The organism is Acidobacteriota bacterium (genome assembly GCA_038040445.1).
Lineage (GTDB): Bacteria > Acidobacteriota > Blastocatellia > UBA7656 > UBA7656 > Onstottus_A > Onstottus_A frigus.
The window spans coordinates 1-57671 of sequence record JBBPIG010000023.1 but is presented as its reverse complement, the minus strand read 5'-3'; the positions used below and the strand labels follow the sequence as shown (position 1 = coordinate 57671).

47 protein-coding genes, 2 pseudogenes and 1 riboswitch (1 of these 50 running past the window's edge) are annotated in these 57671 nt (G+C 57.8%); of the genes and pseudogenes, 25 read left to right on the top strand and 24 right to left on the bottom strand.

Annotated elements, in window-relative coordinates; genetic code table 11:
• Positions 1-75, bottom strand: partial view of a tetratricopeptide repeat protein gene (locus AABO57_21860; protein MEK6288371.1) — the 5' portion only. The gene continues 3783 nt to the left of window position 1, outside the view; only the first 75 of its 3858 coding nucleotides appear in the window; it begins with the start codon at positions 73-75; its stop codon lies beyond the left edge, outside the window.
• A gap of 392 nt (positions 76-467) precedes the next feature.
• On the opposite strand from AABO57_21860, the gene AABO57_21855 reads away from it, so the two are divergent.
• From AABO57_21855 to AABO57_21810, 10 genes and pseudogenes are all read left to right on the top strand, one after another.
• Positions 468-821: a PadR family transcriptional regulator gene (locus tag AABO57_21855; GenBank protein ID MEK6288370.1), complete on the top strand. Its 354-nt coding sequence runs from the start codon at positions 468-470 to the stop codon at positions 819-821.
• Positions 814-3498 carry an ABC transporter permease gene (locus AABO57_21850; GenBank protein MEK6288369.1) on the top strand — a complete coding sequence of 895 codons (2685 nt, stop codon included), beginning with the start codon at positions 814-816 and terminating at the stop codon, positions 3496-3498. The genes AABO57_21855 and AABO57_21850 overlap by 8 nt, the downstream gene beginning before the upstream one ends.
• An 83-nt stretch (positions 3499-3581) precedes the next feature.
• Positions 3582-6293: an ABC transporter permease gene (locus AABO57_21845; GenBank protein MEK6288368.1), complete on the top strand. Its 2712-nt coding sequence runs from the start codon at positions 3582-3584 to the stop codon at positions 6291-6293.
• Positions 6294-6390: 97 nt separating this feature from the next.
• Positions 6391-7716, top strand: a complete 1326-nt coding sequence (locus tag AABO57_21840) for an ABC transporter permease (protein MEK6288367.1) — start codon at positions 6391-6393, stop codon at positions 7714-7716.
• Positions 7717-7724: 8 nt separating this feature from the next.
• Positions 7725-7901 carry a hypothetical protein gene (locus AABO57_21835; protein ID MEK6288366.1) on the top strand — a complete coding sequence of 59 codons (177 nt, stop codon included), beginning with the start codon at positions 7725-7727 and terminating at the stop codon, positions 7899-7901.
• Positions 7898-10582 carry an ABC transporter permease gene (locus AABO57_21830; protein ID MEK6288365.1) on the top strand — a complete coding sequence of 895 codons (2685 nt, stop codon included), beginning with the start codon at positions 7898-7900 and terminating at the stop codon, positions 10580-10582. The genes AABO57_21835 and AABO57_21830 overlap by 4 nt, the downstream gene beginning before the upstream one ends.
• Positions 10583-10685: 103 nt before the next feature.
• A complete protein-coding gene (locus AABO57_21825; protein ID MEK6288364.1) occupies positions 10686-10883 on the top strand; it encodes a hypothetical protein in 198 nt (65 codons plus the stop codon).
• 196 nt (positions 10884-11079) lie between these two features.
• Positions 11080-11484 (top strand): DUF3224 domain-containing protein, encoded by a 405-nt coding sequence (locus tag AABO57_21820; GenBank protein ID MEK6288363.1) that lies wholly within the window; start codon positions 11080-11082, stop codon positions 11482-11484.
• A gap of 123 nt (positions 11485-11607) precedes the next feature.
• Complete coding sequence (locus AABO57_21815; GenBank protein ID MEK6288362.1) at positions 11608-12585, top strand: arginase family protein; 978 nt, start codon at positions 11608-11610, stop codon at positions 12583-12585.
• A 110-nt stretch (positions 12586-12695) separates the two neighbouring features.
• Positions 12696-13352 (top strand): annotated as a pseudogene (locus tag AABO57_21810) (TIGR03619 family F420-dependent LLM class oxidoreductase).
• A 21-nt stretch (positions 13353-13373) separates the two neighbouring features.
• Here AABO57_21810 and AABO57_21805 read toward each other — a convergent pair.
• Positions 13374-13871, bottom strand: coding sequence for a GNAT family N-acetyltransferase (locus tag AABO57_21805; protein MEK6288361.1), 498 nt, complete (start codon positions 13869-13871; stop codon positions 13374-13376).
• Positions 13872-13876: 5 nt separating this feature from the next.
• Entirely contained in the window at positions 13877-14167 is a 291-nt protein-coding gene (locus AABO57_21800) for a DUF1778 domain-containing protein (GenBank protein ID MEK6288360.1), read from the bottom strand.
• Positions 14168-14328: 161 nt separating this feature from the next.
• On the opposite strand from AABO57_21800, the gene AABO57_21795 reads away from it, so the two are divergent.
• The 3 genes from AABO57_21795 (at position 14329) to AABO57_21785 (ending at position 16590) form a co-directional block, all read left to right on the top strand.
• Complete coding sequence (locus tag AABO57_21795) at positions 14329-14835, top strand: hypothetical protein (protein ID MEK6288359.1); 507 nt, start codon at positions 14329-14331, stop codon at positions 14833-14835.
• Positions 14832-15014 carry a hypothetical protein gene (locus tag AABO57_21790; GenBank protein ID MEK6288358.1) on the top strand — a complete coding sequence of 61 codons (183 nt, stop codon included), beginning with the start codon at positions 14832-14834 and terminating at the stop codon, positions 15012-15014. The genes AABO57_21795 and AABO57_21790 overlap by 4 nt, the downstream gene beginning before the upstream one ends.
• A 310-nt stretch (positions 15015-15324) precedes the next feature.
• A complete protein-coding gene (locus tag AABO57_21785) occupies positions 15325-16590 on the top strand; it encodes an alpha-hydroxy acid oxidase (GenBank protein ID MEK6288357.1) in 1266 nt (421 codons plus the stop codon).
• A 32-nt stretch (positions 16591-16622) separates the two neighbouring features.
• On the opposite strand, the gene AABO57_21780 is transcribed toward AABO57_21785, so the two are convergent.
• Both AABO57_21780 and AABO57_21775 read right to left on the bottom strand, forming a co-directional pair.
• Positions 16623-19373, bottom strand: coding sequence for a TonB-dependent receptor (locus tag AABO57_21780; GenBank protein MEK6288356.1), 2751 nt, complete (start codon positions 19371-19373; stop codon positions 16623-16625).
• 762 nt (positions 19374-20135) lie between these two features.
• Positions 20136-22241 (bottom strand): prolyl oligopeptidase family serine peptidase, encoded by a 2106-nt coding sequence (locus tag AABO57_21775; protein MEK6288355.1) that lies wholly within the window; start codon positions 22239-22241, stop codon positions 20136-20138.
• A 152-nt stretch (positions 22242-22393) separates the two neighbouring features.
• On the opposite strand from AABO57_21775, the gene AABO57_21770 reads away from it, so the two are divergent.
• Both AABO57_21770 and AABO57_21765 read left to right on the top strand, forming a co-directional pair.
• The gene (locus AABO57_21770; GenBank protein MEK6288354.1) at positions 22394-23446 is read left to right on the top strand and encodes a hypothetical protein; all 1053 of its coding nucleotides are present in this window, start codon (positions 22394-22396) and stop codon (positions 23444-23446) included.
• Positions 23436-23891 (top strand): cysteine peptidase family C39 domain-containing protein, encoded by a 456-nt coding sequence (locus tag AABO57_21765; GenBank protein ID MEK6288353.1) that lies wholly within the window; start codon positions 23436-23438, stop codon positions 23889-23891. The genes AABO57_21770 and AABO57_21765 overlap by 11 nt, the downstream gene beginning before the upstream one ends.
• Positions 23892-23903: 12 nt before the next feature.
• Here AABO57_21765 and AABO57_21760 read toward each other — a convergent pair whose 3' ends face one another.
• Both AABO57_21760 and AABO57_21755 read right to left on the bottom strand, forming a co-directional pair.
• On the bottom strand, positions 23904-25070 hold the full coding sequence (locus AABO57_21760; protein MEK6288352.1) for an acyl-CoA dehydrogenase family protein: 1167 nt from the start codon (positions 25068-25070) through the stop codon (positions 23904-23906).
• 148 nt (positions 25071-25218) lie between these two features.
• On the bottom strand, positions 25219-26373 hold the full coding sequence (locus AABO57_21755) for an acetyl-CoA acetyltransferase (protein MEK6288351.1): 1155 nt from the start codon (positions 26371-26373) through the stop codon (positions 25219-25221).
• Positions 26374-26698: 325 nt separating this feature from the next.
• On the opposite strand from AABO57_21755, the gene AABO57_21750 reads away from it, so the two are divergent.
• Positions 26699-28006 (top strand): Gfo/Idh/MocA family oxidoreductase, encoded by a 1308-nt coding sequence (locus tag AABO57_21750; GenBank protein ID MEK6288350.1) that lies wholly within the window; start codon positions 26699-26701, stop codon positions 28004-28006.
• A gap of 66 nt (positions 28007-28072) precedes the next feature.
• A complete protein-coding gene (locus tag AABO57_21745) occupies positions 28073-28615 on the top strand; it encodes a phenylacetaldoxime dehydratase family protein (protein ID MEK6288349.1) in 543 nt (180 codons plus the stop codon).
• A 15-nt stretch (positions 28616-28630) separates the two neighbouring features.
• Here AABO57_21745 and AABO57_21740 read toward each other — a convergent pair whose 3' ends face one another.
• The gene (locus AABO57_21740; GenBank protein ID MEK6288348.1) at positions 28631-29230 is read right to left on the bottom strand and encodes a hypothetical protein; all 600 of its coding nucleotides are present in this window, start codon (positions 29228-29230) and stop codon (positions 28631-28633) included.
• A 426-nt stretch (positions 29231-29656) separates the two neighbouring features.
• Here AABO57_21740 and AABO57_21735 point away from each other — a divergent pair, with 426 nt between their 5' ends.
• From AABO57_21735 to AABO57_21725, 3 genes are all read left to right on the top strand, one after another.
• Positions 29657-32869 carry a glycosyl hydrolase gene (locus tag AABO57_21735; protein ID MEK6288347.1) on the top strand — a complete coding sequence of 1071 codons (3213 nt, stop codon included), beginning with the start codon at positions 29657-29659 and terminating at the stop codon, positions 32867-32869.
• Between the two features lie 210 nt (positions 32870-33079).
• The gene (locus AABO57_21730; protein MEK6288346.1) at positions 33080-33610 is read left to right on the top strand and encodes a hypothetical protein; all 531 of its coding nucleotides are present in this window, start codon (positions 33080-33082) and stop codon (positions 33608-33610) included.
• A gap of 241 nt (positions 33611-33851) precedes the next feature.
• On the top strand, positions 33852-34355 hold the full coding sequence (locus AABO57_21725) for a YajQ family cyclic di-GMP-binding protein (GenBank protein ID MEK6288345.1): 504 nt from the start codon (positions 33852-33854) through the stop codon (positions 34353-34355).
• 96 nt (positions 34356-34451) lie between these two features.
• Here the strand turns inward: AABO57_21725 and AABO57_21720 are convergent, their stop codons facing one another.
• Positions 34452-35621, bottom strand: coding sequence for a dipeptidase (locus tag AABO57_21720; GenBank protein MEK6288344.1), 1170 nt, complete (start codon positions 35619-35621; stop codon positions 34452-34454).
• Positions 35622-35771: 150 nt separating this feature from the next.
• Positions 35772-36854, bottom strand: a complete 1083-nt coding sequence (locus AABO57_21715; protein ID MEK6288343.1) for a ferritin-like domain-containing protein — start codon at positions 36852-36854, stop codon at positions 35772-35774.
• 216 nt (positions 36855-37070) lie between these two features.
• On the opposite strand from AABO57_21715, the gene AABO57_21710 reads away from it, so the two are divergent.
• Positions 37071-37271: a hypothetical protein gene (locus AABO57_21710; protein ID MEK6288342.1), complete on the top strand. Its 201-nt coding sequence runs from the start codon at positions 37071-37073 to the stop codon at positions 37269-37271.
• A gap of 201 nt (positions 37272-37472) precedes the next feature.
• Here AABO57_21710 and AABO57_21705 read toward each other — a convergent pair whose 3' ends face one another.
• From AABO57_21705 to dcd (AABO57_21665), 9 genes and pseudogenes are all read right to left on the bottom strand, one after another.
• Positions 37473-41642: a hypothetical protein gene (locus AABO57_21705; protein MEK6288341.1), complete on the bottom strand. Its 4170-nt coding sequence runs from the start codon at positions 41640-41642 to the stop codon at positions 37473-37475.
• A 362-nt stretch (positions 41643-42004) separates the two neighbouring features.
• Complete coding sequence (locus tag AABO57_21700; protein MEK6288340.1) at positions 42005-43711, bottom strand: acyl-CoA dehydrogenase family protein; 1707 nt, start codon at positions 43709-43711, stop codon at positions 42005-42007.
• A 141-nt stretch (positions 43712-43852) separates the two neighbouring features.
• Positions 43853-44209, bottom strand: coding sequence for a TfoX/Sxy family protein (locus tag AABO57_21695; GenBank protein ID MEK6288339.1), 357 nt, complete (start codon positions 44207-44209; stop codon positions 43853-43855).
• Positions 44210-44452: 243 nt separating this feature from the next.
• Positions 44453-44935: a hypothetical protein gene (locus AABO57_21690; GenBank protein MEK6288338.1), complete on the bottom strand. Its 483-nt coding sequence runs from the start codon at positions 44933-44935 to the stop codon at positions 44453-44455.
• A 13-nt stretch (positions 44936-44948) separates the two neighbouring features.
• On the bottom strand, positions 44949-45479 hold the full coding sequence (locus AABO57_21685) for a hypothetical protein (GenBank protein ID MEK6288337.1): 531 nt from the start codon (positions 45477-45479) through the stop codon (positions 44949-44951).
• Positions 45433-45993, bottom strand: coding sequence for an RNA polymerase sigma factor (locus AABO57_21680; protein MEK6288336.1), 561 nt, complete (start codon positions 45991-45993; stop codon positions 45433-45435). Before AABO57_21680 ends, AABO57_21685 begins: the two co-directional genes overlap by 47 nt.
• Before the next feature lie 125 nt (positions 45994-46118).
• Positions 46119-46709, bottom strand: a complete 591-nt coding sequence (gene dcd / locus AABO57_21675; protein ID MEK6288335.1) for a dCTP deaminase — start codon at positions 46707-46709, stop codon at positions 46119-46121.
• A gap of 50 nt (positions 46710-46759) precedes the next feature.
• Positions 46760-47071: a hypothetical protein gene (locus AABO57_21670; protein MEK6288334.1), complete on the bottom strand. Its 312-nt coding sequence runs from the start codon at positions 47069-47071 to the stop codon at positions 46760-46762.
• Between the two features lie 24 nt (positions 47072-47095).
• A pseudogene (gene dcd, locus AABO57_21665) lies at positions 47096-47260 on the bottom strand (dCTP deaminase).
• Between the two features lie 146 nt (positions 47261-47406).
• Between dcd (AABO57_21665) and AABO57_21660 the strand changes: the two are divergent.
• Positions 47407-48975 carry a long-chain fatty acid--CoA ligase gene (locus tag AABO57_21660; protein ID MEK6288333.1) on the top strand — a complete coding sequence of 523 codons (1569 nt, stop codon included), beginning with the start codon at positions 47407-47409 and terminating at the stop codon, positions 48973-48975.
• Between the two features lie 34 nt (positions 48976-49009).
• Here AABO57_21660 and AABO57_21655 read toward each other — a convergent pair whose 3' ends face one another.
• Positions 49010-49237, bottom strand: a complete 228-nt coding sequence (locus AABO57_21655) for a hypothetical protein (protein ID MEK6288332.1) — start codon at positions 49235-49237, stop codon at positions 49010-49012.
• A gap of 75 nt (positions 49238-49312) precedes the next feature.
• Complete coding sequence (gene sixA / locus AABO57_21650; protein ID MEK6288331.1) at positions 49313-49825, bottom strand: phosphohistidine phosphatase SixA; 513 nt, start codon at positions 49823-49825, stop codon at positions 49313-49315.
• 173 nt (positions 49826-49998) lie between these two features.
• Here sixA and AABO57_21645 point away from each other — a divergent pair, with 173 nt between their 5' ends.
• Both AABO57_21645 and AABO57_21640 read left to right on the top strand, forming a co-directional pair.
• Complete coding sequence (locus AABO57_21645) at positions 49999-51135, top strand: site-2 protease family protein (GenBank protein ID MEK6288330.1); 1137 nt, start codon at positions 49999-50001, stop codon at positions 51133-51135.
• A gap of 175 nt (positions 51136-51310) precedes the next feature.
• Entirely contained in the window at positions 51311-51760 is a 450-nt protein-coding gene (locus AABO57_21640) for a hypothetical protein (GenBank protein MEK6288329.1), read from the top strand.
• Between the two features lie 3 nt (positions 51761-51763).
• Here AABO57_21640 and AABO57_21635 read toward each other — a convergent pair whose 3' ends face one another.
• The 3 genes from AABO57_21635 to AABO57_21625 form a co-directional block, all read right to left on the bottom strand.
• On the bottom strand, positions 51764-53740 hold the full coding sequence (locus tag AABO57_21635; GenBank protein MEK6288328.1) for an N-acetylmuramoyl-L-alanine amidase: 1977 nt from the start codon (positions 53738-53740) through the stop codon (positions 51764-51766).
• Between the two features lie 117 nt (positions 53741-53857).
• Positions 53858-54577 carry a glycosyltransferase gene (locus AABO57_21630; protein ID MEK6288327.1) on the bottom strand — a complete coding sequence of 240 codons (720 nt, stop codon included), beginning with the start codon at positions 54575-54577 and terminating at the stop codon, positions 53858-53860.
• Positions 54578-54586: 9 nt separating this feature from the next.
• Complete coding sequence (locus tag AABO57_21625; protein MEK6288326.1) at positions 54587-55390, bottom strand: lytic transglycosylase domain-containing protein; 804 nt, start codon at positions 55388-55390, stop codon at positions 54587-54589.
• A 155-nt stretch (positions 55391-55545) separates the two neighbouring features.
• A riboswitch (cyclic di-GMP riboswitch) is annotated at positions 55546-55701 on the bottom strand.
• Positions 55702-56044: 343 nt separating this feature from the next.
• Between AABO57_21625 and AABO57_21620 the strand changes: the two genes are divergently transcribed.
• Positions 56045-57511: an aldehyde dehydrogenase family protein gene (locus AABO57_21620; protein MEK6288325.1), complete on the top strand. Its 1467-nt coding sequence runs from the start codon at positions 56045-56047 to the stop codon at positions 57509-57511.
• Positions 57512-57671: the final 160 nt, after the last annotated feature.

Genomic DNA, 57671 nt, shown 5'->3' with positions numbered 1-57671 from the left:
AGTTCTCCTTGAGAGACAAAATCGCCGACTCTGAGTGGAGCGTCTGGAGTCACTGGTTGATCCGGTGAGGAGGATTCGCCCGACAGATTGCGGCGGACACGATGTCGGCCACCCCTGCCCGTCGGGTCATTTGCTCAAGCTGCGCCTTAATATAACACGCGATTGCCGAGAGCCAAACAAGCATTTGGACTGGGGTCACGTCAGATTTTCGCGCATACCCACCTCGTGAGAGGTGGGTCGCTGATGCTGGAGCCTACAACAAAGCGGGCGTGAAGAGTTTTGGGCATACCCACCTCGTGAGAGGTGGGTCGCTGATGCTGGAGTCTCTGATTCTGCTGTCTGCGACCATAGCCAAAGCGCCGCCGGCGTCGCTGAAGCGAGCGAGAAGCCTTCGGGGCGGCGCAGTCCATAAACCTGCTCGTACGAATTTCTTTGACATGGATTATGCGTCTGAGTAATATGTCGCTATGTCATATATGGAAGCCAGGGTGCTCGATCGCGAATTGAAAAAAGGCAGCGCGGAATTGCTGATCCTCTCACTGGTTGAAGTCAGACCGCGGCACGGTTACGAGATCAGCAAGCTCATCGAGTCTCGCTCGGACGGCGTGCTCAAATTCAACGTTGCTTCGCTGTATCCGCTTCTGTACCGGCTGGAGAAACGCGGATGGATTCAAGGCCGCTGGGTTGAAAAGGCCGGTCAGCGCCGCCGGCGTTACTACAAACTGACTCGCGAAGGCAGGAAGGTATTGGCGGCGCAGCGCAGCGGCTGGGAAGAATTCGTGGCTGCAATCAATCGCATTACGGGGGCGGAACGTGCCTGAGTGGAAGCCGGACATCAGAAAGCGGCTGGCCAGCCTGAGTCTCGAGCCGGCACGCGAAAATGAAATCGTCGAGGAGTTTGCTCAGCACCTCGAAGACCGCTACCAGGAGATGTTGGCCGGCGGCGCGTCCCATGAAGAAGCAGATCGCGCGGCTCGGACCGAACTAAGCGACCCTCAGTTGCTGGTAAGGGAACTCAATCGCCTCGAGCGGCAAACCGGTACTGAACCCTTCGCGTTGGGAACGAGGAGAAACAATATGCTCGGAAGTCTTTGGCAAGATCTACGCTATGGGCTACGACTGATTCGTAAGAACCCCGGCTTTTCGGCAGTGGTCGTGTTGACGCTCGCCGTGGGAATAGGCGCGAACACTGCAATCTTCAGCGTCGTGAACGCGGTCATGTTGCGGTCGCTGCCTTTCAAGGATCCCGACCGCCTCGTTCGGCTCAACGAAAGCAATCCCGAACGCGGTTGGCCGACCTTCAGCGTCTCTCATCCCAACTTCCTTGACTGGAGAGATCAGAACCAGACGTTCGAGGCAATGGCGGCGACCACCGGCGCCAGCGTTAATCTGGGAGCCGCTGGAGAGGTCGAGGTTGTGCGGGGCTCAGCGGTAACCGTCGACTTTCTTACAGTGCTGGGGACTTCCCCTTTGATGGGCCGCAACTTTCTTCCCGAAGAAGACAAGCCGGGCGGCAACACACGAGTCGTCATGCTTACCTACGGGTCGTGGCAGAAGCGCTTCGGCGGAGACCGTGACGTCGTAGGCAAGACCCTCACGCTCAACGACAACATCTTTACAATCGTCGGAGTCTTACCCGAGTCATTCGGCTGGTCGAGCGGCAGCAACTTCGAGATATTGATGCCGCTGGCGCCCGACCCTGCGCGACCCCGCGGAGACCATCGCCTGCTGGTGATCGGCAAGTTGAAAGAGGGTGTATCGAGAGAGCAGGCGCTTTCCGACCTGAACACGATCGCGGCGCGGCTCGCCGATCAGTATCCTGAAAGCAACAAAGGATGGATGGTCGCGGGTCAGAGTTTTTACGACTGGATGATTCCCGAGCCGATCCGGCGTTCGCTGCTTTTGTTTCTGGGTGCAGTCGGCTTCGTGCTGCTGATAGCTTGCAGCAACGTCGCGAACCTCATGCTGGCCCGCGCTACGGCAAGGCAGAAGGAGATCTCGATACGCATCGCGCTCGGTGCGAGTCGCCTTCGAATTGCTTCCCAGTTGCTGGTCGAGGCGTTGTCGCTGGCGATGATCTCGGGACTCGCCGGGTTGGGCGTTGCCTGGCTGGCGACAAAAGCGCTCAAGGCCTTGGATTCCGGGGACGTGCCGAGACTCGACGAGCTTTCAATGGATGGACGCGTGCTCGGATTCTCGTTGCTGATTTCGTTGGTGACCGGAGTGCTCTTCGGTCTGGCTCCGGCCATTCACGCGGCGCGAACGAATCTGAACGAGATGCTTAAGGAAGGCGGAAGATCGGTGACCGGCGGCAGGGTTCGCCAACGCATCAGAAACTTGTTGGTCACCGTGGAAGTAGGGCTCTCGGTCGCGCTGCTGGTTTCCGCCGGTCTGTTGCTTCGCAGCTTCTGGCGGCTGCAGGACGTCAATCCCGGATTCAAGGCGGACCATCTCTTGACGATGCGCATCAACCTTCCGCGCACCCGCTATCAAGATAACGCTCCCGCGTGGGGATTCTACAAGCGATTGGTCGAAGAGACGGGCGCGGTGCCCGGAATCCAGTCTGTCGGGGTTACGAGCGGGATGCCGATGGGCGGCGGGAACACAGCGACCCAAATCCAAATCGAAGGAAAGCCGCCTGCGCCGGACGGAAGCAAGCCTTCAGCGGACTGGCGAATTGTGAGCCCCGGATACTTCGCCACGATGGGAATCCCGCTGCGGGGCCGCGAGTTTGATGAGCGGGACACCGAGGACTCTCAGCCGGTGACCATCATCAGCGAAGAAATGGCTCGACGGTATTGGCCTGACGAAGACGCGATCGGCAAGCTCGTCGTGTTGTTCAGCTTCTCCAACAAACCTTGCACGATAGTAGGCGTTGCCGGAGACGTCAGGAGTTTGGCGTTGGATTCGGATCCGAATCCTATGGTTTACGTCGCCACCGGAATCGCGGCAACCTGGAACCCGATGAATCTGGTGATCCGCACAAGCGGCGAACCGGCGGCTCAAGTGTCCGCGGTACGTAGCACGCTTGGATCGATTGATCCAAACGTCCCGGTTTACGATGCGCGAACGATGGATGAACTGTTATCCAACTCGCTCGGCTCGCGACGCTTCACGATGTTCCTGCTCGGCGCCTTCGCGGCGGTCGCGCTGTTGTTGGCCTGCGTAGGACTGTTCGGCGTGATGGCTTACCTGGTGTCCCAGCGCACGCACGAGATAGGCGTGCGGCTTGCGCTAGGCGCGCGCCCCCGCGACGTCTTTCGGCTGATCATCGGGCGGGGAATGGCGCTGGCCTCTGTTGGATCCGTGCTAGGACTTGCGGGCGCGTGGGCGATCGGGCGCTTTCTTGAAAGCATGCTCTACCAGATAAAGCCTTCGGATCCGATCACCCTGGCGAGCGCGCCGCTTCTGCTGCTGGCTGTAGCGCTCTTGGCCTGCTACGTACCAGCTCGCCGGGCGATGAGGGTCGATCCGATGGTTGCGTTGCGATACGAGTGAAGTGGATTTGCGATTGCCGATTTGCGATTGCCGAATGCGCGGATGAAAATAGTCGCCGCTCGGCACTCGGCAATCGGAAATATATGCCCGACTGGAAACATGAAATCAGACAACGTCTCGCCGGTGTAAGTCTCGAGGCCACGCGTGAGTCCGAGATCGTCGAAGAGTTGGGCCAGCATCTCGATGATCGCTACAAAGAGTTGCTTGCCGGTGGGGCCACCCCGGAAGAATCCTCTCGCGCGGCGCTCGCGGAATTGAGTGAGAGCCAATTGCTGGCGCGAGAAGTGCGGCAGGTCGAGCGACAGGTAGCCCCGGACCCAATCATTCTCGGCTCGAACAGGAGAAGCAAAATGATCGCAGACCTTTGGCAAAACTTGCGCTATGGCACGCGGATGTGGCTGAAGAGACCGGGCTTCACGTTCCTTGCGGTGCTGACGCTGGCGCTGGGGATCGGCGCGAATACGGCGATCTTCAGCGTCGTTCAGGCGGTCTTGCTGCGTCCGTTACCCTTCGCCGATCAGGAGCGGCTGGTCGTCGCGTGGAAGAAGGACGCGGTGGCGTATAACCCGCTGGTCGAGATGGCGTTCGCTGAATTCAAGGATTGGCAGGCGCAGAGCCTCAGCTTCGATGGAATGGCGGTGATGCCGACGATTGTCCTGGGCGCCGGTTACGTGATGACGGGCCGGGGCGAAGCGGTGCAAGTCGAAAGCTCGAAAGTGAGCGGCGGGTTCTTTGGGTTGTTGGGTGCAAACGCCGCGCTCGGCCGCGTCTTCAATGAAAGCGATGATGTGCTGAATGGGCCGAAGGTGGCAGTGCTGAGCGATCAACTGTGGCGGGAACGGTTCAATGCTGACCCCAACATCATCGGGCAAACGATCACGCTGACGCAGGCGAGCTTCAGCGTTATCGGAGTGATGCCGGCGCAGTTCGACTTTCCGAAGGGCGCAGAGTTGTGGGTCCCGTTTCAAGCGACATCTAGGCCACAGCTTCTCGAAAATCGCGGGGCCGAGTTTCTGCAAGTCGTCGGCAGGCTCAAACCGGGTGTGACGTTGCCGCAAGCTGAAGCTGAATTGAACACGATCATCGCGCGTGTGGCGGCGGAGCACCCCGAGACCAAAGCCGAGGGGCAACGCGTCGTAATCAAGCCGCTGGCCGAGCATCTGTTTGGCAATGCGCGCCCGGCGTTGTGGGCATTGCTGGCGGCGACGGCGTTGCTGTTGATGATCGGTGCGGCCAACGTCGCCAACCTGTTGCTGGCGCAAGCGTCGGCGCGGCGCCGCGAATTTGCCGTGCGTGCGGCGTTGGGCGCTGGACGCTGGCAGATCGTGCGGCAACTGCTGTGCGAAAGCGGCGTGCTGGTTGTGTGCGGCGGAGCGACCGGTGTTGTGCTGGCGTACTGGTTGATTGATTTGCTGGTCTGGGTCGCGCCCGCCAACATCCCCCGCATCGAAACGGTCAGGCTCAATTCCGCCGTGCTGCTTTTCAGTTTGCTGGTAACGTTGGTGACGGCGTGTTTGGCGGGACTAGTGCCTGCGCTGACGGCGGCACGCGTCAATCTCAACGAAACGCTCTGTGAAGGCAGCAGCAAGTTGGCGAGCGGGGGTTCGGGCAAACGCTTACGCAGTTCGCTGGTGGTCGCCGAGATCGCGATCACACTGGTCTTGCTGATCGGGGCAACGTTGATTCTTCGTAGCTTCCTCAATTTGAGCCGAGTTGATCTGGGTTTCGATCCGCACAATGTGTTGACGATGCAATTGCGGCTTACCGGACCAAAGTATACCCAACCGGAAACGCGGCGCGAGTTTTACCGGCAATTGATTGAACGGTTGGAAGCGGAGCCCGGTGTGGTCGCCGCCAGCGCCGTGTTGATGCGCCCACTGGATGGGGAGGTCGGTTGGGAAACACACTTTGCGCTGGCCGGGCAGTCGCCCGAAGAGGCCGGCAAAAACCCGGTGGCCAACCTCGGGGTCGTCACGCCGCATTACTTCCGCACCTTCGGCATTCCGATCAAAGCGGGCCGCGAATTCTCAGCCTTCGACACGCCCGATGCGCCTCTCGTCGCGATCATCAACGAAACGATGGCGCGCCGCCTGGTTGCTCCCGGCGTTGATCCGGTGGGACAGCGCCTTCAACTTGATCCCGATGATCCGCAATCGCCCTGGGCGACGATCATCGGCATTGTGGGCGACGTGCGTCACCGCGAGTTCGAAGATGAGCGTTACGCCATTTACCGTCCCAATACCCAGACACGTCACGGCCTGAATCATTTTGCCGTGCGCACGACTAGCGATGCGGCCGCTTTCATGGCAACAGTGCGCCGCGAAATCACAGCGATTGATCCGACGCAGGTCGCCACGAGCGTCGCGACGACAGAACAGCAGGTCGCAACGCATCTGGCACGCCCGCGCTTCAATGCACTGTTGTTGAACTGGCTGTCAGGATTGGCTGTGTTGCTGGCAGCGGTCGGGATTTACGGCGTCGTCGCCTATTCGGTTGCGCAGCGCACGGGAGAACTCGGCATCCGGCTGGCGCTCGGTGCGCAGACTAAAGACATTCTTCAACTCATCATTGGCGAGAACCTGAAACTCGTCGCGGCGGGCGTTGTTGGAGGATTGGTTTGTGCTGCTGCTTTGACACGGTTGCTGGAAAGGCTGCTGTTTGGTGTGAGCGCGACCGACCCGTTGACCTTCGCCGTGATTCCGCTGCTGCTGTCGAGCGTGGCGCTGCTAGCCTGCTGGATTCCGGCACGGCGAGCGACAAAGGTAGATCCGATGGTTGCGCTGCGCTGCGAGTGAACAGGATTTCCGATTGCCGATTTTGAGCTGCAATCGACAATCGACAATCGACAATCGACAATCGACAATCTGAAATCGGCAATCGACAATCGAGAATATGCCCGACTGGAAACATGAAATCAGACGGCGGCTGGCTGAGTTGAAACTCGACCCGGCGCGTGAGGCCGAGATCGTCGAGGAGTTGGCCCAGCACCTCGAAGACCGCTACGCAGAGTTGCGATCGAGCGGTGCGACGCAAGAGTCTGCTCATCTATCGGTGCTCGCGGAACTAAATGAGAGCGAATTGTTGGCGCGACTGCGGCGGGTCGAGCGTCTGGTCAAGATCGATGCTGACGTTTTGGGAGCAAACCGAAGGAACAATATGGTTGAAGATCTGCGTCAAGACTTACGTTATGGCATTCGGATGCTGCGAAACAACTCAGGCTTTACGTTGATCGCAGTGTTGACGCTGGCGCTGGGCATTGGTGTCAACACTGCCATCTTTACTATGTTTAACCTCTGGTTCCGTCCGTTGCCGGTCAAGGATCCCGCTACGGTCGTCAACCTTGGCTGGTTGGAGCGGGGCCAGTCGGAGCGGAGCAACTTCCCCTATCCCGACTATGTTTACTTTCGCGAGCACGCACAGGTCTTCTCCGGGCTGATCGCCAGTACCTGGGACTGGGCACTGGTCCTGGGATCTCAAGACGCCACTGAAGAAACGCGGAAGGTCTTCGGTCAATTCGTTTCTGACAACTTCTTCTCCGCACTTGGAGTCAACACCGTGCTCGGCCGCAGCTTCACGCCGGATGAGAGCAGCACTCCAGGCCAGCATCCGGTGGTGATCTTGAGCTACGACTTTTGGCAAGGGCGCTTCGGCGGGGACTCCAACATTCTCGGCCGGACGCTGCGGCTGAACGGACAAACGTTTGTGGTCGTCGGTGTGACAGAGCGCGGTTTTGGCGGTCTCACTTTCGGCCCGCATGCGCTCGACATATGGCTGCCGCTGACGATGACCACCCGACTTTTCCCTCAGGACGAAGATTGGTTTACTACGCGCGCGTCGAAGTGGGTGAGAGTGTCCGGCCGTCTCAATCCAGGCCGAACTTTGGAAGATGCTCGTGCGGAGATGACCGTGCTCTTCAGCCAGCTTGCTCGCGCCTACCCGGAAATGGACCCCAATGATCGAGTGCGTGTGCTTCCTGGATCAATGTTTGGAGAGGTCGAATGGGCGAGCATGGGAATAATTCTCACCGCGACCACGATGGTATTGCTGATTGCTTGCGCCAACGTCGTCAACCTGCTGCTGGCACGCGCGATGGCGCGACGGAAGGAGATAGGAATACGCCTGGCCAGCCGGATTCCAATCTCGTGGGTTCTCGCTGCTCAGCGCCGTTGCGTTCGGTCTGGCGCCCGCCCTGCGGGTTGGCCGGGGCCGTGGCGCTGACCCGCGTGATGTCGAATCTGTTGTTCGGGGTCACCGCTACAGACCCGATCACTTTTGCCGGGATCGCTAAGGTCGAGTCTCTGCTGAAGGGAGCTAACGAACTGGTGGCCATCATGGCGGCATCGCGGATTTCAGCCGCACGCGGCAAGCGATCGGCAATCGGCACTCGGAAATCGGCAATATGATTGACTGGAGAGAAGAGATCAGACAACGCCTGACGATGTTGAAGCTCGAGCCGATGCGCGAGACCGAGATCGTCCACGAGTTGAGTCAGCACCTCGAAGACCGATATGCGGAGTTGCTCGCCGGCGGCGCGTCGCAAGACCAAGCTTCTCGCGCGGCGCTAGCGGAGTTGAATGAGAGCGAAACTCTCCATCGTGAACTGCGGCGGCTCACAAAACCCATCAGAGTCGAGCCCGTGGTCCTTGGAGCAGGGAGAAAGAACATGATTGCGGATTTCTGGCAGGACTTACGCTATGGACTTCGTCTGCTGGCGAAGGATCCCGGGTTCACGACAATCGCATTGCTGACCGTCGCGCTGGGCATCGGCGCGAACACGGCGATTTTCAGCGTGTTTAATGCGGTGCTGTTGCGCCCGCTTCCGTACCCGGAAGCTGATCGGCTGGTTTGGGTCACGGAGCACCACGAACAAATTCCGACGCGCTGGGTTTCGTATCCGAACTTTCTGGATTGGCGTGGGCACAGCCAGGCTTTTGAAGCTATGGCGACGATTCGAGGCTGGCAGATGACCCTGACCGGCGACGGCGAGGCGCAGTCGGTCAGCGCTCGGATGGTCACGTCAGATTACTTCCGGGTGATGCGCGCGCAGCCGATGTTGGGCCGCGATTTCTCCGGTGATGAAGACAAGTATGGCGCGCCTCGCGTGGCAATGCTCAGCCATGCATTCTGGCAAGCGCAATTCGGCGGCGATCCCGACATCGCCGGCAGAACTATCACGCTGGACAATCAGCCGTTCACGGTCGCCGGCGTGATGCCGCAGCAGTTCCGGCATCAGGGTCCGCCGGCCTTGTGGGTGTTGACCGAGCAGTATGCGGAACCAGGGAGCGGCTGGTTCAACCGTTCCCACCGCGTCGCCGGGAATGTAGTCGCTCGGCTCAAACGCGGCGTAACCATCGAACAGGCGCGCGCCGAGATGAAATCCATCGAAGAGCAACTGAGCGGCGAGCATCCGATGCACAACGCCGGCAACACCATCCGGCTGGTCACGTTGCAGGAGAGCATTGTCGGTGACACGCGCCAATCTCTGCTCTTGCTGTTCGCCGCGGTCGGCGTGGTGTTGCTGATTGCATGCGCCAACGTCGCCAATCTGCTGCTTGCGCGAGCGGCGACAAGAAAAAAGGAGTTGGCCATTCGCGCTGCGTTGGGCGCAAGCCGCGGGCGGGTGCTGCGTCAACTTCTGCTCGAGAGCGTGCTTATGGCGGTGGTGGGCGGCGCGCTGGGGCTGCTGCTGGCGAAGTGGGGCGTTGATCTGCTGGTGAGGTTCGCGCCCGAGGATTTGCCAAGGATGTCGGGCGTGACGATTGGCTGGCCCGTGCTCGGTTTCACGCTTGCGCTCTCGGTGCTGACCGGCATCGTCTTCGGGATCGCGCCCGCGTGGCAGAGTACGAAGTCTGATGTGTATGAGACGCTGAAAGACGGCGGCAGGACAGCGAGCGACGCGCGTAGCGGGCGGTTGCGAAGCGCATTCGTCATCGCCGAAGTCGCGCTCGCAATGGTGATGCTGGCCGGCGCGGGTCTGCTCATCAAGAGTCTCGCGCGCTTGTTAGTCTCCGATCCAGGTTTCAACTCGCAGAATGTTGTGACGATGCGATTGCTGCCGCGCGAAGCCTATCCGAGCCGCGCGAAGTTGATGCAGTTTTATTCGCAAATGTTCGAACGGATCAATTCGCTGCCCGGCGTCGAGGCGACGTGTGTGCTCAATGACCTCCCAGGCCTCGAGCCGGCCTGGCAAAACGACATCAATCCCGAAATCAAGGGCGAGTATTTGGACATCAAACCGGGCGATCTGATCAATGTTGACTGGGGCATCATCACGGCTGATTACTTCAAAACCATGGGCATCCCCGTTAAACAAGGGCGCTCCTTCACCCCGCAGGAGATCGCGCAGGCCGCCCCCGTCATGCTTGTGGACGAACAACTGGCGCGGCAGTTCTGGCCGGAGGGCGACGCGGTCGGCAAGCACATAAAGTACGACAACACCGGACCCATCGAGATCATCGGCGTCGCCGGCGACGTTCGCAATTACGGTTCTGATGTCCCGGGTAGGATCAAAATCTATACATCGTTCGGGCGCACTCCGCTGCCGCGAGCGACGCTTGCGGTTCGAAGCGCCGGCATTGTTACCCAGAGTCTGATCGCCGCGATCAAAGGCGAAGTGCAGGCAGTGAATCGGAACGTTCCGATTGACGAAATCGCTACGCTGGAAAACCAGCTTGCCCGGCACATCGCGCCGCGGCAATTCAACACGTGGCTGCTCGGACTATTCGCAGCGATGGCGTGGCTACTGGCGGCGATTGGCATCTACGGCGTGATGAGCTACGCCGTTACGCAGCGCACCCATGAGATCGGTATCCGGCGAGCGCTCGGCGCGCGCGACCCCGACGTGCTGAAGCTGATTGTGCGCCACGGCATGAAGCTGGCGTTAATTGGCGTAGTGATCGGGGTGGGTGCGGCTGTCACGTTGTCGCGGGTATTGACGAGCTTGCTGTTCGGCGTCAGCGCGACTGACCCGCTGACGTTCGCCAGCGTCGCCGCGCTGCTCTTAGTCGCGGCCTTGCTGGCCTGCTACCTCCCGGCGCGGCGAGCGATGAAGGTGGACCCCATGGTGGCGCTGCGATACGAATGAAATATCAGGGAGCCCAGCTCAGAAGGTGCGCGCTTACAATTCCTACGGTTTGCCGTATAATCCCGCCTGGCCATTTCTATATTTCCTGATTAAGGAGCGGATAATGAAAGACTCTCAGAGTCGAAGTGTTTCGGCTAAGACTCTTGCTCTCGTGATACTTGTTGCGATCGTTGCTGCCGTAGCCGTCACCCTCATCCAGCAACTGTTGGTCGGCAACGCAAGCGCTGCTGTGACAGGAGGTGTGGTTGGCGCCGTTGTGGCCGTTATGGCTATCACCATAGTCAGGAAGAATTCGCGCTAGGGGGACACGAGGTGATGACCCGGGCGGGCGGCAACGTCTGATGAACTCTAATAACCGAACGCACGGAGCAACTATGAAAAACAGATCTCGCGCGGGAGCCGGCATCATCACTGGCTTCTGCTTAGTGTTTAGCTTTGGCTCCTCAGGCGGCACAACCAATTCGCCATTTCAAAAGCGAGACCAAAAGGAGAAGATCGTGACGAAGCATGCAAGCGGAACGTTTGAAGTGAAGATGAATCCTCAGGCGCCGGAAGACAACGTCGGAGACCCAACCGTGGGCAGGATGTCTCTCGACAAGCAGTTCCACGGCGATCTCGAAGCTACCAGCAAAGGCCAAATGCTCGCCGCCGGAACGGACGTCAATGGCTCGGCTGGTTACGTCGCGATGGAGCGGGTCAAAGGAACTCTGCATGGTCACAGCGGAACCTTCGCACTGCAGCACAGTGGCACGATGACGCGCGGCGCGCCGCAACTCAGCATCACTGTCGTACCCGATTCCGGCACAGGTGAGCTCGTTGGGCTCGCCGGCAAGTTGACGATCAACATCGTAGACGGGAAGCACTCTTACGACTTCGAGTACACGCTCGCCAAATCCCAATGAAATAGTCAGTAGTCCGTAGCTCGTGTCTCGCGGCATCTGACTACGGACTACGGACCACTGACTACGGGCTCAAATGTGCGTCGGGTTCTGCTGGTAGCAAGGCACTTTCACGAGGACACCCCAATGCGAAGACTGATCGCTCTGGTGCTGGCCGCTCTGCTTCTGGGACCGCCGCTGATCCACGCGCAGCGCTACACCGGTTCGGATGGCCGGTTGCGCGTGGCCCTGGTCAAGCAGCCCTTCTCTCCGACCGGAACTTCAGCGGGATCCAACACAATGGCCAACGGCGGTATCCAGCAGGTTCTCGCCGGCATGGGCGCGGTGGTGCGAGTTTCGGAAGCGGCGCTCACTGCGGACGAGGCTACGGAGTATGGCGGGTGGAAACGGCTTGGAATGGCGCTGGGTCACTTCGCCGATGTCGTGGCGAAGAACGAGCGGGAGGGATACTTCACGGTTGGTCTGCTGGCGACGTGTCCATCCATGCCGGGTCTCGTCGCGGGGCTGCAGCATTCGGGGCCGACGCGCGAGCCGCTCAAGATCGGTATGCTCTGGCTCGACGCGCACCCGGACTTCAACACGCCGGAGACCACGCGCAGCGGATCACTGGGGGGAATGCCGGTGGCTGTGGCGACAGGCCGGGCGCTGCAGCGGCTTCGCATGGACGCGCACCTCGATCCGCCTCTCTCGGATCAACACATCGTGATGGGCGGCGTGCGCCTGACCGATCCGCTTGAACAGCATCTGCTTGACCAATCGTTCATCGAGCAGCTCAGCGTCGACGACCTGCGCAAGATGACGTCGGCGGTGTTCACACAACTCGATCGGCTCAGTCGCCTCACCGACAAGCTCTACGTGCATATCGATATGGACGTGCTCGATCCGCGGGAGGTAATGGGGCACGGAAACAAAGTACCGAATGGTCCGTCGAGCGAGCAGTTGGCTGCGTTGTTCGAGACGATCTTCAGCCGCTACCCGAAGGCGTCGGCGATCGGGTTCGCGACGATTCCGGCGACCGACGAAGGAGGACTGTCTCTGTCGGCGGTGAACCGGATGATCGCCGGCGCGATTCGAGGCGTGAAGGCCCGCGAGAATCGGAGGTAGCGTGTGAGAGACCACGCGTGAGCTGAGCCGGCAGTCCGTTGTCACGCGCTCCTTCAGACAAGTCACACTTCTCACGTCTAAGATCCCTCCTGTGATGCCTTGATCCTGCGGTCGCGCTCAGTCACATAGCCGCGCATACCGAGCGGCTCCGCCTTGGGACGGGTGTGATTATCCTGCCACAGCGCAACCCTGTCGTCTTGGCCAAGGAGCTTGCGTCTGTCGATCTGGTGTCGAAGGGCCGGTTGATCTTCGGTTTGGGCGCAGGCTATCTCGAACCCGAGTTCCGCGCGCTTGGCGCGCCTTTCGAAGATCGAGGCGCGGTGACCGACGAAGCTATCGAGGCTATCAAGGCTCTTTGGACGATGGAGAAGCCTGCGTACAAGGGCCGATTCTTTTCATTCGAAGGCATTGACTCACAACCTCGTCCGGTACAGAAGCCTCATCCGCCGATTGTCGTCGGCGGGATGAGTCGCAACGCTGCTCGGCGCGCAGCCCGATGTGGAAATGGCTGGTACGGCTTTCTCACCGACATCGAGTCGACCGCCCGCAGCATCGAGTGGATTCACGGCTACGTCGCAAACGGTGTTCGCCCTGCCGAGCTTGGCGAAGTCGAGATATCGGTAACTCCTCCGATGCGTCTTACCCCAGAGATCGTCGATAGGTATGAAGAGATCGGCGTTCACCGGCTCATCCCAGTGACAAACGCAGCCACGCTGGACGAGGTCCTCCGGTTCGCGGACCAGATCGCTGAGATCGCCTCGCATTGACCGCTGCAGATCGGGTCTGCGTCACAGCTTGAGTTTGTTGATTGTTCTAACAGGCAAATACAGATGCAAGTGATCGTCTGCAAGCTCCTTGAAACCGTACTTCAGGTAAAAGCTCTTTGCCTGCTTGTCCAATGCATCCACGACCACGGCGTAGACGCCCGCGATCTCTGCAACCCTTTGCGCCGACCCCAGGGCATGAATCAGCAAGGTCTCACCGAGTCCCCGTCCGCGCGCGCCGATGTCGACGGCAAGTCGGCCAATCAAAACGACCGGGATCGGATGGCGCGGGAGGTTCTCAGGTACCGTGTCAAAGTCGACCGCGCCGGCGGATATGGTGTAGTAGCCAAGCACCCGCTCTGGGTCGTCCTCGGTCGCCACATATGTTCGGCCCACGCCTTTCCGCTGATGCTGGCTCGCGTATTTCTGCAAATAGACATTCAACTCCCCAACGCCGCAGTCAAACTCGCTTCGGTCGTGGTGGCTGGACAGTCTTTCGATAATCAGTTGCCGCGTAGCCACATCGTCTAACCGGATCTGCGTTTGAACCTTTGGGCTGCCTTGCGCAACGCCGGGTTTGGCCGCTCGTCGGCATCAAGCGCTGCCAGGAAGAGGTCACGGTCGCGATTGGTCAGCCTGATCGCTTGATGTTGCTTCAGCGCCTCGTCGGATGCGCGCAGCAGACTGGTTACGACAAAATCCGTGAGTGACTGGTGGGAAACCAACGCGGCTTCCTCGATCTTTTCCTTCACGCGCTGGGCCAGCCGCACGTCCAAGCGAGCCGCTCTCCGATTGCTTGTCTCTTTTACTCGCTGCATGGTTCGTCTGAGTTGCCTCCCTTCGTCGAAAGGCAGGGTAGCACGAACGTACGGAGCATTGCCACACGCCGCGAAAAGCGGGGGGTGTCCGGCGGAGATGACGACTCTTTCAGCGCAGCACAGTCGTCATGCTGGCAGAGCGGAGGTAGAATTGATTGATCATGAGTATCCGTAGCGATCTGCTGAAGGCACGCTTCCATCTGAATATGGGCCGAATCAATGGTTTGGTAACCCTCATCTTTACTGATCCGCTGAGGCAAAAGAGGCTATTTCAAAGCGACGGTGTCAGGGCCGACATTCTTCGCGCAATCGTCGTTTTCCTGCACGCCACTTTTGAGGATATCCTTCGCAGTCACCTTCCAAAGCAAAATAGGAAACTCACTATTTCTTCGGGCGCTATGCTTGCCAAGGCGCTCACGCTAAGCGGCATTGATGCCAAGCCCTTTAAGCGGCTATTCCCGCCCCTCATTCAGATGGCGAAGAGGCGGCACCGAATTGTGCACAACGCTGATCTCAAGAACCGCACGGATACGGTTTCGGAGATATGGGGCGTCGTGGACGAGTGGCAATTGATTATGTGGTTGCTGGCCGTAATGGCCTTCTATTACCAGTTGCGTACTGCCGTCAATGGGGGAAGCGTGGCAGAGAGCATGGTGAGAGTACAATGAACGAAAGACTTAGAAAGGCAATGCTGAGCCACGTTGATTTCGGTCATCAGCTCATAGCCCTTCCAGAAGTACCACCGGATCTGCGAATCGAAGCGTTACAGAAGACCGTGGCCAGTTTGGAAAACATCGCTGCCACATTGAAGCTCGACGTCAGCGACTTCATCGTGAATGAGGGCTAGCGCCATAGCTTCTCGGAGGTTTGCAGGATGTCGAAGCCTGCCTCTGCTCGCTCTATGGACTCAAGCTCCGGGCTCATCCTGCAAGGACTGAAACCAAATTCCCTGCTACCGCAGTGCGAATCCGTCAAACCAGCTTCATACCATCACGGATGACACTGATCGGCGGATTTGCGCGGATACTCCTCCTTCACTACCCCCTACCCCAATGATTCGCGTTCTGCGGTCGATCCTTCCTTGATAGCAAAATTTGAAGCGCGTAGAATGCGCGCATTCATTCCTGGATTGGCTTTTCCAACGCTGGAGGTTAGAGATGCAGAACTCGATGGATCGCACGGAATCGCGCCGCCGATTTTTGAAGTTCCTCGCGGGCAGCCCGTTGCTTGCCCTCTGCGACCCAACCGGCTCTCTCGAAGCGCTAGTCGGAGCCGGTACTCAGAAAACAACCGGGTCGAGTGCTGATGAGCCTTCAGCCCAAACGCTCATTACCTCTCCCGATCAGGCGCTGAACGTTTTCGATCTTGAAGCGGCAGCGCGACAGAAGGTTCCCGTTGCGCATTGGGGATACATGGCGACGGGCACCGACGACGACCTTACGCTGCACGCGAATCGCACTGCGTTCTCGAAGTTTCAGATCCGGCCACGCCGCCTTATCGATGTAACCCGCACCGACACATCGACGGAAATCTTCGGCGTGAAGTGGAAGACGCCAATCGTCATTTCACCTGTCGGAAGCCAGCGCGCTTTTCATCCGCAAGGCGAGTTGGCTACTGCAAAAGCCGCCGGAAGCCGCGGGCATCTTCAGATACTGTCGACGGTGACTACTACTTCAGTCGAGGACGTGATCGCCGCGCGCGGCGGCCCCGTCTGGTATCAGCTTTATCCGACTGCGAACTGGAACGTCACCCAGGCGCTGATAAAGCGCGCCGAAGCGGCGGGGTCCCCAGTGCTGGTTGTTACAGTGGATCTACCGGCGGGCAGAAACACTGAAACCCTGACGCGAGCAACGCGGGTTGACACCAGGAACTGTTCCGACTGCCATCAGCCGGGCTTGGCGGGGCGCACCCGAAGGAAACCGATGTTCGATAAGCTCGATCTGACTGGCCTTGTCGATTACTACGCGCCGGCACTTACGTGGGACTCGATTCGCCGAATGAAAGAAATGACAAAGATGAAGCTGGTGCTGAAAGGGATCGTCACTCGCGAAGACGCCGAGCTGTGCGTGCAGCGCGGAGTCGACGGTATCATCGTTTCGAACCACGGCGGCCGCGCGGAAGAGAGCGGAAGAAGCACCATCGAGTGCTTGTCTGAAGTGATCGACGCTGTTGGGGGAAAGATCCCGGTGCTGATTGATGGTGGCTTTCGACGCGGAACCGACATCTTCAAAGCGCTGGCGCTTGGCGCAAGAGCAGTCTGCATAGGCCGGCCGTATATCTGGGGCCTGGGGGCGTTCGGGCAGCCCGGTATAGAAAGAGTGCTGGACATCCTGCGGGTCGAGCTTGAGCTGATCATGAAACAGGCCGGCGTGACATCGATTGATCAGATCAAACGAAGTTACGTGGTCGAGGGCTGGCGCTGAGATTCGTGCCAGGAATGCTTCATCGTCTCCTGCTAAAACTGCAGGTTGTATCTGAACAGCACGCCACGGCCGGGCGCATCAAGGCCCCAGCTTATGCCACGATAATTGCGGTCGCCAATGTTGTAGAAATCAATCAGCACCTGATGGCGCTCGCCGAGCCTGACGCCGCCGCGAATGCTGAAAGTGATGTAACCGGGAATCGCGGTGTAAAGCGGCGCTGAGTTGACACCCACGCCGAGCACCCGATCCTGTATCTGCGCGAGCGTCTCGCCGGTAGAGATCAGCCTGTCGTCGGCGTTTCTCGCAATGCCGTCGGGTCCCGCACTGACCAGTCCGCCAAATCTCGCGCCGTTGTTGAAGAAGTTCGCGATTGAGCTGCGCGAACGGGTTGCGCCCGTCCGCCGGTCTTCGAGGTCGAGAGTGGAAAGGCTTTCCTGCCTTCCGGCCGCATGAATGTACGGCTCAATCCAGAACTTCCCGCTTGCGGGCGCGTAGCGAAGCTTCAAGTAGCCATCGGGCGCGGGCGTTCCGCCTTCGATGTTCGGCGGAAGGTCCGTGTCCTTGTCGCGGGCGTGCAAGTAAGTGAAGATCGTGCCAATCGACCAGTCGGATTTGATTCTGAAATCGAACGTGTGCTCGAACCCATGGATTCGCGCGTCGCTGAAGTTGGCTCGCAGCAGCACGGGATTGGTCGACGCAGCGACGAAGACCACCCCGTTCGGGTTCTGCGCCGTAATGGTCTCGCCGCCGAGCTGCAGGCCCACCGCGCCCAGGGGCAATATCAATGCCTGCTTGGTGATGTTGTCAAAGATGTTATTGATGAAAAAAGTAAAGTCCGTATCCACGCGCCTCGTGTAATAACGAACGCCGGCTTCATAGCTCTGACTCGTCTCGGACTTCGTCTGCTCGACCAGCCGTCCCGTCGAGATGGCCTGGTTGTCGGCGGTTGATCCGATAGTGGCGCCGAGACCGGCCACCGCCGACGCAGGGACCTCAAAGCCCGAGCCGGTCACCCCGAGCGTGTCAAGGTCGGTAAGGTGAGGAGCGCGAAACCCGCGACTGAAATTAGCCATCAGGCTCAGGCCGTCGACTGGCGTGACGACAATGCCCGCGCGGTAAGTCCAGTCGTCAACTCGTAGCGAGTCGCTGGGCCAGAGCGGATTGCCGTTGAGCAGCGGCGAGTCTTCGGCGCGCGCACGGTACGAGGCCACGTTCCACCGCAGGTTGCCCGTCAATCGCAGCTTGCTCGGTATCACTTCGAACACGTCCTGAAGGAAGATGCCGCCTTTGCGATAGCGCGCATTGTCGGGCACACGCGGGCGGCGTAGAGTCGTCGCCTTCGTCACAGGGTTGACGCCGAACGAAGGAGAGTTGATCCGATCATTGAAAAAATCTGCCCCTAACAAAAGGTTCTGTCGGGATCCTATGAGCTTTGAGGCATATGCCTGAAAGCCGTGAACGTTCGTGCGCTCGTATTCGTGATTGATCGAGGCGTTGGGATCGCCGTTGCCCCCCTGGTTGACACGCTCTTCGCGTTGAGAGTTGAGCGAATACGACGCGGTAAAGCTATCGAGCCACCCCACTCGCACTTTGTCGTACTTGATGTAGAAGAAATCAAGCATGAGGTTGCGCAGGTCCGCAATCAGGTTGCCGTCGCCCCCGAGCAGTTGATCGTACCTTCGGCCTCCATCCTGCTGGCCACGCATATAGCTGGCGATGAGCTGCGAGCCTTCCGCAGGTTGCCAGCTCATCTTCATCATGCCGCCGTATTGTGTGAACGCCGTATCAGGCAGGCGGCCGTCGATCACCAGGTCCGAGCTGAGATTGAAGAATCTGGTCACCGCGTTGTGCGAATCGCGCTCGCGCCCAGTCCTGATTGTATTGGCCCGCTGGCCGGCGATGTTCGCCATCAGTCCGAATTTGGGCGTGGCGAATGATGTTGAGAGGTTCGAGCCAAAGCCGGCGTCGGCGCTGTTGAAGAAGACGCCCATCCGGCCATGCACGTTGTCACCGCCCGCCGCGTACACGGGCGTGCGCGAAAGAAACTGTACGCTGCCGCCGATGGCGTCGCTGCCGTACTGCGCGCTGTTAGGCCCGCGCAGGATCTCGACTGCCTGCAGACTCGACGCATCAATCAAATCCAGAAACGTGCTGACGCCTCCTCTTTGCGTCGAGGTCGAATATCGAATGCCGTCTATGAAGACGTTCACTTTATTTCCGGTAAGTCCGCGCACGAAGATGCCTGCCATCGCCGGGCTTGTTCGCTGGAGGTGCACGCCGACCTCTTCGTTGGCAACCTGGGCGACGACCGATGTAGCCCGTTCTTCGATTTGCTGCGCGCTGATGACGTTGACCTGCTGCGATATGCTCTCGACGCTTTCGACAAGGCCCGGATTAGCCGTCACCGTCACCTCCTCAGTGAGTGCGCGCGGCTCGATCGTGATCTCTATGTTTTCAGCGCCGTTGGCTCCCACACTTAAAGCTATGCGACGGTCGGCGAATCCACGAGAAGCGACAAGCAGCAGGTAGCTTCCCTTCGGAACATCCGCGATTGTGAAGCGGCCCTGCGCATCGGTCTTTGAGGAGCCAATGACTGCTCGCTGCGCACTGAGCAGCGAGACAGACGCATCGGACACAACCGCGCCTGACTGATCGCGCACGACGCCCGATACCGTGACTCCTTCAGTCGCGTACGCCGCGCCCGGTAGAGAAAGAAAAAGAAAGAGGCCGGCCAGCTCGTACATCACGTTTCGGAACTGGCCTGCCTTCAGAAGCCGCAGCATTTGCTTCTCCTTAGAAAGTGTTCGACAAACTTCAGTTTGTCATCGCGTCCGAATGCGGCGTATCAACGACTCAGCGACAAACTGAAGTTTGTCGGCCATCACTGCATGGTTATCGTTTCATGAAAAACTGCTTTCTGCCACTAAGACACCAAGGCACGAAGGAGCACCAACGAGTTAAGGTAGTGTGCTTATTTTGGCTCTGGAACGAAAGTCGGAGGAGCGTCACGAGTATCTTGATGGGCTGATTTATGCCATGGCGGGGGAGAGCCCTGAGCATGGAATAGAGGACTTCTCTCGAGTGATTGCCGATAATCCCACCAACTGTGAGACCGTGTCAAAACCTGAATGATACCGACGCCAGTTTCCATTAGCCCAGGCGTTCACGCCTGGGTCACGCGTGCAGGCCGATCAGAGAGCCCGGTTCACCGGGCTTTGGTTTCGCCTTCAGGCAATCCTTCGTGTAAGGAATTCGACATTCCAAAAAGCTTGAAGCTGCGTGGGAAGCGCCGCGAACAGGCTAACCTAATCATCCACTGGTTCGCTGGATACCATCGGGCTTTAGCCGATGGAGCTTCAGTTTCGACCTAATGGCTTTAAGCCGATGGATCTCCAAGGCTCAAGCTTGCCCGTAAGGCTGAAACTGAAGCTCCATCGGCTAAAGCCCGATGGTATCTCTAGACTCATGCTTGCCCGTCGCTGAACGCCTGGGCTAGTGGAAAACGCTTGTCGGTGTCGTTCGGGTTCCAACTTGCGCTGTTAAGCTCAGTTCTGCGAGCCGTGTCTCAACTTTCTATCAAAGAAATCGGATGCGGCGTGATAAGTCCGCAGCCAATTCTCGTGGCGCAAGAAGTCATGCACGTCGTCCGGGAAAACCAGCTCTTCAAATTCAACGCCCCGCTCGCGAAGCTTGCGCACAAGCTCGACCGTCTGATTGAACTGTACGTTTCGATCATCGTCACCGTGAATCAACAGCACCGGCGATTTCCATTTGTCCACCGAGCTGATCGGTGAAGACTCTCGGCCGAGCTTTGCGAGATCACCCGTCGCCCACGGTGAGGGTCCGACTCGCCTGCTCCAATCGTGAACGCCGTGAAGATCAACTCCGGCCGCGAACAAATCCGAATCGCGCGCAAGCCCCATCGCCGTCAAGTAGCCGCCGTACGAACCGCCCCACAACCCGATTCGCTTGGCTTCGACGTCGCTTCTCGAGCGCAAGTACTTGCCTGCCGCGACGACGTCTTGATACTCGGAAGCGCCGCGCGGCCCGCGATGCTTTGCTTCACGAAACGCGCGGCCGTAGCCGATCCCGCTTCGATAGTTGACCGACAACACCACATAGCCCCGGCTCGCGAGATACTGATTCATCGCGTATGAATTGTGATAGTAGTAGCTGTAATGCCAGGTGGGCAGCATCTGCCGAATCGGGCCGCCGTGCATGAAGACAATGCCCGGCGCGCGGCCCGGCGTGTTCTTCGGCTTGAACAACTGCCCGTGGATTTCCATCCCGTCGGCTGCTTTGAACGTCACCTGCTCGGGCTCGACCAACTGGGTAGCGGGAAAATCTGCCGGCATGATTTGGGGTGCAAGCGGCTTAGCCCCCTTCCCGTCCGCCGCCGCAATGTAAGGAAGAAAAGGATGCCTTGCGGTCGCTTGCATGAACGCGACCTGCTTCCCGACGTTCACCATCGCCGGATACATCTCGATGCTGTCACCTTGAGTGAGTTGCAGCGGCTCACTACCGGCGACGCTCACTTTCCAAAGATGGCGGTAATTGATGCCGCGCGCATTGGAAGCTACGATCATAAAAGAACGATCAGCGGACCAGGTTACGTTCTCGACTTCGTAGCTGCCAGGCGTCAGCGCGGTCACCGCGCCGCCATTGGAGCTCATCGAGTACAGGTGCGCCCACCCGTCTTTCTCCGACGCGAACACGATTCGATCACTGGCGGCCCACTGCAACTGGTTGTCTCCCATCGGCAAGCGTGAGTACGAATCCATCTCGCCGTTGCCGGACTTCCAGATTTCTTTTCCAACGCCGCTGGCCACATCGACCACTCGAATCGACCAGGGCAGAAGCCGTTCTTTGTCGGCCGAAAGAGTGTCGGCTACGTTGAACAGGCGAACGTAAGCGATTCGCTTTCCATCAGGCGACCAGCGAGGCTCGATGTCCCGGTCCACGCTTGGCTCGAGGAACCTGATTCGCGGCGAACCTGGTTCATAAATCGCGATGAACGAATGATCTCCACGGGTGGAAACGAAGGCCAGGCGCGAGCCATCAGGAGACCACACCGGCGAAGCTACACCGCCGCGAATCTCGAACATCTTCTTTGCGGCGCCGGCGAGTTTTGCTACTCCGGCAGGAACGGTCGCGGCCCAGAGGTGGTCTTCGCGTTCGAAGATCACTCGATCGCCTCGCGGTGAAAACGAAGGCGAGCTTCCTTCTCCGGCTCTAGCGGTCGCGCCACTTCGTGTGTTGACCAGCCACACTTCTTGCTTCGCGCCGGCAGGATCGCTGGTCGGATTCGGAATGTCTTTCTCAGAATTAGGCGGCCCACCGCGCACGTAAGCGATCCAGTTTCCATCCGGCGAAAAAACCGGTTCGGTGATCTCCTGCCCGTCGTCCTTGTCATAGCGGGTCAGTTGTCGTCCTTTGAACGCGGGCGCTTCGGCAACCCAAATATTGCGCTTGCCGCGGTGATCAAAGACCCAGGCGAGCTTGTTGCCGTTCTTGGAAGCAATCAAGTCAGACGGAAACGGAGAGCTGAGGACTTGTTCTAGCATGAAGCCGTTGCCACAAACTATCGAGGGCAAAATCAGCAAAAGAGTGATGGGAAATAGCAGGTATGCAAATCGTCTTAGAGCGTTCATGACCCCTCCCGATAAGAGCAAGTTGGTGTGCTAGATTGCGACTAGGCCTTATATGCCTTGCGCTTATAGCTGTCAAGCACCGCATACGTGTTGGAAACGCAGTTGCTTCAGGACTGCGGTTAGCTAATAATGGCTTTGCAATGAGCGCGTCAATGCTACAAACCGAATATCCTTTCGAGGGTGTGGGAACGTTTGATAGCCTCTTCCCACCAACCCAACCTCAAGATGAGAAGTTAGAAATTGGGCTTCAATCTTTTGATGAAACGGTCGATGGCCGACTCGTAGTTACGCGAGCTCTTTTTCGCCTTGTCAGATCTGGAAGAGGCGCTCTTGCTTTGCCGGGGATCGATGAGCCTCTAGAAGTCGGGGTCACTCTATCCGAATCAGGGGCGGAAAAACTCCTCTATGGGGCGAAGCTCTATCGCAAGCTCAAGTATATCGAGAGAGTCTTCAACGTGAAGTTTTCCCTTCCGAACGAGATCTCGTCGAAAGAGGTGCAGAGTGTAGAAAGAGTCTTTCGCGGAATCACGGAAGGAGCATTTAGTATGCGTTATGCGGAGGCTACGTTCCGATTCTCACCGCAGGATATTAATCTTAGCGAGCCGCCGTATTCCAGCCCTGGACATTTTGATGCCATCATCAGCGAAGAGATTGGGCTATTCGATCAGAGTTTAAGAGTTGGTCCCGTAACGGTTTACATAGATAGAGCCCACCTCGCGAATCCCCGAGTAATGGACGAGGTACGGAAGGGCTCCAACGAGCCTGTGCTTGTGCGCTTCGAGATACTGGATAATCAAATGCGGTTTCGATTTGAGGACTACGTTAAACAGTCGAGGGAAGCCCTAGTCGAGCCGCTCGAACGCTTCAAGCAGGAACTCGCTCTTGAAGACCCTGAGGAATTGGTTGACCTAGTTTCTGAACCGCTTGCCAAAGATGTGTCGTCTTCGGAGGCTGCTCAAATAGCAGTAGGCTGGACGTTCTACACCCGCTTGACGGATCGCTTTTGCCCGCAGGATCCAGAGATTGATCGGTCCACCGGACATTGGCGCGTACCGATATGGTTGGTGTATGCAAACGGTGAGGGCGGGTCGGTGGGCGACTTGCTCATACACAAGAAGAGCGGAGTTATCCTCAGTCACACTCCAATGGAAGAAATTCGCAGCAGAGCAATGGCGCTTGCGGATACGATACTTCATGCCGGATAAGCCTCCTCTGAATAAGCAGGAAACATTATATTCCTGCGTGCCAGCCTGCCTAAAGATGGTGCTTACATCACTGGGAGTCTCCAAGACAGAGCAAGAACTACGAGTATTATGTGATTGCACTTATGACTCGCCTTTGCTGCCAGGCGGAACTGATCCTTTCAAGCTAAAGATTGCCGCGCAGACTTTGGGTTTCGCTAACACGCAGATCGAAAACCTTACGATTGACGAGTTGAGGTCAGAACTGGCGCGTGGGCTTTATCCAATTGCCTATTTGAAAGCGAAGTTAGCGCCCAGAATGCCGCGTCAATTCCACGCAGTCGTGGTGGTAGACATAACCGAGAATGATGTCGAAGTGCTGGACCCTTGGCGCGGCGAACTCGTTCTTTCTTTAGAAGACTTCCTGACCGAGTGGGCGCGTGGAATCACAATTCTTGTCGAGAGGTAAGATCAGCTTCTCTCAAGAGTCATTAATCGAATACTTCTTCAGCAACCCGCGCGCGATCACCAATCTCTGAAGCTCGTTCGTTCCGCCGCCGATGATCAACAAAGGCGCGTCGCGATAATACCGCTCGACCGGAAAGTCTTTCGCGTAGCCGTTGCCGCCGAAGATTCGCATCGCATCCAGCGAGCACTCCTGAGCCGTCTCAGTCGCGAACAGCTTCGCCATTCCGGCTTCAAGATCGCAACGCTCACCGCGATCTTTCTTCTCGGCTGCCGCGTAGACAAGCAAGCGTGAGGCTTCGATCTTGGTTGCCATGTCGGCGAGCTTGAGTTGAATTGCCTGATGCTCGCAGATCGGTTTGCCGAAAGTGCGCCGTTCCTGCGAGTACTTGATTGCTTCCTCGAATGAAGCTCGCGCGATTCCCAATCCTCGCGCTGCGACGTTGATGCGCTCGCTTTCAAGCCCGGTCATCACGTGCTTGAAGCCTTCGCCTTCCGAGCCGCCAATCAGGTTCTCAGCCGGCACGCGAAAGTTTTCAAACAGCAGCTCGCATGTCTCAAGGCTCTTGTAACCGAGCTTGTCGATGTCCCGGCTTACGGTCAGACCGGGCTCACCTTTCTCGGCTACGAACGCGCTCATACCGGCATAAGCGGGCTTCGCGTGGCTGTCCGTTTTGGTCAGTAGCAACATGATCTCCGCGCGGCGGCCGTTGGTGATCCACATCTTGGAGCCGTTGATGTAGTAATAGTTTTCTCGCCGCTCGGCGGTTGTCCGGATTGCTTGAAGGTCGGTGCCGGCGTGCGGCTCGGTCAAGCAAATGGCGCCGCGCTTCTCACCGGTCGCCATTATCGGAAGGAAGCGTCGCTTCTGATCTTCGGTGCCGAATCGCGAGACAACATCGGCCAGCACGCAATGAGTCCCGAGAATCCCCGCAAGTCCCATCCACACTCGCGAGATTTCTTCGAAGATCATCGCGAACACGGTGTAGCTCAAATCCAACCCACCGTGTTCCTCGGGTATGTTCGAACCGAACAACCCGAGCTTCTTCATTCCTTCGACAATCTCGTCGGGATATTCGTTGCGGTGTTCAAGCTCCGACGCAACCGGCGCGACTTCTTTGTCGAGAAACTTCTTGACGGTTGCGAGGATTAGTTGTTCTTCTTCGTTGAGGATGTAAGCCATCTGCGCCTCCGCAAGCGGGGCAATGATAGCACGCGTTCGAAAGTTCTCAGAAGCGGAACGCGGAGGCACGATTCATACCGGGCTTTGCGGAAAACACAGGTTCGCGCAAGGATCGCAAAGAACCGCAAAGCCGGGACTTCCAATGGCCCTACGGGTGCCCGAGCGCAATGATCGAACAGGTGAATGAACCAGGGTTACCACCGAGGTTGTGCGCCAGCCCGAGCTTCATGTCTTTCACTTGTCGCTCGCCTGCTTTGCCTTGGAGTTGGTGATAGATCTCATAAAGCATGCGCAAGCCGCTCGCGCCGATCGGATGGCCGAACGATTTCAACCCGCCGTCGGTGTTCACCGGCAAGTCGCCCTTCAAAGTGAACGCGCCCGAGTCGATGTCGATCTTCGCCTTGCCCGGCTCCGAAAAGCCGAGGTCTTCGTAGATGATCATTTCGGTGATCGAGAAGCAGTCATGCACTTCGGCCATGCTGACTTCTTTGCGCGGGTCTTTGATCCCCAGTTGATCGTAGACTTGTCTGGCCGCCATTTTCGTTTCAGGGAAACTGGTGAAGTCAAAGTCCGGGTCCATCCTTCCAGTGCCGGGACCGACCGCAAGCCCCATCGCCTTGATCGTGACGAAATCCTTGTTGAACTTCGGCGCAAGCTCGGTTCGAGTGATTATTGCCGCCGCGGCTCCATCAGTCGTCGGGCAGCAATCAAACAATCCAAGCGGTGAAGCGATCATCGGCGCTTTCATTGCTTGCTCAATGGTGATCTCTTTTTGAAAGTGAGCCTTCTTGTTGCGCGCGCCGTTGTAGTGATTCTTAACCGAGATCTTTGCAAGCTCTTCTTTGCCCGCGCCGTACTTGTGAAAATAGCGATTGGCCGAGAGCGCGAAAGCTCCTGGCGCTGTATTGCCCGCGCCGATCACCGACGAAGCAGCGCCCGGCAATCCCGAATAGCCCGAGTCTTTCAGCTTCTCAAACCCGACGACCAGCACCAGATCGTAGGCTCCGGCGGCGACCGCGAACGCGGCGTTGCGAAGAGCATCCTGACCGGTCGCGCACATGTTCTCGACGCGTGTGATCGGAATGTACTGAAGCTTGAGCGGGCGCGAGAGCGCTTGCCCAGATATGCCTGATACAAGCGTGCCGACCCATGCGGCCTCGATCTGGGCAGGCTCGACGCCGGCGTCTTCGAACGCCTCGTAAGCGGCTTCGACTATCAAGTCGTCTTCGCTCTTGTCCCAGTGCTCGCCGAATTTTGTGCAACCCATCCCGATGATCGCTACACGGTCGCTGAGGTTTTTCATGGTTGTCTCCTATGCCGGTTTAGGGTTCAGGGTTCAGGGTTCAGAGTTCAACTCGTCAGTCGCCGACGCTGAACCGTGATGCTGAACCGGAACCCTGAACCCTGAACTCGGAACCGATCTAGATTCTACCATTCAGGCCCTGTCGATCAAGCGAGCACGGCGCGGAATTGTCGGCCCGCCGCTTGATGTTGGTGGCTGAGGTGTGTCATATATTGCCCGCAACCGTTCAGAGTCCAACCTTCCGGTTGCCGGTGAGGGGCAAGCTAAAGCTTGAACTCTAAACTTAAAGCTTGAACTCTAAACTTTCAGCTCGCGGAGACTAATTATGTGGACCAAACTGAATCGCAGAGACTTCGTTAAGTCTGCCATCGGCGCAAGCGCGGCAATGAACGTCCTGGATCGAGCGCCTATGGTCTTGGGCGACGTGCGAGGCGCGAACGGTCAAGTCAACGTCGCCCTGATCGGGGCGGGCGGCCGCGGCAACGATCTGCTCGGGTGGGTCATGAAGACCGGTGAGCAGCCCAACACCCCGGCTCGCGTCGTCGCCGTGTGTGATGTTTACGCCAAGCGTTTGAATGCGGCCAAAGAGAAGGCGAAGTGCGACGGCTCTATGGACTATCGCGAGATACTCGACCGCAAAGACGTCGACGCGGTCATCATCGCCACTCCGGATCACTGGCACGCGCGCATGGCGATCGATGCGATGGACAAAGGCAAAGACGTCTATCTTGAAAAGCCGATGACTCACACCATCGAGGAAGCAAAACGAGTCTATGAGAAAGTGAAGGCCAGTGGGCGCGTGCTTCAAGTCGGTTCACAGACCACAAGCTCGGATCAATGGTGGAAGGCTCGCAAGGCAATTCAGGACGGGATGATCGGCAAGCTGATAATGAGCCAGGGGTCTTATCATCGAAACTCGACGGGCGGCGAATGGAACTGGAAGATCGATCCCGCCGCCGGGCCTGATGGCAAGGGCGAGGACTTCATCGATTGGAAGTCCTGGCTTGGCGAGGCGCCGAAGCGCAAGTACGACGCCGACCGCTTCTTCCGCTTTCGCAAGTACTGGGACTACTCCGGCGGCATCGCGACCGATCTCTTCTATCACGTGATGGCGCCGCTGAACATCTGCTGGGGCGAGGCTCAGTTTCCGTATCGCGTGAGTGCGAGCGGCGGCACGTACATCTTTAAAGACGAGCGCGAGGTCCCGGACACGTTCAATTTGATGGCTGACTACGCGCAAGGTCATACGCTGGTGCTCAGCTCTTCGATGGCCAACGAGACCCACATCCCCGGGCTGATACGCGGACACGAGGGCACGATAATGATGGTTCCCGATGGAAGGTTCGAAGGCAAAGTCGAGTCGATCACGGTCACACCCTCACGCATCGCGAAGCAGCAGTTCGAAGGAAAATACGGCGCGAGTGAAGTGAAGCTGAACTGCGAACCTCGTGAGTCTCACATGGAAAACTTCCTGCGCTGCGTGCGCACTCGCGAGAAACCGGTGCTCGATGCGTTGACGGCTTACAAGGCGATGGTGACCATCGGGATGAGCGTGCAGTCTTACCGCGAAGGCCGCGTGCTTTTCTTTGACGAGCGCAAACAAAAGGTGGTCTCCGAAGCACCGAAGGCCTAGAGTCACTCAGCCTGAGTGATTTGTAGATCTCCTGGGTCATCCAGCTCGATGGGGATGAGTTCCGATATGAAGCCTCAAGTCAACCGCAGGACTGTCGACCTCAGCGCTTACCCCGACCTGGTTGTCATCTATCTAGGCATGCGAGTGAACATGCTCGCCGGCATAAAAACCCTGATCGGCTTCGGGCCCAGAATCTCCAAGTCCGTAGAAGACGAGCCCGACGGGTTGCTGCTGCACGAGAACTTTCTCTTCTCGCTCTTTCCGCCTCACGCCGGCATGAGGCAGTATTGGCGCGATTTTGAATCTCTCGAAAGATGGACCAGATCGGAACCACACCGGCAGTGGTGGAAGGAGTTTCTGCGGGATTCGGGAGGCACCGGCTTCTGGCACGAAGCCTACTTTATCCGAGGCGGCATGGAAGCGGTTTACATCGACATCGACGTGCCGCTTGGTTTCTCAGCCTTTGCGCCGGTGGTACCAGCGCGCGGGGCAATGTTCTCCGCGCGCCGCCGGCTCAATCTGAGTGGAGAGGCAAACACAGCCGCGCCCGCCGCGCCCATTACCGAGGACGATCTTTACGGCCTGGCTCAGACCCCGAAGCAAGCTTGATGCGTGATTCGCGATTCATCTGCGGGCGACCAGGTTAGAGCAAACGACCCACTTGCCTTCAACGAACCCTCCAACCAGTGTGTACACTTCGGTCGTAGAACCGGTGGTCACTTTCCAATTGCGGAACAATTTGTCGGGAGGCTTCGTGTCCAGCTCCACCCGGCTGTTAGGAAGTGCGTAGACCATTCGCGCGAAGCTGGAGACCTCAGCCGGGCTCGCGTTACCCCGAAGAACAGCGGGCAGCAGCGTCTGGAGCTTCGTCTGAGCCTCGGCGCGAGCCTCGGCCATTTTTGCTTCCTGTGCGTTCTTTGCGTCGAGTTGTTGCTGGGCCTGGTCGGCGCGCGATTTGAGCGCTGCGTTCTCCTGGGTGAGCTTTTTCTTTTCCGATTCGCTCGACGAGTAAAGCGCATAGTTCGTTGAAAGCAGCACAATCGCGCCGGCGAGCGCCGCGATGCTGATGATCAGAGCCAGAAAGAGCCAGCGCCTTTTTGCTGATTCGGTTTGCTCGATCTGATCTTTGATATTGTCGACGTCGCTTTGGTTATAGCTTACAGACCACTCAGCCGTTCGAGCGCCCTGGTGAGGTTGGTGAGTTTGTTGGTTCGTGATTGCCATAGCTCCTCTCGAAGGTGATTGAGGTTCGATCGAGCCTGGGCGGTATTTACTGCGTTCCGCAATGCCATCTTACCCTCACATCAAGCCGAATGCACGATAAGAATGGAACGGTTTGTCCTAATCTTGTGTTGGTCGATCGACCAGGACACTATCGAGCGAGCGCGTATTTGGACCGCGGTGGCGTCTTTGCGTTGCCACCGCTTTCTGTCGTGTCGTAGGCGATAACCAGAAAGCGGCGGCAACGCACAAAGGCCGCCGCAGTCCAGATATTTCGTCGCCCGTCATCGACTTCGGCGGCTCAATTTGAAACTCCCGGCCTCCCGTGATAAGACTCTAGCCGCAGCACTCCAGTGGTCGAATCCAGCTTTTCTAAACAGGCAAACGGTTTCGCGTTACGCGTAACGCCATCAATGAAGGAGCATTGCGATGACTGAGATTGGAAGATTGAGGAAGAGCTACACGCTCGCTTGGTTTGTGCTTTTTATCATCTCGTTTTGTATTCCCACCAGGATCGAAGCCCAACAGAAGGGATATGACCAAAGCCTGCTGAAGGGATTACAGTGGCGCAGCATTGGCCCGTTCCGCGGCGGGCGCTCGACCGCAGTCGCCGGCGTCACATCGCAACAGAACGTCTTCTACTTTGGCGCGACCGGGGGTGGCGTTTGGAAAACTAATAATGGTGGCAGCAGCTGGGAGCCCATCTCGGATGAATACTTCAAGACCGGGTCGGTCGGGGCGATCGGAATCTCAGAGTCAGATCCGAACGTTGTGTACGTGGGCATGGGCGAGTCGCCCATTCGCGGAAACGTCTCGCACGGGGACGGCGTGTACAAATCGACCGACGCAGGCAAGACATGGAAGCACGCCGGACTCGACGACACTCGCCAGATCGCCCGCGTGCGAGTGCATCCGCGCAACTCCGATATCGTTTATGTCGCGGCGCTGGGTCACGTGTTCGGGCCTAATGAACAACGCGGCGTATTTCGCTCGACAGATGGCGGCAAGAACTGGCAGAAGGTGCTCTATCGTAGCAACAAAGCGGGCGCGCAGGACCTGATACTCGATCCGACTAACTCAAATACTATCTATGCCGCGCTATGGGAAGTGTATCGTCAGCCGTGGACTCTAGAGAGCGGCGGGCCCGGCGGCGGCATCTTCAAGTCAACCGATGCCGGCGACACCTGGACCGAGATCACTCGTAATCAAGGACTACCCAGGGGCGTGGTCGGCAAAATTGGTGTCACGGTTTCGCCGATGAATTCCGACCGCGTGTGGGCGATCATCGAAGCCGAAGAGGGCGGCGTGTTTCGCTCGGACAACGCCGGCAAGACGTGGTCGAAGGTGAACGAGCAACGAAACCTTCGGCAGCGAGCCTGGTATTACACACGCATCTACGCCGATCCGAAGAACGCCGACACGGTCTACGTGCTGAACACTGGATTTTATAAGTCGAACGACGGAGGCCGCACGTATTCTAGCATTCGCGTCGGGCACGGCGACTGTCATGATTTGTGGATTGCGCCCGGCGATCCGATGCGAATGATCATAGGCGACGATGGCGGCGCGGAGGTGAGCTTCAACGGAGGCGGAAGCTGGAGCTCGATCAACAACCAACCTACTGCTCAGTTTTATCGCGTCGCGCTCGACAATGACTTTCCGTATCACATCTACGGCGCGCAGCAAGACAACTCGACCGTTCGAATCCCGAGCCGCACGACCGAAGGAGGCATCGATCGAACCGATTGGTACGAGGTGGGCGGCGGCGAGAGCGGCTGGATTGCGCCAAGCCCGAAGGACTCTCAAATCGTCTATGCAGGTTCGTACAGCGGGTTGATGACGCGTCAAGACCGCCGCACCGGGCAAGAGCGCAACGTGAACCCCTGGCCCGAGAACCCGATGGGCTGGGGAGCGGGAGAGTTGAAATACCGCTTCCAATGGAACTTCCCTATACTCTTTTCGCCGCACGATCCGAACACCTTGTACGCCGGCGCAAACGTGCTCTTCAAGTCGACCAACGAAGGGCAGAGCTGGCAGCCAATCAGTGGAGACCTGACTCGCAACGACAAATCCAAGCAGGGCTCCTCGGGCGGACCGATCACTAAAGACAACACCAGCGTCGAGTACTACTGCACGATCTTTACCGCGATGGAGTCGCCCGTCGAGAAGGGCACGATCTGGGTCGGCTCTGATGACGGTCTCGTGCACGTCACCCGCGACGGCGGCAAGAACTGGCAGAAAGTCACACCCCCCGGCATGCCCGAGTGGATTCAAATCAACTCGATCGATGCTTCGGCGTTCGACGCGGGCACGGCTTATGTCGCCGCTACGATGTACAAGCTCGATGACTTCCAACCGTACCTCTACAAAACGAATGACTACGGCAAGACGTGGAAGAAGATCACGAATGGCATTCGCGACAACGCGTTCACGCGCGTGATCCGCGAAGACCCTAATCGTCGCGGAACGCTGTATGCCGGGACCGAGACTGGCCTGTATGTTTCTTTTGACGACGGCGACAACTGGCAGTCGCTTCAACTCAACCTGCCCGTCGTGCCGATAACCGACCTTGCGGTTCACAAGCGCGAGAAAGACCTGGTCGCCGCAACTCAGGGCCGCTCCTTCTGGGTGCTTGATGATCTACCGGTCCTGTATCAGCTCGCGGATGCAGCTAAGGCGGATGCTTACTTGTTCAAGCCCGAAGACACTTATCGACTGCCAGGAGGAGGCTTCGGCGGAGGCGGTGGCGGAAGCGCGGCTGTCGGGCGGAACCCCGCCGCCGGCGCGGTAATCTACTACTACCTCAAGAACAAACCCGCGGGTGAGGTCTCGCTCGAGCTCACCGATGCTTCGGGAACCTCGATCAGGAAGTTCACAAGCAGAGCGAGCGATGGACAAGCGCCGGCCGCGCCGACCGGTGACGAAGAGGGTTTCTTTGGGGGCGGCGGCCCGCGTAGAGCGCCTGCAGAAGCAGGGCTGAATCGCTTCGTTTGGGATATGAGGTATCCGGATGCGACTCGGTTCCCTGGTCTGATAATGTGGGCGGGAAGCACGACCGGTCCTCGAATCGTCCCCGGCGGCTATCAAATCAAGCTCAGTGTCGACGGTAAGACGATGACGCAGAGCTTTGAGGTGAAGAAAGATCCGCGGCTCGAGACGACACAGGCCGACTTTGCGAAGCAGCTCGAGTTGCTGTTGAAGATTCGGGATAAGTTCAGCGAGACGAGCGAGGCCGTCCTGCAGATCCGCGACGCGCGCAAACAGATCGACGACATCACCAACAGATTGAAGGACCAGCCGAGCGGCAAGGCGATCGCGGACGCAGCCAAGTCGCTAAAGGCGAAGCTCACGGCAGTCGAAGAGGAGCTATACCAGACCAAGAATCAGAGCAGTCAGGACCCGCTGAACTATCCGATTCGGCTGAACAACAAACTCGCCGCGCTCACTGGAGTGGCCAGTAGCGCGGACGCCTCTCCGACTGACCAGACTTACGCGGTGTACGAGGAGCTGGTGGGAAAAATAAACGCTCAGTTGCAGAGGCTCGACCAGATCATCCGGAGCGATCTGCCGGCGTTCAACAAAATGGTGCGCGACCAGGATATTCCGGCAGTCATCGTGAAACCCAAGGCGAGGGAAAAATAGATTGATGTCCCGTAGACTGTCTGGTACTGAGTGTGACCGAGTACTGTTCCGCGGTCGAATAATCCGCAGACTAGTCCACGGTACATCCATTGCGCGGCAAGCTTTCTGGCACCCAGCTTGCAGAATTCTCAGGTTGATTGAAGGGCATCCTTTAGTCGGAGCTTATCATCAAGCAGTTAAACCCAAACTGCTCGACGGGAGGAATGTACTATGTACATACAAACAGGTAAAACTTTCATCGCGACGTTGATTGCGGTTGCACTTGTGCTGGGTGGCCTTGCGTGGGTCTCAAATGGGAAGAGCGCGGATGCTCCGGCTGCGCTTGCCCAAACAAATCCGAGCGCGCAGACAGTAGCGCAGCAGTCAGAGGCCGCGTCGGACTCCGCAGCCAATACAAGCGGGACGGCCTCCAGCCAGTCCTACGAGGACGGCTACAGGGCAGGATATCGTGACGGTCACCAGGATTGCGCGACGACCCAGAATACATCGGTCGCGTCGCGAGCTCGGTATGCTCCGCGTTATTCGTCACGCAGAGCGAGGGTAGCCGGGGCGAGATATTATGCTGAGCCGCGCAAAGATCATTCAATGAGGAACTTGATACTGACGATCGCAGGACCGGCTGCGGTGGGCGCTGGGATTGGCGCTATTGCTCGCGGCGGAAAGGGAGCCGGCATAGGCGCGTTACTCGGCGGCGGCGGGGGCGCCTTGTATCATCTTTACAAGAACAGGCGGCGGCGATAGACGGCCGCTCACAAAGGACACGCGGACAAGCGCCGCGGGTTCTGTGTCTAAGAAAGGGCCACGCTCTGGCGTGGCCCTTTCTGTTACTACGCAATCCTCGATTTCACTCTCACCTCGTAGCTTGTCAGATTCCCCCGCTCGGATCTCCAGATGGCGGTGAGCCTCGCCTTTCGTGTTCGTACAAGCGCTCCATCCGGTTCGATTGAACGTGCCGATCGCTGGTATAGTTAACGGCGCAAACATGGCACAGCAAAACACATTCGACGTAGTCTCGAAAGTTGACATGGCCGAAGTGAAAAACGCCGTCAACCAGGCAATCAAAGAAATCACTCAGCGGTACGACTTCAAGGGCACCAACTCGACCATCGAGCTCGACGAGAAGGAGCACAAGCTGGTACTCGCGACGGCAAGCGAATTCACGCTGCGCTCTATGAACGATGTGCTTCAACAAAAGCTCGTGCGCCGAGCCGTGTCATTGAAGGCGCTCTCGTACGGCAAGATCGAGCCGGCCGCCAAGGACAGCGTCCGCCAGACGGTGACGCTTCAGCAGGGAATACCAATCGAGAAGGCGCGCGAGATCGTAAAGTTTATCAAGGACACAAAGCTCAGAGTGCAGGCTTCGATCAACGGCGACTTCGTGCGCGTTTCCGGGAAGGACCGCGACACTCTTCAAAAAGTCATCGCGGTGCTTAAGGAAAATGACTTCGGCATAGATACGCAGTTCACGAATTACCGTTCGCAGTGACCGAGGTTCCGTTCTTGGCGGCTTTGCGTCTCTGCGCCTTTGCGAGAGTCTGGGTCACGCCAAGCCGCAAAGCCGCAAAGACCCTTAGATTAAGCATCACGGAAGATTCTGTATCAGCAGCCGCAGAACATTTCGGCCCATTACCTTCCCAATCTCTTCATCGGTGAATCCCTCTGCTAACAGCGCGTCGGTGATCTGTACCAGGCCGCTGGTGTCGAAGGGCGTGGTGACGGCCCCATCAAAGTCTGAGCCAAGCCCAACATGATCGACCCCGACTAGACTTGCCGCGTAGCGGATCGCTTTTGCGATAGCCGTCGCGTCGTTTCCGCACACCGCCGTATCCCAGTAGCCGATTCCTATCACGCCGCCGGTTCGCGCGATCCCTTTCAATTGTTCGTCGCTAAGGTTGCGCTGATTGTCACACGTGCCCTTCATGCCGCTGTGCGAAACGAAAACGGGCCGAGTGGCGAGGGCCAGCACGTCGTCGATAGTCTTCGCCGAAGCGTGCGCGACATCAACGATCATTCGCTTAGCTTCCATGCGCTTGATCATCTCTTTGCCCTTGTCCGTAAGGCCGCCCTTCTCGACGCCATGCGCCGAGCCCCCGATGTCGGTGTCAAAGAAGTGCGACGGCGACATCATTCGAAAGCCGGCGTCGAACAAGACATCGATGTTCGCGAGGTCACCGTCCAGGGCTTGCGCGCCTTCGATGCCCAGAAAACCTGCGGTGATGTGAGGCTCGGCTATGCGGCGATCGAGGTAGCTCGAAAGCTCGGCCGCCGATTTGATCACCGTGAACTTCCCACCGGAGCGCGCCGCTATGTCCTGTAGCTTGCTCGCCTGATACAACGCTCTCTGGGTCAGGCTGTTCCAAGTCGAAGTCGGCCAGCGCTCGGCAATCGCAAGGATGGTTATGTTGTCGCTGGTGTCATCATTGCGCTCGATGTTCATTTTCCAAATGTAAGGCGTCTTGGTGACCACGGTGAAAGCTTGCAGCGCTACGTTGCCATCTATCAGCCTGGGTACATCGACGTGGCCGCGAGTGCCGCGATCGAGCAAATCCCTATCCCACAGGAGTGAGTCTGCGTGCAAGTCGGCAACCAGCAGCTTCTTGTGAAGCTCGACCGCGCGTTCGGACGCCATGTACGGAGGCGGGCTGAGAGAAACGTTCACTCTCTTTTCGAGTTGCGCGGGCAGGACAAAAAAGAACGCGCCGAGCAAGAGCAGCAGAATCACAGCCAGTGTGATCAGGATTTTCTTCTTCATAATCGTTTCACAACACCAAGACACGGAGTCGGCGAGTTCAGAGTACAAGCTTGAGCTTGCTAGTCAGTACCGGAGCAAGCTGAAGCTGGTACTCTGAACTCGCTGTTCTTCGTGTCTTCGCGCCTTTGTGTTTAAGTCCTGCGTGACGAGCTACGCCTCGGCGATCACGCTGTTGACGTGAGCGTCGCGAGCCGCGCGAAGCTTGTCGTACTCGGCGGCGACTGCTTCGTCAGCCTGGCCCAGCTCTTCCACATTAACGGCAGCGAACTCGATCACGCCCATTTCGACGAATGCGTTCTGGATACGCGAGCCCCATAGCCCGATGTCCTTAATCGTCGGCACGATTCGCGAGAACAGCATCTTTGTGTATTGCTGCATGAACGGCGACACTCGCACAAACTCTACGCAAGCGTCCGCGCCCAGACCCAGATTGTCCCAGATCTCTTCGCCCATAAACCGGTCGCGCATCAAGTAGCAGGCTTCGACCGCGAACTCTTCGCGCTCGTCTCGTTCTTTCTCGCTGAGCTGCGGATAGTAGTCGCGCAGCGCGAGTCTTCCAAACGCCACGTGCCGCGCTTCGTCCTGCATGACGTAAGCAGTGAGCGCTTTGCCGAGCGGTTCGGTCGCAAGGTCTCGGATCGTGTTGAATGCAGCCAGAGCGAGCCCCTCGATGATTACTTGCATGGCCAGATAGGTGAAGTCCCATCGCGAATCGGTGATGGCCTGGTCGAGCAGCGTCTTCAGATGAATGTTGACCGGATAGGCCAGTTGCAGCTTCTCTCGCAGGTAACGCGAGTAGACCTCGACGTGGCGAGCTTCATCGAACACCTGAGTCGCAGCGTAGAACTTTGAGTCGATATCGGGCACGGTCTGGACGATCTTTGCCGCGCAGATCAGCGCGCCCTGCTCGCCGTGCAAGAACTGGGAGAAGCGCCAGGCGTCCAGGTGAAGCCGCACAAGCGAGCGGTCCTTCTCGTCCATCTTGTTCCAGATTTCCGAGCCATAAATCGAAACGTAGTAGTCGGGGAACCCAAGCGGGTTCGAAAGGTCGACTTCCAGCGACCAGTCGAGCCGATCGTTCGAGTTCCACTGCTTGGTCTTACCCTTCTCGTAGAGGCCGAGCAGTTTGTCGCGGCCCTCGTCATATTCCCAGTTGAAAATGGTTGTCGAGCCGACGCCCGGAACATGCCACTGCGTTTGCTCCACGGGCAGCGTGTACATACGTGTGCTCATCGAGTGCTCCTGTTGAAGAGTTGCGGGGTTGAAATACGGTTCGAGGTTATGAATTTGGAGAGATCAAGTCAAGGCGGCGTTCAGAGAGCGCCGTGAACTGAATATGATTAAGAGTGGGACTTGAGCCATAATTAAGGCAAGCCTTCCAGAAGTGCCGTAGCAGGTGGCCCCAAGGTGCGATGAGCACCGAAGACAAGTCGCGAGCGAGGTAGTCCCGTGGCCACTTTGAAATCGGACAAGAAACGATCTGAAGAACTGGCGGAGCGATTGAATCGGCATCCTGAGTTTCGAGATAAAGTCGAAGAACTGCTGGACATCGCGGACAACAAATCGGGCGATGCGCACAAGGCGGACGACGCGGAGGATATGATCTGGGAAGAGTTGCGCGAGATGGGACAGGGAATTCTGCAGAACTGAGCCGAGCGAAAGCATGAACGCCTGGTTGGGGAGAGCGAAAAACGAAAGGAACTGAGCAAGAAAGAAAAAAAGGGCTCTACTGGTCGGATGTGTGGCCGAAGCAGGTGGAGGCAAACTCCGTCATTGCTCGTTGCTTGCACCATCCTTTAACTAAGGCGAAAAACGCCGTAGCCAAAATTCCAAAGGCGACGAGCAGCGCACTCAAACGTCGACGACGCCGGCGCCTTTCTTCTGGAACATGCCGAACAGCTTGAACAGCGCTGCGAGTCCCGCAGTAAGCGCTGACAAAAAGCTGACGGAGGAATCGTAAACCTCTTTCTGAGTGACGAACAAGAATAGGGCGACGCTAAGCAGAATCAGCAACAACGGGGCCTTCATCAATTCCCAATTGCTGCTTCCGGCCTGGCGCCACGCGTCTATATCTTCACCGTGGGAAGCCGAGAGCACAAACCGCCGGAAGCTCTCGTCCATCAACCGCAGTCCCGGATCGCGAACGACAAGCCCTCGCTTCAACAACTGCCGTACATCGGTGTTCTTTGAGCTGATCATCCCATCAAGCGCAAGATGAATAAGCGCGCACCGCTCATCCTGGGAACAAGTCGCCCATAGCGCCTGATGATAAGCTCGCGCCTGATCGACTACCTCATTGATCTGTTCTTCTCTAGCGGCGCGGTCCAGAGGTTTTCCCTCCTGACTTGTGCCATTACCGGCGATCTCTTTGCCGATTTTTTCGAGGTAGCGCCAGGGCCGATTGGCTTCCATAACGCGACGGAAGTCGGCGCTCCTTTCTCCGACCTCCGGTTCAGCAATGTCTGGAGAAAACACTGTCACGAACGTGCTGAAAGCTATTGACCATCGAGCCGTCGCCTGATCGCCTTCCGCTGCGTTTGTCTTTTTGGGGGCTGCTGCGGGCGCGGGTTTCTTTTCACCTTTGGCTTCGGGCTCAGTCGACGCTTCCTTGCCAGCACCGTTGGAAGACGCGGCCGGATTATCGCCCCCCGCCGAGATGGGGAAGCGCAAGGGATCGACGGTCGAGACAACTACGACTCGTCGGCTCTCACTCAAGAACCGCTCGATGGCCTGGAGCTTCTCGCGATTCGCCGCCGGGTCATCCATATCATGCTCGAAGTTCTCCAGAACAATGGTTTTTGCCGTCGCGGGTGCATACGCCTTCGTGTTGGCCCATCCCGGCCAGCTGCTCACTTGGCTCAAATCAATCGGGTGGGAATTCTCCGGCCTCCATCCCTTGCCGTTTGGCGGTCGCAAAATAGCGAGATTGTTCGGAGATGGGGATGCACCAGCGACGATAGTCCGAGGCTTGTCTTGGTCGAGGAAGAAGAAATGCCGCGTGACAAAACGGACAAGCTGATACACCAACACACACATTCCCCCCAAGCCCAGAATCACAATCAGCCACTTCGGAAGAGTATCGGGAATTTCGAATAGTGGAACGTTTGAAACAAGGGCAAGCGCCATTTCTCCATTACGGCCGTCCTTACCCTTCTGCAAGCGAAAGCGGCCCTGAACGTCCTGTCCCCAACTCCAGAGCCCATCCGCTGACTCGCCTCGCGCCAGCTCCTGACTCTCTATGCAGGTTTGGTTGTAGAGGGGGCGTAACTGCGTAAGCACAGAATCGAGCTTGCCGGGTTGCTGTGGAACAAAGAGCGAGGCATCCACATTGGCCCCGGAATGCAATGTCGTGAAGAAGAAGTAATCGTAAATGTCCAGGTTCGGCTTCGGCGACACGGGGTCCAGGCGCCCCTTCAAGAACGCGTTCTTCTGGTCCTCGCTTGAGCCGATATTGATAGAGGCGTACTGCGCGTCGATACGTGTGGCCCGCCGCTCGAGTGCTCTCGCGAGACTTACCTGCCCATGCTTGACCATTAACCTCATCTCGAAATTGCGGCCGATCTGAAAAAACCCCAATGCCGGGAGTATACTCATTAGAATCAGAGATCCGACCAATGCAATCGCATAGCCCTTTCGATACGAGAGCCGTGAGAGAAGTTTCAGCCGCTCGGCGGTCTTGGAATCGTCTCCGCTGTAGCCGACCGTAGCGTCCTTCAGTATCAAAGCTCCGAGCACGGTTGCGAGCGACGGAAGCAGAAAGCAACAAACCACCAGCAGTGTTTCGCTCTTCACTCTCCAGGCCACAATCAGGAACACCACCACAAGTACCGTATTGACAGCTATGAGCCGATCGTACAGTCCGGCGTTCCGCTCGTTAGGCCAGAGCCGGCGTATGCGTTCGCCGCGCCGAGGTAGATAGACGATCGAGACGACAAGGAGCCCAACTACCGCGAAGACGAGATAGAGAACAAGCGACAGCGTAAGAATCTCGAGGTTGATAGTGCGAGCCATCTGCTTATCCCTGAACACGACGAGCATCCAGGGAGTGCCGGAGATTGGGCTTACGAACAGACGGTGGCCCTTGCCCAGATACTGAGTGTTAACGAATTCGCTAGCGCGAGCGTGAACGGCTGCGCGAAGGAGCCGATCGTTATCGCACTCCTCGAAGAACTGCTCTTCAAGGTTGTTAACCTCGTCCGAGTGAAACAGGACATCGCCAGTGCTATTGATCACTGCGTAGCCGTGCCCGGACGGCAATACCGTTCCCATCAATGACGCGAGCCTCGTGTCTATGCTGGAAACCCACTTCGAATCGGGCGCCCGGGTCGAAACGATCGCAACGTTCTCGCCGGTGTTCTTCGAATTCACCAGCTCGAAGGCGTATTCGTACTCTCTTCCGCCGTGTCTTAGCTTCCAAAAGTTTTTGTCTCGTGCGTTAGTGAAGTAAGACCTGCTGGACACATCGACGAACGCTGTTGTCTCGGATCGTGTTGTCCACTTTATGCGCTGGAGCCCAGTGGCATCGGCCCAAGTGACAGAGTTGAAGTAGGGGTAGGCCGCAGTCTCCCAGTCGAGCGTTCCCGCCAGGAGGTTCGCGGTAAACTCCGACACCTTCTTCGCATTGCCCTTCGTTTTGGGTATCGGGGACAGCTTCGATGCGTGGAGGTCTGCGAGTGCGCCAGAACGCTCCCTGGTTGCGAGCTTCTTCACTCGCTTGTCGAAGCGCCACAACTGAGCGAGCACGCTGCCAAGCTCCTGCTGGAAGTTCGAGCGAATGCCGGCACCGAGGTTCTTGAGCTGAGCGTCGAGGGTCTTTTCGAGGTTGACGTAGGTGTAAACGTCCAAAAGCAAGAATGTCAAAAGCGTGGTTCCCATGAGCGCGGAAAAGGCCGTAAGCGCGAAGTCGCTGCGCCGCAGTCTGTCCTTTGGGCCCATTAGACGCAGTTTCAACAGCGGCCAGCTAAGCGCGGCCAGCAAGGCCGTGAACGTGAATATGATCAATACGGTGTAGGAAACAGCGTAGGTCTGGTCTCTGAAGTGATCGATGCGGGTTAATCCGCAAACCACCCACCTTACTCCCTGATTATTGTCGTCACCGCTTGCCGAGAGAGTGAGCCTTACAGGTTGCACGAAAAGCTTGTAGTCGGCGCCGCCCAACTGAACGTTTGCGAGGGTGCTCGATTGGTTCGCCAGATCCAACTCCAATTCCCCACCCTTGTCGTTACGCAAACTGTCCAGGCTGACTATGCTCAGCCCCGGCTGACCGTGCTCGAAGATTACCCTTCCGTCTTGTTGCTCGGCGACGAGCACTTCATCGAAAAGAGGGTTTTGCATCTCGCTCCTCTCATCGATTACGTAGCGAGCTACAAACGGGTCGAAGAGCTTGTTGATTTCGCTCTTGGCGACAAGGTTTCTCTTGCCAGCCTGATACTCGAGGTTGAGCCAGAAGGATCCCTGTTCAGCTTTTACGCTTAGAGCGACGGTCGGCGCGGGACCCGACGGCGTTGAGTTCGGACTCGACGAAGAGGGCCCGGTCTTCCTCTTTGCTCGCGAGTTGTTGCTCGCGGTTACGTTCGAAGGAGCAGGCCTTGAGTTGGAAACCACTCGGTCGGTGGTTGCGCTTGTGGTTGGAGTGGGTTGTGCGGGCCTCGCGTTGGAATTCGCGCCGCTCGTATTTGCGTTCGACGGGCGCGGTCTTGGCTGGATCCTGATTTGCCTCCGGGTTTCGGCCGCTGGCATCTGCTTGATGGTCTGCTGAGCCCAGGGGCTCGGATCGTACTTGAGGCTGGTTCCCGAATTATCAATGAGCGCTAACGAACTCTGCAACTTCTCGGTCACTGGCTTCTCGGGCTGCTTCACCGCCTTCATTTCGGCCTTCTTCCCGCCGTGCTTCTCGCTCTTGTTCTCGTCCTTCTTCTCGGCCTTTGTGCCTCTCATGCTCACGATCTCTTTCTTCTCCTGCTCAGCATTCTTCACCGCATTGATCAAGCTGATGCCAAGATTGTCAATTTTCACTTTCATCTGACCGCCAATGTCAGCAAGAACACGAAAGTTCCGTTTCGTGAAATATCCGCTTTGTGATTCAACGAAGAACAGGTAGTACAAACAAAAGGGTACAATCACCAGAATCATGGTGAACCCTATAATGCTGAGTCGCTTAGTACGAGGGGATGCCATGGCTGCACCTTCTGGGTTAGTCTACGGTTAACGATGGCTGAGGACGGTTAGGTTGGAGGGTCGAGAACATTAGAGACCGTGTTTTCACTGCTCGCAACTGACCGCCATATCTACATGACGTAAATATGCAAAGTATTTCATTCGATTGTTTGGACCTGTGGCGCTGCGTGGTGGGGCGAAGACCGGGGTAAGCTCCCTGTGACCTCTCAAAAACCTTCCAGGTTCGCCTTCACCGGAGCTTCGTCAATCAACGCCGCCCAGTGCCGGGCGGTAGCGCCAAAACCGGATTCATCGAACACGTTGAGGTTGGGCAGTAAGAAGTGTGCGGACGCGACCGTCAACAATGCCGGGGTCGCATCATCATCGGCGGAGCGCAACGCAGTCGCGGCCATCCAGGCCAGCTCCAACAGAGCGCCCATGCGGTCCACGAGCTGCCGCGCGTGAGTTGCGGCCCAGGCGCGATCCGCCAGCCGATTGGCGGAGACTTCATCCAGCGTCTGCCTCAGAGTCTGCTCGAAACGCGACCGGGTCTGAGATAGAAAGCTACGCGGCCATTCGCTCAGCGTAGCATTGATCTCGGCCCGCCAGCGTTCAATCAAATCAGACTTCACCGCATCGCGCACGATCTGAAGGCAAAGCGTGTTGTGCGTTCCTTCCCAGGTCTCGATGATCATCGCGTCTCTCAAGAGCCTTGGCAGGACGGTAAAGTCTTCGACGGTCCCGTTCGCGCCCAGGACCATGATGGCTTCGTGAATCGAGGCCGTGAGCGTTGAAGCCGATCGGTACTTCGCCAGGTTGATCAGGAAGCGCTGCCACATTGATTGGCCGGCGTCCGCCGGGCTGAGACCGTGCTCGTCGATCATCGAAACCAGCTTGAAGGTCAGCACTCGATAGCGCCAGCATCTTTCAAGCAGCGAGATCAACGTCTCCTGAACCAGCGGATAGTTGATTATCGCTCCGCCGAACGCGTCGCGTTGGCGCGCATAGTTGCGAGCCTCGAGGAACGCCCGGTGCAGGAAGCCGCAGGCGTTCGCGGCATTGTGCACCCGCGACGTGTTGATGACGTAGTTCATCAGCGTCTTGAATCCGTCGGCCGGGTCACCGATGACCCACCCGGTCGCTTGATTGAAATCCATCTCGGCTGTCGGCAGCGATTGAGTGCCAAGCTTGTCTTTAAGCCGCTTGAACGAGATCTTGTTGAGCTGTCCGCCGGGCAATACCCTCGGCACAAGAAACACGGCGACGCCGGCCGTTCCCGCGCGAGCGCCAGGCGGCCGGGCGGCTACCAGAAAATACTCGTCGGGGTTCGAGCAGAACCACTTCTCGCCGGTGATCGACCAGGTTCCATCCGAGTTTGGTTTCGCTTCGGTTTCGATCGCGCCGATGTCAGACCCGCCATCTTGTTCAGTGACGAACTGTGCGCCGGCGAGCGGCGTCTCAACTGAGAGCAGTAGCGGTAAGTAGGTATCGCGCAGAAACTCGGACCCGCAGGCTTGGACGGCCCGAATCAATCCGTCAGTACAACTGAAGCCGCAGTTCACCGAGGCTTCGCCGTTGTGCGCGAGCAAATAGACCAGCGCAAACTTGTGGACGTCGCTTCTCGCGTCAGTGAGCACGCCGAACTCGGCAACCTCGCGGCGAAGGTGGCGAGTGAATGGGCCGAGATCGACTTGCTCCACCGGACCGCCGGCGCGATCGTATTTGACTATACTGGGCAGGTGCTCGGGCCTGCTGGCTTCGCGAGCGAGATTGTTCCAGCGGCCCGCAACCAGTCTGGCGCAGCGGTGAAGCGAATTGAAGACAGGTGAACGTTCTTCTTCGGTCAGCAGGTCTTTCAAGAGAGCCTGGAACCCTCGATCCATTTCGAAGAAGTCCTGGCCCTCGATTCCTTGAAACTCTTTCAATCGTGACATGTCTAACTCCAGCCAGTTCGTAGTTCGTACTCAAGCTCGTGGTCGGGAGGGTGGGTTTGCCCCGGCCGATGAATGAGCAAGTGCGCTCCTAATTGACAGCGGGGGCAAGCCCACCTTCCCGATCACGAGCCTGAGTACGAACTACGAACTCTTTTTCTTCGTTTTGCGCGACGATGCTTTTCGCTCGGCAGCACCCACTGCTCCTAGCGCCCACACTCTGAGTTGATCGACATCCTCGAGCACATCTACAGGCACCTCATAATAACCCATCGAATAGGACTCTTCGCCGTACGGCTGAAATGGCTTTGCCCCGGCGGCCTCGTAGTCTCGCCGATTGTCATCGTCAACCTTGAAATAGAGCGCGTCGCCGGCGATCAGCCCGAAGAACAAGCCGTCGCGATAGAGCCCCACTCCGCCGAACATCCTTTTAGAGACGATCTCGCCAACGCATCCAAGTTGATCGACGACGTAATCGAGATATTCTTCGCTGACAGGCATATTAACGTTCGCTTGCTAGGTTCTCTTCGTTCGTCCGGCTGGATTATATGGCGAAGCCTTGAGGTGGGCAAGCAATCGACTCGTGACGACCGGTCGGGTTGAAGCCGGCCTCGTCAATCGGTGGATCGCTCTCGTGCTTTGTAGGGAAGAGCTGTCGCTAAGTTGCAGCCGCGTGGTTTGAGTCGGCGAGGGTTAGGAGAGGAGGGAAGTGACGCCGCGGAGGCGTCACTTCCTCCCTGGTCTTTACCTCTCAGGCGCCCTTCGTTCGTGGAAGGCTCGCTGAATCTCCAGGATCTGCGCTTGCTGCTCCGAGGTCAATTTGTTCTTAATGCGGATCGAGAGCATCAATTGAGTCCGCTTCACCTCTCGTTCGATGGCCAGGATCTTATCGAGCTCCGCCAGGACTTTCTGTTCATCGACGTTGGCGCCTTTCGTCAACCCGGCCATTGTCTCGATTTCATCTTGCATCTGCCATTGCAGGTCGTGGAACCGAGCAGCCGCCTTCATCATCTCTTCTTTGATAGCGGCTTTTTGGTCTTCGGTCAGACCCAGCGCCTGCCGGTGGTGCATCACCAGATCGGGTGGGAACAGGTTCTGCGCGATCGGATCAGGCCCCATCGGTGGCCGCGGATGCTGCGGTTGCGCGGGCTGCGGCGGATGCTGCGAAACGGCGACAACCGCTACGACAAGCAAGAAAGCAAATAACCCAATGACTCTCAGTTTCATGATCGGCCTCCGTTCAATTGAATTCGTCAGGTGAGAAAGATTTTATCGACTGCAACGATTCTCCCAGCCGGGGAAGCGACTTGAATATATCTTCGCCGGGCGCCTTCAACAGCGACGCAGTTGGCGATTGCCATGCGGAGAGTGACTTCATACGAATCGCTAATTCGTCCGAAGTCCTCCGCCTCGGAATGCGCCTGATGATGGTTCGCCGCTCCGCCTTGCCCGGCGTGTCAGCGACCTGTGGGGCAGAGACATCCCTCGTTGGGCGTTCCGTTGACTGCGGCGACACTGCGGCTTCCGTCGGCGCGGCCGGCGCCTCAGGCTTCGAATGCCGCACAGCGAAGCTCACCGCGATCAGCATCCCAACGCATAGCGCCGCGACTGCCGGCGCGAGCGCAAAGGAACGAGTCCGATGTCGCGAGCCTGCTGTTCCGGAGTTGGCAGCTTCGAGGACGCCGGCGAACTCAGGCGCGCGGCGCTGCTCGTCGCAACTCAGCTCACGGAACAGTTGCCGGATTCTCTTCTCGTCTCCATTCAGATTCATAAAGCGATTCCGTTTCTTCCAAGAGTTGCCGCAGCCGTTTCTTCCCGCGTTCGTAATGGGTGCGAGCCGAGCCGAGCGACACACCCATAACCGTGGCTGCTTCTTGAAGGTTCAATTCGTGATAAAAGACCAACTCCAACGCTTCGCGCTGTCGCCTTGGAAGCCGAGGCAGCGCACGCCGGAACACATCCTGAATCTCCGCGCGATAGGCCGATTCATCCGGGCGTTCAGTTCGAGTCGCGCCTGTTCCCCGTTCAGCGGCTCTCAGCATGGTCAACGCGCGTACGAGATTCTTGCGGCGCTGATCAGCAGCCGTCTTGCGAATCACCGCGAACAGCCACGTCTTGAAAGACGCGGCGCCGTTGAAGCGGGCTTTGCCCTCGAGTACTTTCAAATAAACAATCTGAAGCACGTCTTCGGCATCGGCAGTATCGCGCCGGCAACAGCCCAGAGCCCAACCGAAGCTGGACGCGTGATGCTGCTCGAGCAAGGCTTTTAGCTCTTCGGTCTCCATCAGCTCCGATTCAGCGATAACTCTGTGTGCACTCGATTAGTCGCGTGAACGGCTCGGTCATATGACACGTAGGAAAACTTTGGAGTGCCGCTGCAAACGGCGCATAGAAAGGTCCCACGTGAAGCTCACAGCTTGGCCAGCGTCAGCCCTTTCTGATCTTGATACTTCCCACCTCGATCGCTGTAGCTGGTTTCGCATTCCTCGTCTGATTCGAAGAACAGGATTTGAATGAAGCCTTCTTCTGCGTAGAGCCGCACGGGAAGGTTCGCCGCGTTGTACAGCTCGACGACAAGCCGTCCGCACCAATTGGCTTCGAGCGGGGTCGTGTTGGCCATCAGCCCGCACCGCGCGTAGGTGCTCTTACCGATAGCGAGGGCGGTGACGTTGCGTGGGATCTGGAACCGCTCAATCGTCACGCCCAACGCGTAAGAGTGCGGTGGGAGCAGCCAGTAGTCGGACCCATCTTCGGCGCGGCGAATCGGAACATCGAGCAGACTGTTGGGATCGAAGTTCTTCGGATCGATTTCAGTGCCGGCCACCGGTGAGAAGACTTTGAACTCATCTCGCGCGAGACGGCAATCATAACCGTAGCTCGACAGCCCGCAGCTTATGATGCGGCGATCGTCGACGCTGCGGACGAGCTTTTCTTCAAACGGATCAATCAGTTTGTGCTCGCGCGACATCCGCTTGATCCAAGTATCTGACTTGATCGACATCCGTCCTCCGAGGTCTCACCTAAACAAGCGCCTCTCGTGCGCTGTTTACACTACCTCGTTCGTGAGCCATAGCCGCCGATTCTGTAAGCTGCGCGATGTCCGATTCGGACGAGATAAAAAAGTTTGCCAGGGACCTCGGCGCGGGCCGCACGCAGGGCCGCTCTTCCAGTGTCGGCTAGAAAGTACCGGCCCGAATCCGGCTCAATGGCAACGAATCTCCCCGCGTGGTCCGGCTCCAAGACAGCCTTCAACTGCCGGTCATAGAACTGCTGGCCCTTATCGACCAGGTCATCCTGCGTAGCATCCTGGACTAACGCTCCGCTCATACTGCCTCCGTCGGAGTGGTATTGTTTCTTTGGCATTAGTATACCTCACGCGCAAGAACACTTGAACTCGTCGAGCGCGAGACGGCATTCATAACCGTAGCTTGAAAGCCCGCAGCTTATGATGCGGCGATCGTCAACGCTGCGGACGAGCTTTTCTTCAAACGGATCAATCAGTTTGTGCTCGCGCGACATGCGCTTGATCCAAGTATCTGACTTGATCGACATCCGTTCTCCTCCGGCTATCTGCTTGGTGACGCAAATCTATCCGTGGCTCTGGTTCGAAGTCAAACAGCGAGGGGCTAGCGATTCGCGATCGCCGAGCAAAATTCAACGCGCTTTTCCGCCCTGCGCCTTTTCGATAAGATGCTCGCATGCCCGATCGGCCGCCCGAAAACATACGCGACCTCCTTGAAGCACAAGTCGAGCGCTCCCCCGAAAAAGAGTTTCTCTTTCTCGAATCCGACAGCCGCGTGTTTACCTATCGCGGGTTCGATGATGAAGTGAATCGCGCAGCCGGCGCTCTGCTTTCTCTTGGGGTGAGAAAAGGCGATAGGGTGAGTCTGTTGCTCACAAATCGTGCCGAGTATCTTATCTTTTATTTCGCTTGCTTCAAGATCGGCGCCTGGGCTGGGCCCGTGAACGCGCTGCTCAAGCCTCAAGAAATCGAGTTCATCATCTCCAACTCCGAAGCCCAAACGGTGGTTACTCAGCCGGACCTGCTCGCCCATCTCGACGAAGCGCGCAAGCACCTCTCGTCATTGCGAAGCGTGATTGTGGTCGAAGAGAGTGGTCAGTGGTCGATTTCAGGAGTTTCGGGTTCGGGGTTCCGGGTTCAGGGTTTAACTCCGGGTTTACCTCCGAACACTGAACCCGGAACCCGGAACCCTGAACTCACCGCCGGCGATGAAGCGGTCATCATTTACACTTCAGGCACCACCGGCAAGCCCAAGGGCGTGCAGCTCACCCACGGCAACTTGATATCGAACGCTCAGCAGATAGCCGAGTGGCTTCATCTGACCGAGGACGATCGCTCGCTGATGATAATGCCGCTGTTCCACGTCAATGCGCTGATGACCACTGCAATGGCGGCGCTGTGGGTGGGCGGCAGCATCGTGCTGGCGCCGCGCTTCAGCGCTTCGCGTCACTGGGAGACGATCTCGCGATACGGCGTGACCTACTTTGGCTCGGTCGCGACAATGCTCTCGATGCTCAACCATTCATATCCGCAAGGGGTGCCCGAGGGACTCAACGTGGGCCGGTTCAGGTTTGCGCTGTGCGGCTCGGCTCCCGTTCCGGTCGGGGTGCTGAAGACGTTTGAGTCGCTGTTTGATCGCCCGGTCATCGAAGGCTACGGTCTGTCGGAATCAACCTGCCGCTCAACGTTTAATCCGATCGACGAGCGCCGCCGAGTTGGCTCGGTGGGGCTGCCGATTGGCAACGAGATTCGGATTTTCGACGACAACGGTAGCGAGCTTGGTCCTCGGCAGGTTGGCGAACTGGTTTTGCGCGGGCCGAACATCATGAAAGGCTATTACAAAAATGAAGCGGCAACGAGCGAGGCTTTTCGCGCGGGTTGGTTTCACACCGGCGACCTGGGCTATCAAGATGAAGATGGCTTCTTCTATGTCGTGGATCGCAAGAGCGACATGATAATTCGCGGGGGCGAGAACATCTACCCTCGCGAGATCGACGAAGTGTTGTACCAGCATCCGAAGGTTAAGGACGCGGCGACTATCGGCGTGCGCCACGAGCTTTATGGCGAAGAGGTGAAATCGTTCATCGTGTTGCGTGACGGAGAGAATGCGACAGAAGAGGAACTCATCGAGTTTTGCAACGAGCGTCTGGCGGATTTCAAGTGTCCGAAGTCGATCGAATTCGTGGAGGACATTCCGAAGGGACCGACCGGCAAACTGCTCAAGAGAGAGTTAGACCGCCGTTGACCCGGGAAACTTCCCGCAGCACAATGACTCGTTCTCATTTCGCCTGAAGCCAAAGCAATCGCGCAATCCAGAACGCGATTGCGAAGCAGGCGAGAAACAGCGCGCCGCAGGCCACCGCTTCACCGACGCGCAACCGCTTCGAGCCGATCAGCTCCGGCCGGCGATCCTCAACGCTCGTAATCGAAGACGCTATCCAGTGAGACGCGATAAACCACGCTATCGTGCCCGTTATCAGCCCTGAGGTGACAGCTAAGAAATACAATTTGAAATCCCAATCGACTCGCTGCGGTTCTTATCAATGCGCCTTATCAAGCCGCAATCGCCAATCTTGCATCAATCACGCCCTTGCAAGCATGCGTAGTTGCCTGGGCGTTAGAAGCCACGTTAACTCGCCGCGAAGGGTGGGGACAGTTTCAGTCAGGTTGATGCAACAGATGCTGCCCTTCTTCAACTGAATGGACGCAACGCCGTTGTCACCTTGTATTATTCTGGATATCAACGTGCCGAGGTCGGGCTGATGTCCTACAAGCGCTATCGACTCAGCGACGCCCTGGCTTTTGATCTCAGCAAACAACTGTTCGGCAAGCGCGCCCGGCGCGAGTGCCGGGGTTTGTTGAATCTCCTTCTTGTTTATGCCCAGAGATCCCGCGAGGATTTCAGCCGTCTCGACGGCGCGCGCGAGCGGGCTGGTCATTATCAGATCCAATTCGACCCCGAGGTTCCGCAGGCCTTTGCAGATTTCGCGCATACGATTGCGACCCTCTTCCGTAAGCGGGCGCTTTTGGTCTGAGAATTCATGTCCTGTGCCAAGCGGCTCAGCTATCGCGTGCCGGATGATGTAAAGCTCCATAAAAAACCTAATCGGTGACGAAGCGTTTGATTATAGGCCATTGAGCGTTAGGCGGTCTATGAAGGGGGAGTGTCCATAGGTCTGACTTCTGACTTCTGACCTCTGCTTGTTGGAGTGCTTGCTGCATTGTAGACTTTTTCCGAGCGCCGTCAGAAGAATCCGTCTTACATGTAATGACTCTCAATCCGAAACCTTTTTACCTCGGCCGAGCTTTTGGCATACCGATCTACGCTCACTATAGCTGGCTACCGGTGTTTCCTTTCTATGCGTGGGCGATTGCCTCGGGCCTTTTGCCTCGCGAAGCGCCGGGCTTATCGACGGCCCAATATTGGGCGCTCGGGTTGCTGACGACGATGCTGCTGTTCGTGTCGGTGCTCTTGCATGAGCTTGCGCACGCGACAATGGCGCGTGCTGAAGGGCTGGGCACCGGCAACATCACGCTGTACATGTTCGGCGGGCTCGCGTCGCTTAACGGGCAGCCGGCGCAGCCTTCGTCCGAGTTCAAGATCGCCATCGTAGGTCCCGCGGCCAGCTTTATTATCGGGACGATCTTCTATCTGGCGGTCGATCTCTTTGTTTATGGCACTACTCATCGCGCGATCGGTCAGGTCCTGCGGCATCTGGGCGTTGTGAACTGGTTCCTTGCTGGCTTCAACATATTGCCGGGCTTGCCGCTCGACGGGGGCCGGGTGCTCAGGGCGGCGTTGTGGCGCTACAACAAGAACTTTAGAGCGGCGACGCAGATTGCGATCCAATCGGGGCTGATGATCGCGATCACCCTGATCGTAGCGGGCATCTACTTTTTCATTATGCTTCCCGACTACGGCATCACCGGATTGTGGATGATGATCATTGGATTGATGATCGCGTTGATGCTCGGCACTACGGAAGGGCGGAGCCGCGGAGTGTGGCGAGTCAAGCGCGGGACGGTCGAGGACGTTATGAATCGCGACGTGGTGCAGATTCCGCCTGGGATGAAAGTCAACGACTTCATCAACAATGTGCTGAGCAACAATCACCACACAAGTTTTCCAGTCGTTCTGGAGAGGAGGCTTCATGGGATGCTGCTGCTCGACGAATTGAAGCAGGTGCCACGCGAAGAGTGGTCCCATCTTGAAGCTAGAGAGGTGATGCGTCCGGTTGACGCTTCGATGTTCATCAACGCGAACACACCGATTCCCGAGGCGCAGTCGATGCTGGCCAACAACCGGCTCGGCCGCGCGGTTGTGCTGGACTCGAATGGATTCATCGTGGGCTACGTCAGCTTGCGGGATGTTGGCAAGGTGCGTAACGAACCCGCACAGGAATGATTGGCCGCACGAAGCCATCGCGGCTTCCGCGCAGACTGTTCACCGGGTCGCGCCAATGGTCGCTTCGGAGAGTCCACGGTAAGAAACGTGCATAGTCTCAATCAAAAACTACGTCTATGACCTATAAGGGCGCAGGTTTTGCCGCGCGCACTACTAATCTTGAAGGAGGAAACTTATGGCGACAACGACTCTCACGCTCCACCAGAAGGTCCCCAACAAATCGGAGAAGGACACGGTGGGCGCAATCACGAAAAAGATCACCCGCACCTCTCCCGAGTTCCTGGAGTTCGTACGGAACGACAACCCCGACGTGGTTTTCAAAAACGAAGAGAGAACCGGCGCGGATATGATGATGACCCCAAAACTCAAGGAGAAGATCGACAAGCTCGCCCAGTTGGTCAAGACTGAACTGCCCGGCTTCAAACTGAGGGTCACGGAGGCGTGGGACGAGAACCTGGAACACAGCTCAACCAGCACGCACTACGAGGGCAGAGCCGCAGATATGACCACTGACCCTGTCAATCTGGCTAAACTTGGCCGCCTGGGTGGCCTTGCCGTTGAAGCTGGATTCGACTGGGTATTCTTCGAGAATGACAAGCACATCCACGCGTCAGTGTCGCGATAGTCCTTATTTGGCTTTCGCTTCAGACGCGCGATTCTTCTTAAGGTAGGCATTCAAACCTGCGAACAGCGAAGCAGCAACCCGCTCGCGGAATTGACTCGTCTGGAGCAAGGCTTCGTCTTTGGGATTGGAGAGAAAGGAAACTTCAGCAAGCACGCTTGGCATCGCTGCTCCCAGCAGCACTACGAACGGCGCGTGCTTCACTCCGCGATTCATAGCGGTTCGCGGAGACTGCGCGCCGATCCCCCGCACAAGCCCGGCTTGAATGTAGCGCGCAAGCTCGCGAGACTCGGCTACTCGGTTGCCAACCGTCACGCTTGCAAACATAGGCTCCCGCTTCTCGCCTGCCGTGTTGCTCGCAAGCCGGGCGTTCTCTCTCGCCGCGGCCTGCAAGTCTTCAGCGGGCGCGCGATCCGGGCTTAAAAAGAAAGTCTCCACACCTGACGCCGACCGCGACGGACTCGCGTTCGCGTGAATCGAGATGAACAGGTCGGCGCGTCGGGAGTTCGCGATCGCTGTTCGTTCCTCGAGCGCGACGAAGCGATCCGAGTCCCGCGTCATTATCACTTCGACATCAGGATAGCGGTTCTTGATATAGGCCTTGAGCCGGCGGCCGACGTCGAGCACCAGGTCTTTCTCTCGCATTCCACCCGCGCTTATCGTTCCGGTGTCGTGACCGCCGTGACCGGGGTCGATCACGATGCGTTTGAGCGGCGATTGCGCGGCTTTGGCATCCACCTTCGCGGCCAGTGCTTGCGCAGCCGCCGCTGGTGTGTCGGCTGCGGCCGGCGAATTTGCTTGTGCGAGCGGCACGATCGGATCAGTTATCTCAGGAAGCGCCATCAACGGATTCCGGTCCGCGCCGCTGAGATTCCTGGTTCGGGGTTGCGAGTTGCGGGCCTCGGTCATTCCGGCGGCTGATCTTACTGACGCTTCGGGTTGAGTGATGGATCTGGCTGAACTCTCGCGAGCCGTCTTGACAATGGAGCCGGCGGAGCCGGCCGAGTGGAGATCGATCACTATGCGCTCCGGTTCGGAGAGCCGGAAGGTCGAATAACTAGAAAGAGAGCCGACTTCTATATCGATCTGGACAATACCAAGCGCGGCACCGAGCGCGCGACCTTGCGCGGGCGCCTCGCCATTAGAAACTACGATTCGCTTGAGCAGGCTGCCATCTCCAACAATAAAGCGCCGGCCGTATAACGACGATGAAACTGCTGCGCGGCTGAGTTCTATGCTCAACCGGTTGCCCACGCGCCGCTCAACGTACCTGCTTTGCTCCGAAAGATCTATGACAACGCGAGCGTAGTCGGGCCCGCTGAAGTTCCGCACGTTTGTGAGCATAGGCGGCCCAACCAACTGCTCGGCATCGCGGCGCGTACCGGCCGGGGAAACCATCACATCGATCGGGCGATTCTTTAACTGAGTTTCAAATCGCGCAAGCACCGCGCGCGCCTCGCGAGCCAGCACCGAGGAAGGAAAGTAAGAGATCAATTCCTTGTAAGCTGCCGCCGCTCCGTCAAGGTCCTGCAAGTTCTCTTCGTAGATCTGCGCAATGCCTATCAACGCGTCGCCAACGAAGACGCTGTGTTTGTGCTCGGTGACGATGGCGCGGTAGGCTTCGATGGCTTGCTGATAGAGCGCGGAATCGCCGGTCGCGTCCGCCATCTCGCGGAGAAGCTCGGCCCTTCGAGCCAGCGATTCCGCCGAGAAATAATGATCGGTGTTGAGACGAATGACCTGCCCGTAGGCATCCATCGCCCGGCGGTAGTCGCTCGCGCTTCGTTCTTCGAGGGGCCGCTCATGCAGCGCGCGGCCAAGCTCGCCTGCGTATCGAAAGAGTTTATCGGCCAGTGAGTCTGGATTTCGTGATGAGGAAGAATCGGGATCAGCCGCGTTCAGAACTGGACGAACCGTCAGGCAGAAAACCAGCGCGAAGACGATACCGCTGACTATCAACTTGTAACGTGCGGGCCATCGCATATCGGACCGTTGCTGAGAACTTCTTTCGGGACTGCCTGCCCGTCTATTTCCGGAGGGGCATCGGGTGCAGTATACAACAACGAAAGGCCGCAGTCTGTTACCAGTTTGGGGAGCAGGCTAATCGCCCGCAAGGCCGGGGTCTTCGCGGCGGCCGCCGTACCATACTTCCAGACGATCGCGATTTCTGAGTCCCTTCGGTCCGGCAAGCAGGATACTGGCAAGAAGCCGCAGCACTTCTCTGCCGGAATACATCCGCAGCTTTCTCCCTGAGGAAGTCACCGATTCCCGGAGAACAACGAAGCGGCCCTGACGCTTCAACGCTCGACTCATCGTGATCTCCTCGGACGCGAATAACTTTTCGTCGAATCCGCCCGCCGCATCGAAGGCCCGCCGAGTGCAGAAGAGAAAGCACCCGCACGCAAAACCTGTGACGCGGAAGATTCTCACCATCATCGGAAAAGTCAGCTCGGCGTAGCGCGGAAGCTTTCCATCGAAGTTCACCGCCGACCCGCCTCCCGCCGCGCCATGGTTCATCGCGTCGATCGCGGCGCGAACGGCTTCTTTGCTGACTACCGTGTCCGCGTCGACGAAGATCAGCCTGTCGCCGGTGGACTCGCGCGCGCCGTCATTGCGGGTTGCGGCTATCTGCCGCCGATTCACTGCGACGACTCGCGCGCCATGCGCCTCTGCGATCGCCGCCGTCCGGTCCGTAGAGGCATCGTCCGCGACAATGATTTCGTAAGGCTCGCCGATGTCTCGCGCGGCCTGGTTCAACGCCTCGAGCGTTCGGCCGATCAGCGCCTCTTCGTTGTAGGCTGGGACGATGAAAGAGATCATGTGAACCGATTAGTAGTTGTTCGAAAGACGCCCTTTAGAAAAGGTCTCCGCGGCCGGAGCCGCCTGAGCGGGAACCCGCGGCGCGATTGCCGATCTGTTCTTTGCCGCATCGTAGCGCGCTGAGATGCTTCGCACGTAGTTCTGCGTTTCGCGATATCGCGGGATTTTGTAGCCTGAATTAACTACGGCATTTTCGCCCGCGTTGTAGCCTGCCAGCACGAGACTAAGATCGTCGTTGAACGAGTCCTTCAAGAATCGCAAATACCTTGCGCCTCCCTCGATATTTTGCGCCGGGTCGAATATGTTTGTCACACCGAAACGCTGGGCGGTCCCGGGCATCAGTTGCATTAGCCCGGACGCACCTTTGTAAGACCGCGCGCGTAGATTGAAGCCTGACTCCTGACGCATCACCGCGATGATCAGATTGGGATCCAGGCCGTTGCGCGCCGCTGAAAGCTTGATTAACTCGTCGTACCTCGGATTGCCGGTCGTCCCGATCTCGCCGCCAATGGAAGTCGAGCCCCCGGGGAACACTATCGGCTGCATGCTGGGCGCCGCCGGAGACGCGGCAGCGGCGGATGTTTTGGACGCCGCGGTTTTCGTTTGCGTATCCGGAGTCTTGAGCGCCGTTGCCAAGGTGTTTTTGACGACGGCGGGAAGTGTCGCGGCTTCATGAATGACAAGCGCGGGTGTTCGCTGAAGCTGCTCGCGTGCACCTTCGGTGTTCAAAACTATGTTTGCATCCTGGGCTCGCGCGTCGCTAACGATTAGTGCTAAGAGCGCTGTGACAATCAGGCCGGCGGTTGATCTCATTTACCCTCCACTCCTCTTGCGACTCGAAGTCCTAGTAACGTCTTCCGTTGAGTTCTTGCGTATGCAATCTAAACCTGGTCATGAAGCGAGAACTGACTCTCAGAGGGGACCGGAAGAAGCGGAGTTGAAAACCTGGAGGGGCGATTCAACTTCACTTCGGCAGCCAGACATCCTTCTGCTGATTTTGGATTTTAGATTTCCGATTTTGGATTGAAGGTGCATCGACCTCTGCTAATCCAAAATCCGCAATCCAAAATTCGAAGGCCTTGGCTTTGCGACCCAGGATCACTCCTGGTGTGCCTTTATCGGTGACTTAAAACAACTATATGTTACGCAGCCAGTCTAATGGGTATCGTACGCTTTGTCAATAATTACGATCTTCAGCGGCTCGAGCCGAGCGGGTTCAAAACCCCCAACTTCAAGTTGGGGGGTGACACAGTCTCTGAACGCATGGGCTAGTGGAAAACCGACTCCAGGCCTGAAACCCCTGGCCTAATGGAAAACAGCCATGGATTGGTTCAGGTGTCCGTAGCTCCGTCGTGCACTTCTTGATGATTCCCCGTATAATGCGGTCGCTCAGTGCGCACCTTGAACGGTCGCGGCCCTGAAGCCGGCGATTGTCACATCCATATAACCAGAGGTGATTCAAACACGATGAACGGCATACCTGAAATAGGGCAAACAGTTCTGAATTTCATCGGTGGGAAATGGGAGCCTTCTGCGTCGGACAAATGGGCTGACCGGCACGACCCTGCCGATCAATCCATACTCGTGGCCCGCGCTCCGGATTCGTCGCGCGAAGATGCGCGCCGGGCGATCGAAGCAGCGAACGGCGCGGCTGCGGACTGGAGCGCGTTGGCTGCGCCGAAGCGCGGCCGGCTGCTGTTCGAGTGGCTCAACTGGATGGATGCGCACAAGGATGAACTCGCCAACCTGCTCACGCGCGAGGAAGGAAAAATACTTCCCGAGTCCGTCGGCGAAGTGAAACGCTCGATGGACATACTCGAGTTCACCGCCGGCATGGGGCGCAGGCTTGCGGGGCGCGTGTTCCCGGCTGAGGAAGACGGCGTGTTTTGTTACTCGAGCTCCCAGCCGTTAGGCGTAGTCGGCTTGATCAGCCCGTGGAATTTCCCGGTGGCGATTCCCGTATGGAAGCTCGCGCCCGCCCTCGTCGCAGGCAACACCGCCGTGCTCAAGCCATCGCCGCTCACGCCGTTGACCGCGACCGCGCTGGTTCGAGGTCTCGAAGAAGCGGGCGTGCCGTCGGGCGTCGTGAACCTCGTACATGGTGACAGCGCGCCGGGCGTCGAGCTGATCTCAAACGAAGCCGTGAAAGGCGTCTCGTTTACGGGCTCGACCAAAGTCGGAAAGATGATCGCTCGGGACGGCGGCGAGCGGATGCTGAAGCTGCAGTTGGAGCTTGGAGGAAAGAACCCGCAGATCGTGCTGGACGACGCCGATCTCGACTTGGCGGTGAACGGGGTGGTCGCCGGCGGCTTTGGCTCGACGGGTCAGCGGTGCACCGCGACGAGCCGGGCGATTGTGACGGACAGAGTTTACGACGACTTTCTGGGCCGCCTGATCGCGCGCGCGTCTTCGATTCGCATCGGGCCCGGAATAGAGGCGGGAGTTGAGATGGGACCGCTTGTCGATTCGCGCGCGATGAACGGCGTAGCCCACTACGTCGGCGTTGGCGTGAATGAAGGCGGAAAGTTGTGTGCGGGCGGCGCGCCTGTGAAAGATGGCGGGCTCGAGCGCGGTCACTTCTTCGCGCCCACGGTGATCGAGGCAAAGCAGGGCATGGAGATAACTCAGGAAGAGATCTTCGGCCCGGTTGTGGCCGTGATTCGGGTTCGAGATTTGGAAGAGGGGATTAAGATCGCGAACTCTGTGCGCTACGGCCTCACTTCGACGATCTTTGCACGAGATGTAGGTAAGGTGTTTCGTTTCGCCGAGCGCGCGCAAGCCGGAATCATTCACGTAAATCGACCGGGAGTGGGTGGCTTCTCGCACGTGCCGTTTGGGGGGATCAAGGAGAGCGGCTACGGCGGTCGCGAGGTCGGCGACGAAGTGATGAGTTTCTACACTGAGACCAAAGTGGTCTACGTGAACTACAAGTAACCGTCTATCGCTTTACTTATGCTCAATTAAACACGACGTGAGAAGAGCGGACGCAGGAGTCGTCGTCTGGTTTGGGAAGGCGCTGGCAATTGCCGCTGAATACCAGGGTCAGTTTGAGTTCAGAGTTCAAGCTTCAGCTTGCTCTTTCCGCCGCATGAGC

Coding starts and splice junctions, on each gene's coding strand:
- AABO57_21855 (MEK6288370.1), top strand. CDS start 468: ATGTCATATATGGAAGCCAGGGTGCTCGATCGCGAATTGAAAAAAGGC.
- AABO57_21845 (MEK6288368.1), top strand. CDS start 3,582: ATGCCCGACTGGAAACATGAAATCAGACAACGTCTCGCCGGTGTAAGT.
- AABO57_21840 (MEK6288367.1), top strand. CDS start 6,391: ATGCCCGACTGGAAACATGAAATCAGACGGCGGCTGGCTGAGTTGAAA.
- AABO57_21835 (MEK6288366.1), top strand. CDS start 7,725: ATGTCGAATCTGTTGTTCGGGGTCACCGCTACAGACCCGATCACTTTT.
- AABO57_21830 (MEK6288365.1), top strand. CDS start 7,898: ATGATTGACTGGAGAGAAGAGATCAGACAACGCCTGACGATGTTGAAG.
- AABO57_21825 (MEK6288364.1), top strand. CDS start 10,686: ATGAAAGACTCTCAGAGTCGAAGTGTTTCGGCTAAGACTCTTGCTCTC.
- AABO57_21815 (MEK6288362.1), top strand. CDS start 11,608: ATGCGAAGACTGATCGCTCTGGTGCTGGCCGCTCTGCTTCTGGGACCG.
- AABO57_21800 (MEK6288360.1), bottom strand. CDS start 14,167: ATGCAGCGAGTAAAAGAGACAAGCAATCGGAGAGCGGCTCGCTTGGAC.
- AABO57_21795 (MEK6288359.1), top strand. CDS start 14,329: ATGAGTATCCGTAGCGATCTGCTGAAGGCACGCTTCCATCTGAATATG.
- AABO57_21790 (MEK6288358.1), top strand. CDS start 14,832: ATGAACGAAAGACTTAGAAAGGCAATGCTGAGCCACGTTGATTTCGGT.
- AABO57_21785 (MEK6288357.1), top strand. CDS start 15,325: ATGCAGAACTCGATGGATCGCACGGAATCGCGCCGCCGATTTTTGAAG.
- AABO57_21780 (MEK6288356.1), bottom strand. CDS start 19,373: ATGCTGCGGCTTCTGAAGGCAGGCCAGTTCCGAAACGTGATGTACGAG.
- AABO57_21775 (MEK6288355.1), bottom strand. CDS start 22,241: ATGAACGCTCTAAGACGATTTGCATACCTGCTATTTCCCATCACTCTT.
- AABO57_21770 (MEK6288354.1), top strand. CDS start 22,394: ATGCTACAAACCGAATATCCTTTCGAGGGTGTGGGAACGTTTGATAGC.
- AABO57_21765 (MEK6288353.1), top strand. CDS start 23,436: ATGCCGGATAAGCCTCCTCTGAATAAGCAGGAAACATTATATTCCTGC.
- AABO57_21760 (MEK6288352.1), bottom strand. CDS start 25,070: ATGGCTTACATCCTCAACGAAGAAGAACAACTAATCCTCGCAACCGTC.
- AABO57_21755 (MEK6288351.1), bottom strand. CDS start 26,373: ATGAAAAACCTCAGCGACCGTGTAGCGATCATCGGGATGGGTTGCACA.
- AABO57_21750 (MEK6288350.1), top strand. CDS start 26,699: ATGTGGACCAAACTGAATCGCAGAGACTTCGTTAAGTCTGCCATCGGC.
- AABO57_21745 (MEK6288349.1), top strand. CDS start 28,073: ATGAAGCCTCAAGTCAACCGCAGGACTGTCGACCTCAGCGCTTACCCC.
- AABO57_21740 (MEK6288348.1), bottom strand. CDS start 29,230: ATGGCAATCACGAACCAACAAACTCACCAACCTCACCAGGGCGCTCGA.
- AABO57_21735 (MEK6288347.1), top strand. CDS start 29,657: ATGACTGAGATTGGAAGATTGAGGAAGAGCTACACGCTCGCTTGGTTT.
- AABO57_21730 (MEK6288346.1), top strand. CDS start 33,080: ATGTACATACAAACAGGTAAAACTTTCATCGCGACGTTGATTGCGGTT.
- AABO57_21725 (MEK6288345.1), top strand. CDS start 33,852: ATGGCACAGCAAAACACATTCGACGTAGTCTCGAAAGTTGACATGGCC.
- AABO57_21720 (MEK6288344.1), bottom strand. CDS start 35,621: ATGAAGAAGAAAATCCTGATCACACTGGCTGTGATTCTGCTGCTCTTG.
- AABO57_21715 (MEK6288343.1), bottom strand. CDS start 36,854: ATGAGCACACGTATGTACACGCTGCCCGTGGAGCAAACGCAGTGGCAT.
- AABO57_21705 (MEK6288341.1), bottom strand. CDS start 41,642: ATGAAAGTGAAAATTGACAATCTTGGCATCAGCTTGATCAATGCGGTG.
- AABO57_21700 (MEK6288340.1), bottom strand. CDS start 43,711: ATGTCACGATTGAAAGAGTTTCAAGGAATCGAGGGCCAGGACTTCTTC.
- AABO57_21695 (MEK6288339.1), bottom strand. CDS start 44,209: ATGCCTGTCAGCGAAGAATATCTCGATTACGTCGTCGATCAACTTGGA.
- AABO57_21690 (MEK6288338.1), bottom strand. CDS start 44,935: ATGAAACTGAGAGTCATTGGGTTATTTGCTTTCTTGCTTGTCGTAGCG.
- AABO57_21685 (MEK6288337.1), bottom strand. CDS start 45,479: ATGAATCTGAATGGAGACGAGAAGAGAATCCGGCAACTGTTCCGTGAG.
- AABO57_21680 (MEK6288336.1), bottom strand. CDS start 45,993: ATGGAGACCGAAGAGCTAAAAGCCTTGCTCGAGCAGCATCACGCGTCC.
- dcd (MEK6288335.1), bottom strand. CDS start 46,709: ATGTCGATCAAGTCAGATACTTGGATCAAGCGGATGTCGCGCGAGCAC.
- AABO57_21670 (MEK6288334.1), bottom strand. CDS start 47,071: ATGCCAAAGAAACAATACCACTCCGACGGAGGCAGTATGAGCGGAGCG.
- AABO57_21660 (MEK6288333.1), top strand. CDS start 47,407: ATGCCCGATCGGCCGCCCGAAAACATACGCGACCTCCTTGAAGCACAA.
- sixA (MEK6288331.1), bottom strand. CDS start 49,825: ATGGAGCTTTACATCATCCGGCACGCGATAGCTGAGCCGCTTGGCACA.
- AABO57_21645 (MEK6288330.1), top strand. CDS start 49,999: ATGACTCTCAATCCGAAACCTTTTTACCTCGGCCGAGCTTTTGGCATA.
- AABO57_21640 (MEK6288329.1), top strand. CDS start 51,311: ATGGCGACAACGACTCTCACGCTCCACCAGAAGGTCCCCAACAAATCG.
- AABO57_21635 (MEK6288328.1), bottom strand. CDS start 53,740: ATGCGATGGCCCGCACGTTACAAGTTGATAGTCAGCGGTATCGTCTTC.
- AABO57_21630 (MEK6288327.1), bottom strand. CDS start 54,577: ATGATCTCTTTCATCGTCCCAGCCTACAACGAAGAGGCGCTGATCGGC.
- AABO57_21625 (MEK6288326.1), bottom strand. CDS start 55,390: ATGAGATCAACCGCCGGCCTGATTGTCACAGCGCTCTTAGCACTAATC.
- AABO57_21620 (MEK6288325.1), top strand. CDS start 56,045: ATGAACGGCATACCTGAAATAGGGCAAACAGTTCTGAATTTCATCGGT.